Origin of the sequence: Arsukibacterium sp., assembly GCF_033722355.1 — a bacterium.
Lineage (GTDB): Bacteria > Pseudomonadota > Gammaproteobacteria > Enterobacterales > Alteromonadaceae > Alishewanella.
The window spans coordinates 1-41289 of record NZ_JAWVZF010000008.1 but is presented as its reverse complement, the minus strand read 5'-3'; the positions used below and the strand labels follow the sequence as shown (position 1 = coordinate 41289).

Below are 41289 nucleotides of genomic sequence, written 5' to 3'. Positions count from 1 at the left end.
TTCAGCTCTTTTGCTAACGATTTTAACGAGCGGGAAATCTCAGCAATCTCCAGCGTGCGGTTCTCACTGAGCCCGGGAACGGTCATTAACTGCAGGTAATCGACCATGATCATACTCAGGCCACCATGCTCCCGCGCCACCCGCCTGGCTCGGGAACGCACTTCTGTCGGCGTCAGGCCCGATGCATCATCAATATACATTTTGCCCTTACTGTTCAGAAGCTCTATCGCAGATGACAGCCGTGCCCAGTCTTCATCTTCCAGCTGACCAGTGCGTACCTTGGTCTGGTTTATCCGACCGAGTGACGCCAGCATCCGCATCATAATCTGATCTGATGGCATCTCCAGACTGAAGATCAGAACCGGTTTATCACTGGTAATGGCCGCATGTTCACACAGGTTCATCGCAAAGGTGGTTTTACCCATGGACGGCCGGGCCGCAACGATAATTAAATCGGATGGCTGAAAGCCATTGGTCATTTTATCCAGATCCATATAGCCGGATGATAAGCCGGTTATGCCTGTTTGGGGTGAACGGAATAACGCATCGATTTTATCGATGGTTTTGGCCAGAATACTGTTAATCGGCTCCGGTCCTTCATTAGCATTGGCCCGCTGCTCTGCAATTTTAAAAACCTTACTTTCAGCAAAGTCTAAAAGCTCCGCACTGGTGCGGCCTTGGGTATCATAGCCTGCATCGGCAATATCATGGGCCACTGCTATCATGTCGCGCACCACAGCACGCTCCCGCACGATATCAGCATAGGCCATAATATTGGCAGCGCTCGGCGTATTTTTGGCAATTTCACCTAAATAAGCAAAGCCGCCAATGTCCTCCAGCTGCTGATTGGCTTCTAATGCTTCAGAAACAGTAATTAAATCGATAGGCTGATTCGCTTCAGCTATTCGCGCCATGGCGCTGAAAATAAAGCGATGTGAACGCAGGTAAAAATCCTGTTCAACCACCTTTTCTGACACCCGATCCCATGCCTGATTATCCAGCATTAAACCACCCAGCACAGACTGTTCAGCCTCGATAGAGTGCGGTGGCATCTTCAGGCCGGCGACCTGCTTGTCTTTATTACTGCTCATAACACCTGACAGAGTTGAAAATAACTGTGCAATGCTACCTTGCAAGCGGCAGAATAAAAAGCAACCGGGGGATTTTTTTTAACAGAAAAGGGAAAGGCGGTAAAAGGATGGCACAAAGGTGTCAGGAAAAACAAGAAGGCGCACTGCATTGCAGTGCGCCGGTCGTCTTAAGCTTCTGCAATAATAACAACTTTAACGGTTGCTACTACTTCAGCGTGTAACTGCAGATCGATTTCGAACTCACCAGTTTCACGTAAAGTACCGTTTGGTAACTTCACTTCAGCTTTAGTAACTGTAACGCCTGCTTCAGTAATGGCATCTGCGATATCGCGGGTACCTACTGAACCGAACAGCTTACCTTCATCGCCGGCTTTAGAAGCGATAGTCACTTCACCCAGCTCTGCCAGTTTCGCGGCACGCTCGTTAGCGGCAGCTAAATCAGCAGCCAGTTTGGCTTCTAATTCAGCACGGCGCTGTTCAAACTTTTCGGTGTTAGCTTTGTTAGCCGGAACTGCTTTACCCTGCGGGAATAAGAAGTTACGAGCATAACCAGACTTAACAGTCACATTGTCACCTAAACCACCCAGGTTAGCGACTTTGTCTAACAGAATTACTTGCATACTTATACCCCTTCTGTATTAGCTGTGTGAGTCGCTGTACGGCAACAAAGCCAGGTAGCGAGCGCGCTTGATAGCACGAGCCAGCTGACGCTGATACTTAGCGCTGGTACCAGTAATACGGCTAGGTACGATTTTGCCGCTTTCTGTAACATAGTTTTTCAGAACAGCGGTATCTTTGTAATCAATCTCTACAGTGCCTTCTGCAGAAAAACGGCAGAATTTACGGCGACGGAAAAAACGTGACATTTGTCTGTCTCCTAACTTATTTGTTCAATCTGCTGAGCGTGCAGTACCAGTTTGGCCTGACCACTGCGGTTCTGGTGCCGGTTTAAAAACCCGCTGACCTTAACCATGCTACCCAACGTCAAAGTTTGAGCTTGCTGATGTAACACTGTGCCACTTAACACTGCTTGCATCCTGACATAAGCCTGACGGTTAAGGCCAGCTTCCTGTTGATTGCTGCGATGCTCTATCGTGATAACAGTGTGCGGGATACCCGCCGGACTCTCACTGCGTTCAGGGTGCCGGCAAACGGCGCCACTAAGCACGATGATATTGTCCATCAAACTTACTCTTCGTTTTCTACCTGCTCTTCTGTTTCACGAGGAGCACGGTCACGAGGACGGTCGTCACGTGAACGCTCTTCACGTACCTTGGCCATTGGAGATGGCTCAACTACGGCACCGTTAGTGCGCATAATCAGGTTACGTAAAACCGCGTCGTTGTAACGGAAGTTAGTTTCCAGCTCATCAATCACTGTCTGTGGTGCTTCCACGTTCATCAGCACATAGTGTGCTTTGTGCAGTTTTTGGATTGGGTAAGCCAGTTGACGACGGCCCCAGTCTTCCAAACGGTGGATAGTACCGCCCGCTTCTTTGATTGAGCCAGTGTAACGCTCAATCATACCAGGCACTTGTTCACTCTGATCAGGGTGAACCATAAAAACGATTTCGTAATGACGCATTGTAGCTCCTTACGGTTAGTAAGCCTCGGGTGAGCTCGGCCGGGCCCGCATAGAGGCAAGGAACGTTAGTGTATGGCCGAAGGTCGCGTATTTTACGGAGTTAGCGGGTAAATAACAAGCAGAATATAAAGCAAAGGTTTTAGAACCCAAACTAGTTGAAAGTGCAGCTAGGCGGCAAGTGAGCGAGTTCCCATGAGCAAAGGCAAACTATATGAATGGGCCGGGCTGGCGACCCAGGGAACGAGCGAAGCCAACAACGCTGCAATTTCAAATAGGAAGGGTTCAGGTGCGTTGACGCACCGCTTCGAACAGACAAATGCCCGCCGCCACAGAGACATTCAGGCTGGAGACAGTACCAAACATTGGAATTTTTACCAGGCTGTCACAGGTTTCCCGGGTTAAGCGGCGCAGACCTTCGCCTTCAGCGCCCAGCACCAGCGCCAGCGGACCAGTTAAATCAGCCTGGTAAAGGGTGGTGTCGGTTTCACCTGCTGTACCCACTACCCAGACGCCTGCTTGCTGTAATTCGCGCAGGGTACGAGCCAGATTGGTCACGGTAATAAAAGGCACCGCTTCAGCGGCGCCGCAGGCAACTTTACGAACAACAGAGGTCAGCTTGACGGAGCGATCTTTAGGCGAAATCACGGCATGCACCCCGGCGGCATCGGCGCTGCGTAAAATAGCGCCTAAGTTGTGTGGATCGGTAACGCCGTCCAGCACCAGTAAAAATGGCTTATCTTTCTGTTCCAGTAACGTTGCCAGATCGCTTTCATTACCGCTACTGGCTAAACGTGCTTTGGCAACAATCCCCTGATGCTGGCCATTTACCATGTCATCCAGTGTTCTGCGGCTGCAGAACTGAACAGAAATACCGTTTTGCCGGGCTTGCTGAATAAGCGGCTGCATCCGTTTATCTTCGCGATCTTTCATGATAAACAGCTCTAAAATATCCTGCGGTGCCCGCTCTAACAGGGCATTGACGGCATGGATACCAAATACAAAATCTGCACTCATTATTAGCTCATTCTCACTCTTTATTTTGCCGGTCAGGCCAGGCTACGATTTTTTTGCCCGACGTGGCTTTTTCGGACCGCTTCTGGGCGTTTTGGCTTTTTCACCAGCTTTGGCAGGGGGTTTAGCCGCGCTTTTGGTTTTAGCTTTAGTACTGCGTTTACCAGACTTGCCTTTGTTCGCGTCTTTCTCAGCCAAAGCTGCGTTACGACTGGCTTTCACAGCCCGCCCGGAAACATTATGCCTGGGCTCGCCAACGACCGCTAAATCTATTTTGCGTGACTCCAGACTCACCGCCAGCACTTTTACTTTAACCTGGTCGCCCATCCGGTAACTGACCCCACTGTGCTCACCAAGTAAAACCTGGCGCTCGGCATCGAACCGATAGTAGTCATTCTGCAAAGAGGTCACATGCACCAGGCCTTCAATGTATAAATCACTTAACCGGACAAACAGGCCAAAGTTTGTCACCGTTGATACCACACCATCAAACTCCGAGCCCAGATGGTCCTGCATATATTCACATTTCAGCCAGTCAGCGACTTCACGGGTGGCATCATCCGCCCGGCGCTCAGTCATTGAGCATTGTTCACCAAAATGGGTGATTTCTTTATCACTGTATGACCGCTCGCCGGTCACAGGCTGGTTTTGCTTCGCCAAAATGGCTTTAATGGCCCGGTGTAACACTAAATCAGGGTAACGACGAATAGGTGAGGTAAAATGAGCATAGGCCTCCAGCGCCAAACCAAAGTGCCCCTGATTATCGCCCTGATACACAGCCTGCTTCATTGAACGCAGCATCGTTGTTTCAATCAGTTCCCGATCAGGCCGGTCAGCCAGGCTGGTCAGAAGCTCCGTCAGTTCCAGCGGAGTTGGCTCGCTTGACAAATCAGCTTCAATGCCTAATTCCGCTAAAAAGCGCCGGAAATTGGCGAAACGGTCACCATCAGGACGTTCATGTACCCGGAACAAGGCATTTGCTTCATGCTTCTCAACAAAACGGGCCGACGCGACATTGGCCATGATCATACATTCTTCAATGATTTTATGGGCTTCATTGCGATGAACCGGCACTATCTGCTCTATTTTACGGTGACTGTTAAAGACAAAACGGGTCTCTACCGTTTCAAATTCAATGGCCCCGCGCTGAGCCCGGACTTTTGCCAGCTTTTTATACAGACTGTACAGCGTTTCAAGATTGGTCAGGTTGGCCTGGTACTGCTTACGCAATTCCGGATCGCCCTGCAAGATGGCGTGTACTTTATTATAGGTAAAGCGCGCGGCAGAATGCATTACCGCTTCATAGAACTGGTAACTTTCCAGCTTACCTGCAGCACTGATTTGCATTTCAGCGACAAAACACAACCGGTCTGTATGCGGATTCAGTGAACACAAACCGTTAGATAACGCCTCTGGCAGCATTGGCACGACATGGTCTGGGAAATAAACAGAATTTCCCCGCTCCAGCGCGCTGCGATCCAGCGGTGTATCCGGTTTGACATAGGCACTGACATCAGCGATAGCTACCCATAATTTCCAGCCACCATTTGCTTTGGCTTCAGCATAGACGGCATCATCAAAGTCACGCGCATCTTCGCCATCAATCGTCACCAGCGGCAGCTTAGTCAGATCAACCCTGCCCTGTTTGGCGTCTTCGGGCACCTGCTCGCCGTATTTGGCTACCTGTTGTAAGACGGCTTGCGGAAATTCATGGGGGATCTGATGATTACGAATGGCAACTTCAATTTCCATGCCCGGTGCCATATGCTCACCCAGCACCTCAATCACTTTCCCTACGGCACTGACCCGTTTTGACGGGCGCTGAGTAATTTCCACCAGCACTATCTGGCCATGACGCGCTGCGCCCTGCTCGCCGTCAGGAATCATAATGTCCTGAGTAATCCGTGGGTCGTCAGGCACTACCACACAAACAGCATGATCTTTATAATAACGCCCCACCACCGGCTCAGTTCGGGGTTCGAGTACCCGCACCACCCGTGCTTCAACTTTATCTTTGCTTTTTACTGCTGCGGCGGTAGCCAGTACTTTGTCACCCGGCAGTACCCGTTGCATTTCATGATAGGGCAGATACCAGTCGGCTCCCCCCTGCTCAAGCTTCAGAAAACCAAACCCTTCCCGATGGCCGATAACAATCCCTTTTACCAAATCCATGTGGTCAACCAGACCATAACGCTTACTTTTGGTAAAAATAAGCTGACCATCACGTTCCATAGCCCGCAGCCGTTTTTTCAGGGCAAAAATAGCATCGTCATCAGTCAGGGCAAGCTCAGCAACCAATTCGTCAAAATAGGCAGGTTGCTGCCGCTTTTCGATATGCGCCAGGATGAACTCCCGGCTGGGGATAGGGTTGTCGTATTTTTCTTGCTCACGCGCAAGATGCGGATCATTTACCGTCATTAATTAAACTTTTTTTCCTGTTTTCATATATAGAGTGTAACAGCTCAGCCGTCACTTTGGCTGAAATTCATTTGACCGGTTGTTTGGCACTGGCCACAACCCGCGCGGGCATCTTTTTAGCAAGCTGTTGCAGAAGTCGCTGTATTCTAGCATGAGTTGCGCTATCTGCTGTAATGGCATGATGTAACCAGCGGTAACTCTGTTCGTAATCTACTGGCGAACCGTAGCCGTCAACCAATAACTGGGCATACCGTAGTTTAGCATTCAGGTTGCCCATGGCTGCAGCTTCGTGCAGATACACCAGCGCTTTATCGATGTCGACCTGGACAAAACGACCAATATGATAATAGCGGCCGACCTGCTCCAGTGCCTCCGGTAACCCCTGAGCTGCTGCCTGCAACATCAGATCCCAGCCACGCTCTACATTTCTTGGCACGCAAACCGCGTAAGCCAGCATATCACCAAACAAAAACTGGTATGCCGGCAGTCGCATGATGTCTGCCCGGGCCTCAATATCGTCAACCAGCTGACAGTCATCAGCCTGAACCCGGCGCAAATGGCTGTTGGTTTTAATTAATTCTAACAGCTCATCCTGACTGTACAACTGTACTGCATCGATTTGTTGGGCCGCTGCCGGTGCCAGGACCGACAGCCCAAGCAGCAAGAGAGCAAGGGGTGATAACATAGCTGATTTCATAAGGTGTCAATTAACCGTCTAGTTTTGCAGACCAATAACCATTGGCCTGCAAAAAATACGCCACTAATACTTACTGCTCATTATATTGCAGCCACTGCGGTTGCGCCCGCGGCGATACCTGCTGGATTGCCTGTTGCTGCAGACTCTGACCGCTTAGCGCGACAGCCGAACAGCGGCCGTTACTGATATAGGCCAGGGCTTCAGCATACAGGGGGTCCTGACTTACGCCCCAATCGCCCGCAACAACGGCGTTAACCGGGCAGTTTGGGCTTAGCCCATCAAAGTAACCACCAAAATCCAGCGCATTCACCGTTTGAAAATTAATCGCAAACAAGCGGTAATCCCCAACCTGATCCGGCACCTGACCCACCGGTTTACCGCAAGTGGTTTCCCCAATCTGAACCACATCAATAAACGGGCTCAGCGCATTAATTACCAGTTCACTGGACGAACAACTGCCCGCTGTCGTCAGCACGAATACCCGGGGCAAATTCAGCGCTGTCCGGCCAGCTCCCAGCGCAAAAGCAACGGTACTGTTTTTCCGGGTATTTTTGTCGTTGTACCTGTATTTAACGAAAATATTTCCCTGCAATTTAGGCAACGCTATATGTGAACTCAGTTGGTTAGCCACCCGGATAAGGCCACCACCGTTATAACGCAAATCCAACACTAATTCGTCAATATTCTGCCCGGCAAAAAAGCTGAAGGCTTGCTCCAGTTCAACCTCAGACAATTCAATAAAGGTGTTGAATACCAGATAGCCAACTGTTTTATTTCCAAGCTGCGCGACGGAACGATGCAGCACGGTATTAGTGGTCACCGTGCTTTTAACAAAATCTGCCTGCAATTGTCTGTTATCCGGCTTGCGCCAGACGAATCGGCGTACAACACCGGCTTCATTAGGACCATAGATATCTTCATTGGTTGCCGTACCAGCATCCAGCCGAGCCAGCCACTCCGCCACGCTGATGCCATCAATTTCAGTTATTTTATCCGCCCGGCGTAAACCGCGCTGGGCAGCCGAACCGCCGTCATACACATACAACACCTGTAGCGCGGTATTATCATTGGTGCGTTGCGTAGCGAAACCATAGCCGAAAAATACCGCATTAATATAGCGGTCCTGATACTGCTGCTCGGTGATGATAAAACTGTAGCGATCGCGATCTGCGATTACCTGGCTCAAATAGGCCGATGGCGTACTGAATGCCAGTGGATCAACACCTGTCTTTAGTTCGTCGTACCACAGGTAGTCGGCATAGAGCTTACAGTAGACCTGGCTGTTAAGATCACTGCGGCTGCATTCAGCAATATTACCAGCGATGTCATCATCAGCACTGTCGGAGCCGCCACAGCCGGCTAATAGCAGGCATACAAACATTACCAGAAGCTTATTCATCACGGACCTCCAACCATTGAGGTTACAGCGTATAAAAAAACGCCACCAAATGGCAGCGTTTTTTTATACGAAGGGGTTACGCAAACGGATGCGTTAACACTATGGTCTGCACCCTGTCCGGCCCGGTTGAGACAATATCAATCGGCACGCCAGTCAGCTGGGCCAGCCGGTTGATGTAATCTCGCGCCGCCTGAGGTAATTTGTCCAGTTGCTGAATACCAAAGGTATTGTCAGACCAGCCGGGCATCGTTTCATAAACCGGTGTAACCTGTTCATAACCCTCTGCGGCCAGCGGCGGCGTATCAAGCACGGTACCATCAGGCTGCTTGTATCCGACACAGATACTGATACTATCCAGGCCATCAAGCACATCAAGCTTGGTCAGACAAAATCCTGAGATGCTATTCAGTTGCACCGCACGACGCACAGCCACGGCGTCAAACCATCCGGTGCGACGTTTACGACCGGTCGTAGCACCGAATTCATGGCCTTTAACGCCAAGGTGGTCGCCAACGGCGCAATTAAGCTCAGTTGGGAAAGGTCCTGAACCCACCCGGGTGGTGTAAGCTTTTACAATACCCAGCACATAGTCCAGATAACGTGGACCAAATCCGCAACCGGTTGCTACACCACCCGCCGTGGTGTTGGAAGACGTGACATAAGGATAGGTACCATGGTCGATATCAAGTAAAGTACCCTGAGCACCTTCAAACATGATCTTGTCACCATTTTTGCGGGCCTTATCCAGCAAATCGGTGACATCGACTACCATTGACTTCAGCAGGTCGGCCATGGCCAGCGCATTGTCCAGGGTAGTCTGATAATCCACCGCGTCTGCTTTATAATACTGAGTTAGTGTGAAGTTATGTAACTCCATAACTGTCCTCAGTTTTTCAGCAAATAGCTCTGGATTAAACAAGTCACCAACCCGTAAACCCCGACGTGCTACCTTATCTTCATAAGCCGGGCCAATGCCACGACCGGTAGTACCTATCGCTTTGTCGCCACGCGCCTTTTCCCGTGCAACATCCAGTGCCACGTGAAATGGCAGGATCAACGGACAGGCCTCGCTAAGCAACAGCCGCTCTTTTACCGGCACACCACGCTGCTCCAGCATGGTCATTTCCTTTAAAAAAGCTTCTGGCGAAAGCACGACACCGTTACCGATCACACATTTTACATTGGTGCGTAAAATCCCGGAGGGTATCAGATGCAATACGGTTTTTTCACCGTCGATAACCAGTGTATGCCCTGCATTGTGGCCCCCCTGATAGCGCACCACATAGCTGGCTTTATCGGTTAATAAGTCAACGATTTTACCTTTTCCTTCGTCACCCCATTGAGTGCCGAGCACAACGACGTTTTTGGCCATGGTTCCTACATCATGGAAAAAATTAGGCGAGGATTCTATCAAATCGTCGGCCAACTTACAGCTGTGTTGTTTAAAAAAAAACGCTTTTTGTCGGTTTAACGGCTTCCAGTCTGCTTAGCCCTGCGCTAGACAGGATAAATCAAACCGGTCCGCGCTTTGGTATAAGCCAAAACCAAAGCGCAACCGATCGCCCCGGTAGTCGGTAATAATACCGTTGTTTTTAAGAAATGCCGCGAGTTCAGCAACTTCACTGTTATTTGATAGTTTATAAGTAAAAAAATGACCATGGTGCGCTAAGTCGGTCAGCAACAAGTTGTTTCGATTTAATTGCCTGTGCTGCTGTTGCGCCAGTTCTGCTAAAAAAGCCTGTTGCAGCTGCCTGACATAATGATTAATTCTACCGACAGTAATCCCCTGTTGTTTAAATAACAGCATAACAGCATGCAGACGGTAAAGTGCAGTGTAGTCCATCGTCGCTCCGGCGAAATGGTTGCCGTCGTTGCTATACAATACTAACGCTGACTTTTCAGCAGCCAGGGTACCAAACTCAGCAAACCAGCCGGTATACCAGGGTCGCTGATTACTCCCGGGCGGCACTGCCATAAAACAACAGCCTTCTCCGCCCTGCGCATACTTGTAACTGCCCGCCAGGTAAAACGCTCTTTCAGCTACAGCGGCCAGATCAGTCGGTAGCGCCATAAAACCGTGATAGCCATCAATAACCAGCATGGCATCGGTCACTTCTGCTAACGCGCTGATAAAGGCGGGTAAATCAGCTATGGCATAGCCGGAATTGAAAAAAACCTGGCTGCAAAACACCATATCCGGCTGCTGAGCTTTCACCTCTGCGATAAAACGCTCGGTAAAACTGACAAAAGGTTCTGTCGGCACAGTGATCAGCTCAATGTTGTCAAACTCTGTCAAGCGCTTCGCCTGCCGCTGAAAACTGTAAAATTCACTGTCCGTGCTGAGTACCTTCAGTGGCTTTGTCAAATCAAAGCAGCTAAATAAGCGCATCACCAATTCATGGGTGTTGCCGGCAAATACGATTTGCTCAGGCGAGGGCAAATTAAGCACATCCGCGATCAGTTGCTGGGTCTGAGGAACCATCTCACTGAAAATTCGCTGCCATTTGTCATCAACCAACCGGGCGCTGTCATCCCAGTACGCCAGGGTTGCCTCGCGGGTAACATCTGGCCAGTAATGATGAGAGTGGCTGGCAAAATGCTGTTTCCCCAGATTTGCCTCTAAAAAACGCTGATAAAACTGTTGATACATATGGCCTCCGCGGCGGGCTGCTGAACACTGTTTTGCTCAGACAAAAAAGGCCCGTCAGGGCCTTTTTCATTATCGATTGGCTGATTAGTTCTGTACTTTTTCTGACTGCATATATTTGAAGAAGTCATTATCAGGCTGAACCACCATGATATCCTCTTTATCTTTAAAGCTGTTCTTGTAAGCTTCAAGACTGCGGACAAAGGAATAGAATTCAGCATTGCGATTGTAGACATCCGCGTAAATTTTTGCTGCCTGGGCATCACCCTGACCTCGCACAGTCCGTGAGTTCCTCTCAGCGTCAGCCAGCATAACGGTCACCCGGGCGTCAACATCAGCGCGGATAATATCTGACTCCTCCATGCCGCGTGAGCGATGCTCCCGCGCTACCGCATGCCGCTCGGCTTCCATCCGGGCGAAAATTGAACTGCTGACTTCGGTCGGCAGGTTAATTTGTTTCACCCGGACATCAATCACTTCAATACCCAGCTCATTCGCAGCCTGCCCCGCCTGAGCCAGTGCGCTTTCCATTAACTGTGTCCGTTCACCGGAAACAATTTCCTGAATCGTTCTGGCACCAAACTCGGTGCGTAAACCGTTATTGATATACTGCTTTAATAAGACTTCTGCCTGCGAGGTAATACCGCCAGTCGACAGAAAATAAGTACCAAAGTCTTTAATCCGCCATTTTACATAACTGTCGACCAGTAAGTCTTTTTTCTCAGCTGTGACGAAACGATCGGCCTGGTCGTCCAGTGTTTGGATCCGAGCGTCAAGTTTGCGCACCATTTCGATCATTGGAATTTTTAAATGCAAACCGGGTTCATACACTACAACCTGACCCGCATCATCCCGTTGAATTTTACCAAACTGAGTCACGATGGCACGCTGGCCTTCCGGGACCACAAACAAGGCTGACACGATAATAATCGCAACCACTACCACAATGGCGATAATAAAATTTTTCATAAATTAACCTCTCCCGCTACGCGTTGCATTGCTGCGTAATGTTTCCTGCTGCCGTGGCGCGGTATTGTCATTGCTGCGGGCCGGCAGTGGTGTCGGGTTAATGTTACCACCAGTACCACCAGACTGATTCATAAGCTTATCCAATGGCAAATACATGATATTGTTGCCGTTCTCAACATCGACGATCACTTTGGACGTCTTGCTGTACACCGCCTCCATGGTTTCCAGATACAAGCGGTCCCGGGTCACTTTCGGTGCCGCCAGATATTCGGGTAACAGCTGTTCAAACCGGGCAACTTCACCTTGGGCTTTTAACACAACTTGTTGCTTATAAGCCTCGGCCTCCTGCATTACGCGATTAACCTGGCCACGGGCACGAGGTTCAATCTCACGGGCATAAGCCTGTGCTTCCTGCACAAATCTTTCCTGATCTTCCTGAGCCTTAATCGCATCATCAAACGCATCACGCACTTCTTCTGGTGGTCTTGCATCACGGAAGTTAACATCAACCAGACTTAACCCCATATTATAAGGCGCAATAATTGATTCCAGTTCTGTACGGGTATTCTGCCGGACCACTTCACGACCCCGGGTCAATACGTCATCCATAATGGAATGACCAATAACAAAGCGCAGCGCGGCATCAGTTGCTTCGCCTAAACTCTGGTCCGCATCCACCACTGAGAATAAATAATCACGAGCATTGTAAATCCGGTACTGTACCTCAAAGGTTACCCGCACCAGGTTTTGATCCTGCGTCAGCATAAAGCCATCAGAACGCAAAGACTTAACTTCCTGCACGTTAACCGGCGTGACAGTATCTATAAATGTTGGCTTCCAGTGAATACCTGCACCGACTTCAGTGTGATACTGACCGAACCGCAAGATAACACCCCGCTCGGCGTCCTTAATGGTATAAAAACCGCTTATCAACCAAACGACAACAGCAATAACCAGGATCAGCATCAGTGCCGCAGAGGCGCCGCTGCCAGATGACTTGTTACCACCGCCGAACATACCGCCGAATTTTTTACCAAAATTGCGGAATACCTCATCTAAATCGGGTGGACCCTGGTCACGACCGCCCTGTTTCCAGGGGTCATTATTTTTACCATTGTTACCCGGCTCATTCCAAGCCATGTTTAACTCCATCTCAAGTTATAAATTAACGGTTAATGTATCAAATAACAGGCGCCGTGACGATATAGTTTTCCAGCTCGCCGTTGCTTTGCTTTAACATTCGGGCCCATTGCGCCAGAGACAGCCTGACATCAAGCCGACAAACACCTTCCTCATCAAAGCGTTCTGCCGCTATCACCTGCAATTCATGCAACCTGGCCCGCCAGGCGGAGCAATGTGGTGGCAGAGCTAATTGCAGCTGGATATGCTCAGTTGATAACAAAGCAGCAATTGCCTGTTGCAGCAACGTCAGTCCCTCGCCGGTCAGCGCAGACAGGTACACTGCCCTGGGCAGTCCATCATCACCGTATTCTATACGGGCGCTTTGCCCCATCTGATCTACTTTATTAAAAACCTGCAGCTGCAGCACGCTATCAGCGTCAATATCTGTTAACACCTGTTGCACTGAGGCAATATTTTCTGCATAGCGGGGATCGGCGCCATCAATAACATGCAGTTGCAAATCGGCATCCCGGGTTTCCTGCAATGTCGATTTAAATGCAGCCACCAGATTATGGGGTAAATGCCGAATAAACCCTACCGTGTCTGCCAGTACAATGCTGCCGAAGTTATCCAGCCTGACCTGACGTAACGTCGGGTCGAGGGTGGCGAACAACTGATCTGCGGCGTAAACCCCTGCCGATGTCAGCCGGTTGAATAACGTTGACTTGCCCGCGTTGGTGTACCCTACAATCGACACCACCGGCGTAGCGCTACGCTGTCTGGATTTTCGACCCTGCTCACGCTGCAGGCCTATTTTTTCCAGGCGCTGTAATAAGGCCTTAACCCTTTCCCGCAGTAACCGGCGATCCGTCTCCAGACGGGTTTCGCCTGGCCCCCGCAAACCAATACCGCCTTTTTGCCGTTCAGTGTTATCCCAACCCCGCACCAGACGCGAAGCCAGATGCTGCAACTGGGCAAGCTCTACCTGCAACTTACCTTCATAAGTTCTGGCGCGCTGAGCAAAAATATCAAGAATAAGCGTCGTGCGGTCTATCACTCTTGCCTGCAGCAACCGTTCGAGGTTGCGGGTTTGGCTGGGGCTTAAAATGTGGTTAAAAATAACAACGGTTGCCGCAAATTGCTCGACGGCATCTTTAATTTCCTCGGCTTTGCCCGATCCGACAAACAGCCGGGTATCCGGTGCCCGGCGATTGGCAGTGATCGTCTGCATAGCCTTAACGTTTGCAGATGCCACCAACATGGCAAGCTCCTGCAAATCTTCGTTGCTGTGCTCTTGCGGAAAGGTTACATGAACCAGAATGGCTTGTTCTGCAAGCTCGGCTGAATCAAACAAGCGCTGTTACTCCTGGTGTTATGCCTCATCCTCGCCTTCACTGTCGCTTTGACCCGCGCCATGGCTGACCATGGTGTTGACTGCACGAGCTGGCACGACCGTGGAAATGGCATGTTTGTAAACCATCTGGCTTACCGTATTTTTCAGTAAAATGACGAATTGATCAAAAGACTCAATCTGCCCCTGAAGTTTAATTCCATTCACCAGATAAATAGAGACCGGAATACGCTCTCGTCTTAAGGTGTTTAAAAATGGATCTTGTAAAGATTGGCCCTTTGCCATGTGCCGCTTTCCTTTTTTTATTAGTGAGCTGTATATAGGTATTATTTTTTTTAATTCAAGTTGTTAAAGCTAACTTTTTTTCCATCTTAATTAGCTTAGCGAAGAAAGCACCGCTTGCAAGTTTTCTGCCGGTTCAGCTTCACTTTTTAGCCATACCACATCAGGCCAGCCTCTTAACCAGGTTAGTTGTCGTTTTGCCAGTTGTCGCGTCGCTGCTATGCCTTTTGCTACCATGTCGTCATAGCCAAACTCGCCATCCAGATATTGCCAGACCTGGCGATAACCGACGCAGCGCATTGCCGGTAAGTCGGCATGTAACCCGGTCTGGCATTTTAACCCGGCAACTTCCTGCTCAAACCCGTTTGCCAGCATCTGCTCAAACCTGTCGGCAATACGCTGGTGTAACAGGGCACGATCAGTAGGCGCAATGGCAAATTGGTACACTTTATAAGGGAAAGGTTCCCCTTTTTGTGCGGTTAATTCGGTCATCGTGCTACCGGTCAGCCGGTATACCTCGAGCGCCCGGTTGATACGTTGTGGATCATTCGGATGAATACGGTCTGCCGCAACCGGGTCGATCTGCTGTAATTGCCGGTGCATTGCCGGCCAGCCCACCTCTGCCGCTTCAGTCTCCAGTTCGGCTCTGATTGCGCCGTCAGCAGCGGGTAATGGCGAAATCCCATCCAGTAATGTCTTAAAATACAGCATAGTGCCGCCGACCAGAATTGGTATTTTACCGCGCTGCTGAATGTCGCTGATCAAACGAACTGCATCATCTCTGAAATCCGCAGCAGAATAGCTTTGCCAGGGCTCCAGAATATCCAGCAGATGATGCGGCGCCTGTAACAACTCTTCTTTGCTTGGTTTGGCGGTACCAATATCCATACCACGATAAATCAGTGCACTGTCAACACTGATAAGCTCTGCTGGCAAATGCTTAAGCAGCTCAATGGCTAACGCCGTTTTACCTGACGCTGTCGGCCCCATAATAAAAATAACCGGGCTCGAACGATTCATAGTGGCCCTTGCTGGTTTAATGCCTGAATACTATTAGTTAAATCCAGTGGCACGGCCTGCCAGTTGCTGCTGTCAGCTAACATATCAGCAAAATAGTCTAGCAATACTGCGTCACTGAGCCAATTCGATGATAGTAGCATAGACAATATTGCCTGGCTGCTGGCAGTCGGTTCAGCGGGTTGCAACAATGCTGAGGCTTGCAGTAACCACTGACTAACCGGGGTTGATCGTAACCACGGCGCCACCGCTCTGATTATAGCGGTATTATCATGTATCAGGATATCAAAACCGAGTTGTTGCAGCAGCTTTGCTGCTTTGAGCAACTGCTGTTTTTCAATGGCAGTTACCTGTACCCGAACCGGTAGCAACAGCGGAACCTGTTTGCCATCACCCAGCCAATGTCTGGCCAGACTGGCTGCTAAATCAAGTAGTACCAGGCCATTTAGCCCTTGGGCAACGGCGAATCCGTTGCCTGCGGATAAAAACACTGCGCCACCTTGACTACGCGCCCTATTATCCCCGGCCGCCGCATACTGCTGCTGTAAATACTCCACTTGCTGCTGCGATTGCCGGGGAATCGGTTTGTCAGGGACTGCCGCAGCTATCGCTGTAGCTCTTTCTGTGGGCGAAGTGCGCCACTGCTTTGATGTGGTACTGGCAGACACTGTCGCTGCCTGATAGCGGGCAGCTGTATCTGCCACCTCTGTTGGTACTGCAGTCGTTAACTGGTCAAGTGCATCGGTAAGTGCACTGACGACAAAGTCATGAACCAGCCTGGCCTGATGAAAACGCACTTCATGCTTGGCCGGATGAACATTAACATCAACCTCAGTTGGCGCTATCTGCAGATACAGCACAAATCCCGGCTGCTGCTCTGTAGTCAGACGCTCGCCATATGCCTGACGGATAGCATGATTTAATAATTTATCGCGCATCATCCGGCCATTAACATAACTGTACTGACAGCCGGGCTGGTTCTGGCAGGCCTGCGGCGTTAGCAGCCAGCCACTGAGTTTCATTAAGCCGTAACTGTTCTCAATATAAGCAGCATGTTCCGCAAAAGCCCGACCACAAAGCGTGGCCACTCTTTTCTGGCGAGCTTGTTCAGTCGTAGCGACGGGTAAGCGACGTACCGTCTGACCGTTATGATTGAGTTGCCAGCCGACATCAAACCTGCTTAGTGCCAGTCTTTTTATCAGCTCATCAATATGACTGAATTCGGTTTTGTCTGTTCGCAGGAATTTGCGCCGGGCCGGTGTATTAAAGAATAAATCGACAACTTCAATGCTGGTGCCCTCAGGATGCGCTGCCGGTTTTACGGTTACCGCCATATCACGTCCTTCGGCCTGTGCCTGCCAGGCTGCGGCCTGCCCTGCAGGCTTAGACGTTAATGTCAGCCGGGATACCGAGCTGATACTAGCCAGGGCTTCTCCCCGAAATCCCAGGCTGGTAATCTGAGCCAGGTCATCTAAATGACTAATTTTACTGGTTGCATGCCGGCTTAACGCTAATATCAGCTCTTGCTCTGCAATGCCTGAGCCATTATCACGAATCCGGATAAGCTTGCTGCCGCCTTTTTCGATATCGATATCAATCTGACTGGCTCCGGCATCCAGACTGTTTTCGACCAGCTCCTTTACCACTGAAGCCGGTCTTTCCACCACCTCGCCGGCGGCAATCTGATTGGCCAGTTGCGGCGGCAGAATTTTAATGGCCATATTCAGGGGATCCGTAAAACCTGACCAATCCGGATACTGTCATTGGTTAACTGATTGTGGCTGCGCAATGCGTCAACCGACACATCATATCGCTGCGCTAATAACGATAACGACTCACCGGCCTGCACTTTATGTTCGCGGGCCCGCTGTTTGGCGAACAGCGAATCAGCCGGCGGTGCCAGCTGAAAATGCCGCTTTAGCGCCCGGTGCAGTGATTGCGCTAACCGGGCCTGATGATTAGCCGACTTTAACTGTTTCTCTTCCTGCGGATTAGATATAAAACCGACTTCTACCAGAATAGACGGAATATCGGGTGCTTTTAGCACCCCCAAACTGGCCGCCTGTGGTTTTGCCTGGTGCAGTGAGGTTATTTTACCAAGTTCTGTCAGTACCTGGTTAGCAGCCTGATACGCGGTCACCATAGAATGATTCATCGATAAATCCAGTACCGTTTGTGCCAGGTAGCGCTCATTGGCTGAATCACGGATAATTTCTGCCACGCCGCCCAGTAATTCGGAGTGACGTTCAGTTTGCTCCAGCATCCGGCCGACTTCCGTTGTTGCCCGGCGCAATGACAGCACCCAGACCGAGGCTCCCTTTGGTTGGGGCGAAGTAAAAGCATCGGCATGTATCGAAACAAGCAAGTCAGCTTGCTGGCCTCTGGCCAGCTCTGTGCGCCGGTTAACATGAATAAAGTAATCACCGGTCCGAACCATTACCGCTCGCATACCCGGTTCATTGTTGATCAATTCAGCCAGTCTGTTAGCGATAGGTAAGGTCAGGTTTTTCTCGTACATTCCACTGGGGCCAATCGAGCCCGGATCCTCACCACCATGGCCGGCATCAATGGCAATAATAATGTCCCGTGCTGCGCGGATGCTAACAGGCACCCGGCTTTCAGTGCGCTGTTTGTCTGGTAAGTCTATGACTAAGCGATGACCATACGGTGCGGTAGGAGTCAGCGCAAACACGGTAGGGCTTACCTTGCTGGTTAAATCCAGCACGATGCGCATTTTATTGTCATCACCACTGCTGCGAATCGCTTTTATCAGTTGTGAATCGCCATCAATCTTCGGCAGCACTGCACCAGCGGCCATATTACTCAGATCGATAACCAGCCGGTCAGGATTATCCAGGCTGAAACTGTTATATTGTGGTGCAGCTGCCAGATCAAATACAACCCGGGTATTATCAGGCGATGGCCAGATCCGGATACTCTGTACCTGATTACTTGCATAACTCCACGCTGAAAAAAACCAAAGAATGGTTAAACCAACGCAGCTAAGAAATTTATTATTATTTTTCATCATCTCTTATTGCATCTGTTATGGCACGGCCCGCAGCAGTGCCGGCCTGAATCACTATCTGTCGCTGAGCGTCAAGATAAGTTAAGTGTATGTCGAGATCAGGCTCAGGTAAATAACCCTGACCTTGCTCAGGCCATTCCAGCAGGCACAGGCTCTGGCCATTAAAATAATCACGGATCCCCATAAACTCAAGCTCTTCCGGATCAACAAGCCGGTATAAGTCAAAATGATATACTGTCAGCTTTTCAAGCTGATAAGGCTCAACCAGCGTGTAAGTCGGGCTTTTGACATTCCCCTGATGCCCAAGCGCCTGCAGAATACCGCGGCAAAAGGTCGTTTTGCCGGCACCCAGACTGCCGTGCAAGAAGATGACCTGACCACCCTCTAAGTACTTTGCCAGCCTGGCTGAATACTGCAAGGTTGCCGCCTCATCCGGTAAAACTGTCGTAACTGGCGCAGTCTGTGCCATAGGACACTCCGATGTAAATTTGCTAGTCACCGTACCTCTGATATTGGTTTAGTGCGATGACAAAACCTCAGCCGCCATGTTAACAAACTATGGCAAAGGCCTGCCAGCAAAACCGGCGTTAATCGGCTGGTCTGGTCTGCATCGCATGATTATCTGCATTGTCTGACCCCCGAAACGCTTCTCCGGTTCCCGCTCGCCAAGTCGCTATGCTAAAGTATCACAAATTTTTACTGATAAGTGCCTGTGGACATTGCGGCTATGGAAATTGACTACCAGCAACTGGCGCTACGGATTAAAGACTGGGCACAGGATTTGGGCTTTCAGGCGCTGGGGATAACCGGCACAGATTTAAGCAAAGAAGAGTCCAGGCTTCAGGCCTGGCTTGACCAGGGCTATCACGGTGATATGCAATATATGGCCGAGCACGGTATGCTGCGCGCCCGACCCGCCCAGTTGCTGCCAGGTACATTAAGGGTACTCAGTGTCAGAATGAACTACCTGCCCGAACAAGCCGGCTTTGCCACCAATCTGGCTGATCCGGCTAAAGCCTACATCAGCCGCTATGCGCTGGGCCGTGATTACCACAAGCTTATTCGTAACCGGCTGAAGCAGCTGGCGTTGAAAATCAGTAACGAAATTCCTGAGCTGGCATACCGGCCCTTTGTTGATTCGGCGCCGGTGCTCGAACGCCCGCTGGCGCAGCAAGCGGGTTTAGGCTGGGTTGGCAAGCACAGTTTAGTTCTGGAACAAGACGCGGGCTCCTGGTTTTTTCTGGGCGAATTGCTGGTTGATATTCCGCTACCGGTCGATGAGCCCCATCAGGGAAATTGTGGCAGCTGCGTCGCCTGTATCACCAGTTGTCCGACAGGTGCTATCATCGCGCCTTACGTGGTGGACAGCAGGCGCTGTATTTCTTACTTAACAATTGAGCTGAAAACCGCTATTCCCGAGGAGCTGCGGCCATTAATTGGTAACCGCATTTATGGCTGTGATGATTGCCAGCTGGTTTGTCCCGAAAACCGTGATGCACCACTGAGTATTGAAGCCGATTTTCAGCGCCGGTCACAGTGGCAGGACCAGGATTTACTTCAGTTGTTTGGCTGGGACGAAGCCACCTTTTTACGGCTGACTGAAGGCAGTGCTATCCGGCGAATTGGTTTTGAGCGCTGGCAGCGTAATATCGCGGTGGCACTGGGTAATGCCCCTTATCAGATTGAAATTATCGACGCTTTACATCAGGCAAGAACGCATAGTTCGGCGCTGGTAGTGGAACATATCGACTGGGCTCTGGCCCAGCAAAAGCGTAAAAGCTGGCAGGCAGCAAATTTACTGCCCCGGGCGACAGCAAGACTGGTCAGGATTGTTCAGAAGGGGTTGCCGCGGGATGCATGATGTCATCCTGCCTGGCTTGCACACGTTGCTGCGCTTTGCTGACAATTAACTGCTGTTCTGCCGAGGTAAAATGTTGCCATTGCAGGATTTCAGTCAGTAAGCGACCACAGCCAAGACAACAGTCCTGCTGATCCAGACAACAATTGCGAATACAAGGCGAGGTTTTCATCAGCATTTACCGAAAAGAGACTTAGCCCAGTGTAGCAAAACTGCAAAACAAAAAGCCGCTTAAAAGCGGCTTTTTGTTTGAATTTGGAGCGAGTAACGAGGTTCGAACTCGTGACCTCGACCTTGGCAAGGTCGCGCTCTACCAGCTGAGCTATACTCGCATCGGTCAACGCTGTTGCGTTGTGATGGCGCGCATTTTACAAAATCAGCGCGCTTATGCAAGTACTTTATGCCGGTAATTTGAAAAAATTTTGGCGATAGGTTACTAATTCAGCAATCGACTCTCTAATATCGTCCAGCGCCAGATGAACACCGGTTTTCTGTACTTTCTTCAGCACAGCCGGGTGCCAGCGCCTGGCCAGCTCTTTTACCGTGCTGACGTCCAGATTCCGGTAATGAAAATAGCGTTCAAGTTCCGGCGCATACTCGGCCAAAAAACGCCGGTCCTGGCCAATACTGTTACCACACATGGGCGATTTCCCTTTCGGTACATACTGACTTAAAAATTCAATAGTCTGCTTCTCTGCTTCAGCCAGGCTTATCTTGCTGGCCAGACAGCGGGCGGTCAGGCCACTTTTGCCATGTTGCTCAACACACCATGGGTCCATATTATCCAGGATCTGGGCCGACGTACTGATAGCAAAGACCGGCCCCTCTGCCAGAATATTCAGCTCACTGTCAGTAATAATCGTGGCCATCTCTAAAATAACATCGGTTTTGGGCTCCAGTCCGGTCATTTCCAGGTCGAGCCAGATTAAATTGTTGTCGTTTGTTGTCATATTCTCCCCTCAGAAGCGTGCTGCTTTGTTCAAATACAGAATACAGGTATGATACACGCCTTAAGCTTAACACTGATAGCGCCTGTATGCGCAAAACGGTATAACCAGCACGTGACCAAAAAAAAACATCTGACCAAACGCCAAACCGATCGAATTGCCCAAAATGAGCAAAAGCGGCTGCGGGGTAATAAAAAAGCCAAAGCTGAACAATGGGATGACGATGTCCTGCTAAGTGCAGAGCCCGGACTGGTGCTCAGCCGTTTTGGCCAGCATGCTGATATTGAAGATGCTAACGGCGAGGTGGTGCGCTGTAATATGCGCCGCACTATCAGTTCGGTGGTTACCGGTGATCGCGTTGTCTGGCGCCGTGCCCGGCAAAGCACCGGCAGTATAGACGGCGTTATCGAAGCGGTGGAAGATCGCAAATCCGTATTGTTGCGGCCCGATTTTTATGATGGTTTAAAGCCGGTGGCAGCCAATATCGATTTAATGATTATTGTTTCTGCCATCTTGCCTGCGCTGTCATTAAATATTATCGATCGCTACCTGGTCGCCGCCGAAATGACCCATATTACGCCGCTGCTGGTTATCAACAAGGTTGATTTACTGACCGAACAGCAGCATCAAGAGCTTAACGAGCAACTTAGCCTGTATCGTAAAATTGGCTATGATTATCTGTTAGTCAGCGCCAAATCAGGCCAGGGCATGGCTGAGCTGCTGGAGCAGATACACAGTGGTACCAGTATTTTTGTTGGTCAGTCAGGGGTTGGTAAATCATCACTGATGAACAACCTGATGCCGGGCCTTACCGCCGCAACCCGGGAGGTCTCAGAAAATTCCGGCTTAGGCCAGCACACCACGACAGTATCCCGCCTGTATCATCTGCCTGAGGGCGGCGATTTAATCGACTCACCGGGTATTCGTGAATTTGCCTTATGGCACCTGAGTGGACAGGAAGTGACAGAAGGCTTTATTGAGTTTCAGCCCTGGCTTGGTCGCTGCAAATTCCGTGACTGCAAGCATGTCAATGATCCGGGTTGTGCTATCCAGCATGCCGTGCAGCAAGGCGAGATCAGCAGCGAGCGCTACGACAGCTATATAAAAATCCTGGCCAGTATGGCGCAGGACAAACCGAATTATTTTTAAGTAAAAGGTTAATACCCCAGATGGATAAAGCAAAAATTACCCTGCAATACCTGATGCCCAAGCATCTTATCTCGCGCCTGGCAGGCAGAATCGCGGCCGCAGAGCTTGGCTGGTTCAGTCATTTTCTGATAAAGCGTTTTATCAAGGCATATAAGATTGACATGAGTGAAGCTCAGTGGGAGCGCGCTGAAGATTATGCCAGCTTTAATGCGTTTTTTACCCGGCCACTGAAAGACGGTATCCGGCCACTGGCCAGTGAGCCGGATATTGTCGCCCATCCGGTCGATGGCGCTATCAGTCAGTTAGGCCCGATTGTTGATGGTAAACTGGTGCAGGCAAAAGACCATAACTATTCATTACAGAATCTGCTTGGCGGCCTGGAGCAAACTGCAGCGCCCTTTGCCGGCGGTAGCTTTGCCACGATTTACCTGGCACCGAAAGATTATCACCGTATTCATATGCCGGTAACTGGCACGCTACGCGAGATGATCTATATCCCCGGCGAATTATTTTCAGTCAATCCGTTAACCGCCGAATGCGTCAAAGATTTATTTGCGCTTAATGAGCGGGTGGTCACGATATTCGACACCGAGTTCGGGCCGATGGCGCTGGTATTGGTTGGTGCCACTATTGTAGCCAGTATTGAGACTGTCTGGGCAGGGACTATTACCCCGCCTACCGGCAAAAACATTTTCCGCTGGACTTACCCGGCGAAGGGCAATACCGCAGTTAAACTGGAAAAAGGCGCTGAAATGGGCCGCTTTAAACTGGGTTCAACCGTGGTATTAGCGTTTCCGGCAGGCAAAGTGGCGTTTCTGGACGATCAGCAGCCCGGCACCGTCACCCGGATGGGTGCACCATTTGCTGAAATTAAATAATGGAAATTATCGCCCATCGCGGGGCCAGTGGCGACTACCCCGAGAACACCCTGCTGGCGATTGAGCAAGCCTTAATGCAGGGTGCGGATGCCATAGAAATAGACGTTTTTGCTGTTCAGGGTGAGCTTATCGTGATCCATGATCACCATTTAGCGCGCACCACCAATGGCTCTGGCAGTATTTATCAATATAGCCTGGCTGAGCTGATGCAACTGGATGCCGGCCGCGGCCAGCGTATCCCGACATTGTGGCAGGTGCTGGAGCTTATTCGGGATAAATGCTGGTTGAACATCGAATTAAAAGGTGAAAATACCGTCGCGCCACTATTAGCACTGCTTGATAAAGCCGAACAGCAACGGGGCTTTGATCTGCAAAGCCTGGTTATCTCTTCTTTTAACCATCACCTGCTCGCCGCCATTAAACAACAACGGCCACAATTAAAGCTGGGCGCGCTTACTGCGTCTTTGCCGCTGGACTACGCTGCCTTTGCCAGCGCCCTGCAAGCTTATAGTGTGCATTGTGATGTCAGCTTTGTTAGTAAGGCTTTCGTTGAGGATGCTAAAGCCCGAGATTTGAAAGTATTCGTCTATACGGTAGATCAGCCTGACGATATCAGGCGTTTAACAGAGTATGGGGTAGATGGTATTTTCAGTAATTTCCCGGCCAGAAGCCGGACGTTGGCACAGCAAAAACCCGCTGATTAAGCGGGTTCGTCGGCGTGATGTTCAGTCTCGCAACTGTCACACTGGCTGCATAAGCGCATATTCATCACATGAGCCAGTACGACCAGTGAAGCACCCACAACTAATACAGCATGCTCATATTCATGGCCCCAGACATCTCGTTGCCAGTAGATAAACACACCTAAAAACAATGAGTAAAATGGGTATAGTTTACGATGGTAGCGATGAAAACCGATAAACAACGCGACAAAACCAAGCACCATGGTAAATAGCAGCATGACGCGCTCAAACGCATGGTTATGGTTAACCGTTAAGCCAAGCAGTGGCAATACCGGTAACAATACCGGTAGCATAATACAATGGATCGCACATAACGATGTCACCGTAATACCCACTTTATCAAATAACACTCTGGCTCTGGCTAACACGATTTAAACCCGCAATGCTGAATTAACTAAAAAGATATAATATAACAAATCAAATTGCAAATAAACGTCCTGGCTGAAATTTAGTTGTCAGAACCTGACAACCGCTGCTATCTGTGCTGCTGACCACCGATACCGACTGTGGCATAATGACCGCCTGTTATATTTTATGGGCCTGTTATGGACGCCTTACTCTCCCAACTTGATGAAAATCTGAAAGAGCTTTATCGCAAAGCTTTGGACGCCGATGCCTTACTTGACCAATTACAACAGCAGGGCCAGGCGAAACACCAGAGTATTTTTCCTGCCTCCAGCGATTTCACTGTTAGCAGCAATCGCTTTATGCCCTATCTGAGCGAAGCCGCGGAACAGGTCGCAGCTATCAGGCAAAGCCAGCAGTTTAATACCGCGACCCTTGCCCGGGTTGTTAAACAACTTCAACAATTACACAAAACCCTGGCGGAGTTTCGCCTGGCCGTTACCAAATAATCGCTGCTCAAGCTTGCTGGTAATATGACAGCAAGCAGCTATGCTTAATGGTGGTTAATTTCACCGGTCAGGATAGTGAGCAGGTTATGCTAGTCAATACTGTTACCGTCAACCCTGTAAGTACCAACAACGCGGATAATCCCGGTAGTGAGCAGGTCAGACTCAGCTCGTCAATATTGGCTGATGGCAAAGCCCGGCAGCAGAATAGCAGTGTATTGGCTATCAGTAGCTTAGCAGACACCACGGTAACAGCGGCCGGCCAGACAACTGAGCGAAACGCAGAAAGTGTCAGGGTTAGCAGTAGCATTGGCCGGGTGGCAAGCGCCGGCCAGTTAACCCGGGAGCAAGCGTTGGAAATCTACCGCAACATTGCCCGTTTTTTATAATCGCCACGTTACTCCTGCTGTTGACTTATTTTCGCTGGCAACGCGGCATGCCGGGTAATGGCAGGCTGTAACTCGTTGTTAAACCAGTCTTGCAATAGCTGCCGCTCAAACGCAAATTCAGGAGTATGATTACGGGGCTTTAACCGGCTCAGAAACCCTATATCTCGCAGCCGTTCTTCGCCGCTGGCAACCGCTTCGCCGTACTGATCCCGTAGCTGATGATTAAAGCGGATAGCCGGAGCATGGATCTCTTTAATAACCCGGATAGCCTGGCCGGTATCAGTCACAAAATGCTCAACTTGACCTGCCAGATCAATATCAGTAATAGTGACCTGCCAGTGATACCCTTCAGGTAACTGCTGTGCCAGCTCCTGAAAAAACGTCCCGAAATTTCGCTTGATACGTTCCTGAAAACGGCTGCGGGAGTCATTAGCAGCCCGAATATCGGTAAACTTATCGATGTCCTGCCAGTTGAGATCAAGCTTAACTGCTTGCGAATTGCTAAATACCGGTGCTGACACCGCCAGGGCAAATATCGTTAACATAAATATTTTCATCACTACCTCTCTGTCATTCGCTGTACCCGGCAAGTCGCCAGAGTGACTTGCTACAGGCCCTGCAATCAATACTTCCGGCTACTACTATAGAGCACCTGAGCCTGACGACGCCGGTAAAAATTGTATAAATAGTCAGGTAATAATGTATAAATATGTATAAAAAAGCCCCGGCCATCGGCAGGGGCTTTCTTGTTACACTGCTCAGGCAGCGGGTCTTCTGATTATTTCACCCGGGCATAATCACTGACTTTGGGTTCAAGTTCCTTTTTAAACCAGTCTTCCAGCATTTGCTCTTCATACCGGAAAGCGTCGTCATCGTTTGTTGGGCGCAGGGAATGCATAAATCCCATATCACGTAACTTGGTTTCTTTACTGACGACGACCTCACCCTGCTTATCGGTCAGGACGTGAGTAAAAGTGATCGCCGGCGAATGAATGTCCTCCACGACACGCAATGGATTACCTGCCCCAGCGACAAAATAGTCCACGTGACCGGCCAGATCAATATCAGTAATAGTGGCTTGCCAGCTGTAGCCTTCAGGCAATTGACTGGCTAATTGCTGGAATATGTCTTCGAACTCGCGTTTCACTCTGTCATGAAACTGGCTTTGAGTAGAGTTAGTAGCACGGACATCAGTAAACTTTTCCATGTCGTGCCATTTCAGTTCTAACTCAGCCCCTGAACCGGTGTCACTCATTACCGGGGCGGCCAGGGCCAATGAAATTAATGCTATCGGAAATGTCTTCATATTCACCTCCTGAGGTTAATGTTCATCTATACGACTGCTGAACTGTGGTCAGCTGTACTTCATAGAGAGCCTGATGCGTGTTCAGACCCCAGTTACCACGTTAAGTTCAGTGTATTGCTTTATCATTAAGCTTAGCAGGCTCAGCTGACAGAGCAAACGACGCGATCAAACCGTTACTAAGCGAAAAAAAAAGCTCCCGTTGTTTGCGGGAGCTTTATCGTAACAGGGGGCAGATTACATCATGCCGCCCATGCCACCCATGCCGCCCATATCAGGCATTGCCGGGGCATCGTCTTTTGGCAGTTCAGTGATCATCGCTTCGGTGGTGATCATCAGTGAACCTACAGATGCTGCAAATTGCAACGCTGAGCGGGTTACTTTGGTCGGATCCAGAATACCCATCTCCAGCATGTCACCGTATACATCGGTAGCCGCATTGTAACCGTAGTTACCAGAGCCTTCTTTCACCTTGTTTACTACCACTGATGGCTCCTCACCGGCATTGGCCACGATTTGACGCAGCGGTGCTTCCATCGCGCGCAGCGCAATTTTAATACCATGAGTCTGGTCTTCGTTAGCGCCGGACAGGCTGGTCAGCTTGGCTGCAACGCGCACCAGGGCTACACCGCCGCCAGGCACCACGCCTTCTTCCACTGCCGCACGGGTTGCATGCAGTGCATCTTCCACCCGGGCTTTTTTCTCTTTCATTTCCATCTCAGTGGTCGCGCCTACCTTGATGACAGCAACACCGCCGGCCAGTTTTGCCAGACGCTCCTGCAGTTTTTCTTTATCGTAGTCTGAGGTTGCTTCTTCGATTTGCTGGCGAATTTGCTTAACCCGACCATCAATGCCATCCTGATCACCAGCACCGTCGATAATAGTGGTGTTGTCTTTGGTGATCACCACACGCTTGGCGGTACCTAAATCCTCCAGGGTGGCTTTTTCCAGTTCCATACCAATTTCTTCAGAAATGACGGTACCACCGGTCAGCGTTGCGATATCCTGCAGCATCGCCTTGCGACGATCACCAAAGCCTGGCGCTTTGACTGCTGACACTTTAACAATGCCACGCATGTTATTGACAACCAACGTTGCCAGGGCCTCGCCCTCCAAGTCTTCTGCAATGATTAACAGCGGCTTACCGGCTTTTGCTACGCCTTCTAATACCGGCAGCAATTCGCGGATATTAGAAATTTTCTTATCAACGGTCAGAATAAACGGGTTGTCCAGTTCTACCTGGCCGGCTTCCTGATTATTAATAAAGTACGGAGACAGGTAACCACGGTCAAACTGCATACCCTCGACCACGTCCAGCTCGTTCGCTAAGCCCTGGCCTTCTTCAACAGTAATAACGCCTTCTTTGCCGACTTTATCCATCGCATCAGCAATAATTTTACCGATCTCTTCATCAGAGTTAGCAGAAATAGTGCCTACCTGAGCAATCGCTTTAGAATCAGCGCATGGCTGAGATAAGGTTTTCAGCTCTTCTACCGCAGCGATAACGGCTTTGTCGATACCCCGCTTTAAATCCATCGGGTTCATACCGGCCGCAACCGCTTTTACACCTTCGTTGATAATGTTCTGAGCCAGAACGGTAGCAGTCGTAGTACCATCACCGGCTTCGTCATTGGCTTTAGACGCAACTTCCTTCACCATTTGTGCGCCCATATTCTCAAACTTATCTTCCAGTTCAATTTCTTTGGCTACCGACACACCATCTTTAGTGATAAGTGGTGAACCAAAAGATTTGTCCAGAATGACATTACGGCCTTTCGGACCCAGAGTTACCCGAACCGCGTTTGCCAGAATATTTACGCCTTTGAGCATTTTATTGCGAGCTTCGTCGCCAAAACGTACGTCTTTTGCAGCCATTTTTTTAATTCCTTAATTCAGTGTTAAGTTAAACGATGCGTTAAAGTGCAGCTTGAACAGCGCAGCTTAATCGAGGATCACACCTAAAATGTTGTCTTCTTTGGTGATCACAAACTCCTGCCCGTCTACTTTCTCAGTGCGCTCTACGTAAGCACCAAATAAAACTTTGTCGCCAACTTTGACATCTAAAGGCTTTACATCACCGTTATCCAGAATGCGACCATTGCCAACCGCAACGACTTCGCCCCGGCTGGATTTTTCGGCAGAAGCACCAGTTAGGACGATGCCACCCGCTGACTTGCTTTCTGCTTCTAAGCGTTTGATGATGACACGATCATGTAATGGACGAATATTCATGCTCTAATCTCCTAAAGCGTTTTTTTGTGTTTTAACATGGGTGTTAAAATGTGTGTTCGGTATATGGGGCAGTAGCAAAAAAAATCCAAGGGGCAAATCTAAAAAATTCTTATTGCTAAGGTGAATCGGTCAAACTGCTGACGCTATGGTCAGGCAGTATGTAACAAGTACTGAAATAAAAATCAGCCACAACTGGTCTGGTGTTGGCTACATCCCGGGTTTTGCACACGAAAGCGCTAACAAAAAAAGACCAACTGGCATCAGTTAACGTATAGTAGCCGGTTAACAGCAGCGAGTGACAAAGACCAGAGTAGCCAACAAGCATGTCGCGGATTTTCAGTACCGATGACAGATGCCGGCCGTAAAGTCTGCGCCCAGTCACTAAATTCAGAAGGTTTAATTGATGTATAAGTTGTTTTTACTGCCATTTTTACTGTGGTTTTCATTACTGGGGCTTACTGTCAGCGCCTTGCCTTTGCAGGCTCAGCAAAATTCAGTATTGGATAGCCTGCTGCAAAAAGACGATAACTTCTTGCCAGCGGATCAGGCTTTTGTGATGGATTTCAGGCAGCAGGATGATGAGTTAGTCGTAAACTGGACCATAGCTGACGGCTATTATATTTATCGCGATAAATTCAAATACGGCGGGGTTGGCGTAAGCTTTTCTCATCCAACCTATCCACCCAGCATGCAGATAGAAGACGAATTTTTCGGGGTCACCGAGGTTTACTTCCATCAATTGACGCTGCGTATTCCTTTGTCTGATATCAGCGAGGATGCCTTTTTGCGGATCCAGTATATGGGCTGCGCCGAGGCTGGCTTCTGTTATCCGCCGATAACCAAAGAGATCCCGCTGTCAGTTCCCGGCAATTCAGCGGCAACCGACCAACCAGCAATAAAAGGACAAACGACAACCAATACTCCGGTGTCCAGCCAGTTCAATCTGGCAGAGCGGCTGAGCAGCGGCTCAGTCTGGTTAAATATGGGGATATTTTTTCTGTTAGGCCTTGGCCTGGCATTTACCCCTTGTGTGTTTCCGATGTATCCGATTTTAAGCAGTATTATTGTCGGCCAGGGAGAAAAACTCAGTTTGCGCAGGGCGTTCGGTTTATCATTCAGTTATGTGCAGGGCATGGCTATTATGTATTCCGCGCTGGGGCTGGTGGTCGCGAGCTTAGGTGTTAAGTTTCAGGCCTGGATGCAGCACCCCGCGGTCCTTATCGTCGCAGCGGTTATTTTTGTTTTGCTGGCACTGGCCATGTTTGGTGGTTTTAATTTTCAGCTGCCAGCGAGCTGGCAGGCGAAAGTCAGGGAAGTCAGTAATAAGCAGCAGGGCGGCAGTTTAAAAGGTGCTTTTATCATGGGTGCGTTGTCTGGCCTGATTGCCTCACCCTGCACCACCGCGCCTCTGTCGGCAGCCTTATTGTATGTGGCACAAAGCGGCGATTTGCTGCTCGGTGCGGTTACTTTATATATTCTTAGCCTGGGTATGGGCATACCGCTTATTTTACTCGGTACCTCTGGTGGCAAACTGTTGCCCAAAGCGGGTCCCTGGATGAATAACGTTAAAACCGCCTTTGGCTTTGTATTGCTGGTGGTACCGATAATTCTACTTGAGCGTATTCTGCCGTTTTGGCAGGTTGCGCTGCTGGCCTCATTGCTTAGTCTGTTAATATGCGGCTACCTGTTTAAACTGCTTTTTGAGCTGAAAAGCAGCACGGCAAAAGCAACGATGTTGCTATCAGGCCTGTTGTTACTTTTATCTACCGTAATGTTTAACTGGCATTATTTTGGTCCTGCTCAGAGCTCAACAATAATCACAACAGCCACTGACGACCAGGCCGGCCAGTTTATTGAGGTCGCAGATTTAGCCGGCCTGGAGCAGCAATTAGCAAAGGCGCAGGCAGCGGGTCAGTATACGCTGGTTGATCTCTATGCTGAGTGGTGCGTTGCCTGCAAAGAGTTTGAGCAATTTACCTTTCCTGCCGCAGAGGTACAGGCTCACACCAGTAACATGCGGCTGATAAAAATTGATGTGACAAAAATGACCCGCTCAGATGAAAAACTGCTTAACCATTATCAGGTACTGGGCTTACCCACGCTGTTATTTTTCAGTCCTGAGGGCGAAGAGCTGACAAAAGCCCGGGTTACCGGTTTTATGGCAGCTAGCCCTTTTGCAGCACATCTGGCAGCGATAACCGGCGGCTGAATACAGCGATAAACCAGCAACCGGGCAGCGGCAGGCGGACAGCCTGCCGTTTTTTTGCTGTCAATTTCCCCCTTCACCCATCATTAATTTAACCACCCTGGCTGATAAGACCAGTATTTTGCTGCCATTTGTCACGATTTCACTATAATAAGGCGCTAATCTGGTAATAAAGGACGCAACAATGTTCTGAATTAAGCGAACAGGTGCAATTTGACACACGCTTTCGTAAGATAAAGCTTATTCGAAACATTTAGCGGAAATACAGTACAAATGGCGGCAAAATACCGAATTTTAGTTTTAAATGGTCCGAACCTGAACATGTTGGGTGTACGTGAGCCCACCGTGTATGGCACCGCCAGCCTGAATGATATTATCAGCGAACTGCAAAGTCATGCTGCCAGCATGGATGTCAGCCTGCAACATGTTCAGTCAAACGCTGAACACGAACTGATAGCGGCTGTGCAGCAAAGTCTTGGCCAGCAGGATTTTATTATCATTAATCCGGGCGCCTTTACTCATACCAGCATAGCCCTGCGCGATGCGTTGCTGGCGGTAGCGCTACCTTTTATTGAAATTCATTTATCCAACGTGCATGCCCGGGAAGCGTTCCGGCGACATTCTTATTTAGCTGATATCGCCCGGGGGGTTATCTGCGGCTTTGGCGCCAAAGGTTATTTCTACGCGCTTGACGCAGCGGTAACAGCATTACAAACAACCAAATAAATTAACTAACATCAGGCGACAGACATGGATATTAGAAAAATTAAAAAATTAATCGAACTGCTGGAAGAGTCTGGCATTTCTGAACTCGAAATTACCGAAGGTGAAGAGTCAGTGCGGATTAGCCGCAACAGCCCGGTCCAGCACTATGCTCCAATGCAACCGATGCAGTATGCTCAGCCGCAGATGCAGGCGCCTGCTCAGGCACCCGCGCCAGCTGTTGCCACTGAGCCAGCTAAGCCAGCTGCCAGCGGTCAGATGATTAAGTCGCCAATGGTCGGCTCATTTTACCGGGCAGCCTCCCCGACTTCTAAGCCTTTTGTTGAAGTTGGTCAGAGCGTCAAAGTGGGTGACACCCTATGCATTGTGGAAGCCATGAAAATGATGAACCAAATCCAGTCTGACAAAGCAGGCGTGGTAAAAGAAATTCTGGTTGAAAACGGCGATCCGGTCGAATTTGATCAGCCGTTATTTATTCTCGAATAACCGAAAAGGCTGACCGATGCTAGAAAAAGTACTCATTGCCAACCGGGGCGAAATTGCGCTGCGTATTTTACGCGCCTGCAAAGAACTCGGTATTAAAACAGTCGCAGTGCACTCCACTGTCGACCGTAACCTGAAACATGTGCTGCTGGCAGACGAGACCATTTGTATTGGCCCGGCTCCATCACCACAAAGCTATCTGAATATTCCCGCGCTGATTGCCGCGGCAGAGGTAACCAACGCCCAGGCCATTCACCCCGGTTACGGCTTTTTAGCCGAACGGGCTGATTTTGCCCAACAGGTAGAGGAAAGCGGCCTGGTTTTTATCGGTCCACACCCCGACTCTATCCGTTTGATGGGCGATAAAGTATCAGCAATAGAGGCGATGAAAAAAGCCGGTGTACCCTGCGTACCGGGCTCTGACGGGGCAGTAGGGGACGATGCTGATACCAATAAAAGTATTGCAAAACGGATTGGCTACCCAATTATCGTCAAAGCTGCCGGTGGCGGCGGTGGCCGCGGTATGCGCGTGGTTCGCAATGAAGACGAGCTGGTCAGTTCAATTGAAATGACCAAAGCTGAAGCTAAGGCTGCTTTTGGTAATGACATGGTGTACATGGAGAAATTCCTGGAGAACCCGCGTCACATCGAAATTCAGGTGTTAGCGGATGGCCAGGGTAACGCTATTCATTTAGCCGAACGCGACTGCTCCATGCAGCGGCGGCACCAAAAAGTAGTGGAAGAGGCACCGGCACCAGGCATTACCCCGGAGTTGCGGGCGTTTATCGGCGGTCGTTGTGTCGATGCCTGCAAGGTGATGAACTATCGCGGCGCCGGTACTTTTGAGTTCCTGTTTGAAAACGGTGAGTTTTTCTTTATTGAAATGAATACCCGGATCCAGGTAGAACACCCGGTTACCGAGATGATTTCCGGCGTTGACCTGATTAAAGAACAGCTGCGGGTGGCTTCAGGTATGCCACTGACCCTGAAGCAGGAAGATATTGTTGTTCGCGGACATGCGGTAGAGTGTCGGATCAATGCTGAAGATCCGGTTACCTTTATGCCGTCGCCAGGTAAGATCACCCGCTTTCATCCGGCTGGGGGTAATGGGGTACGCTGGGACTCACATATTTATGCCGATTACACCGTACCACCTAACTATGATTCGATGGTTGGCAAATTAATCACCTACGGTGAGAGCCGCGATATTGCTATCGCCCGGATGCGAAATGCCCTGGACGAGCTGCTGGTGGAAGGTATTAAAACCAATATTGCGCTGCATAAAGATATTATGCGTGATACTGAGTTCTGCAAAGGTGGCACCAATATTCATTACCTGGAAAAAAAGCTGGGAATGAAGTAACACCATCAACAGTTTGCAGTAGCATTAAGCTGAGAATAAAGGCCGCATTTGCGGCCTTTTTGCTATAATGCGGCCAAATTGCAGCAGGAGAGCTTTCCACCATGCCCTGGATCCAACTACGTGTTACCACTACTGAAGATAAAGCCGAACAGGTCAGCGATATGTTGCAGGGCTGGGGCGCCCAGGCGGTCAGCTTTGTTGATGCCGAAGATACACCAATTTATGAACCGATGCCCGGCGAGGTTATTTACTGGACTAACACCGTGGTTGTCGGTCTGTTTGATGCTGAACACCCGATGGAGCCGGTGATCAGAAAATTGCAGCAAGTGGCATTTTTTAAAGACAAGCTGCAGTACAAGCTGGAACAACTGGAAGATAAAGACTGGGAACGCGAGTGGATGGATAACTTTCATCCGATTAAATTTGGGCAGCGGTTATGGGTTTGCCCCAGCTGGCGTGATATACCGGACCCGAGTGCTGTTAACGTGATGCTGGACCCGGGCCTGGCTTTTGGCACCGGCACCCACCCTACTACAGCGCTATGTATGCAATGGCTTGACGAGCACATTAAGCCGGAACAGACAGTCGTCGACTTTGGCTGCGGTTCCGGCATTTTAGGTATAGCGGCCCTGAAACTTGGTGCAAAACGGGTGGTTGGCATCGATATCGACCCGCAAGCGATAGAAGCCAGTGCTGCGAATGCAAAGCGCAACAATGTCAGTGGCCAGATAGAGCTGTATCTGCCCAAAGATCAACCGCGGCTTCAGGCCGATGTGGTGGTGGCCAATATTCTGGCCGGCCCGCTGGCGCAGCTCAGTAACATTATCAGTGGTTATGTCAAAAGCGGCGGTTTGCTGGCGCTATCGGGAATTTTACAAAGCCAGGCCCAGAATGTCATCGACGCATACAGCGATGAATTCAGCTTTGATCCCATTGCCGAGCAGGACGAATGGGTGCGGTTAAGTGCCCGCAAACATCACGGCTAAACCATAGTGCAACTGGTGGCAAAATAAACAGCCTTACAATTATCTTTTTCTAAAGACCATTGTTTACGGCTTGGTAGCAGCCTGAAAACACGCCTTTTCAGCCTTTTAGGGAATGTCAATCCCTGAAAGGCCAAATTAATTACAATTTTGTTTAAATAATAACCTTTGCTTTGTTGCCAAAAATCCGTAAACTTAGCGCCCCTTGGGGATAGAGCCTTGGATTACATGGTGCGCATAGGTCCTTATCAGTTAGCGAACAAGGTGGTTTGTGCTCCGATGGCAGGAGTAACAGATCATACTTTTCGTGAGCTTTGCCGGCGGTTTGGCGCGGCTTTAGCTGTATCTGAGATGCTGTCAAGCAATCCGCAGGTCTGGCAGAGCGAAAAGTCACAAAACCGGATGGGACATCGCCAGGAATCCGGGATCCGCTCGGTACAAATTGCCGGCAGTGATCCGGCACAAATGGCTGCAGCAGCACAATACAACGTTGAGATTGGTGCCGATATTATCGATATCAATATGGGGTGCCCGGCCAAAAAAGTGAATAAAAAACTGGCAGGCTCGGCATTATTGCAATATCCGCAGCTGGTCGAGCAGATTATTCAGGCCGTGGTACAGGCAGTAAAAGTACCGGTGACATTAAAAATCCGTACCGGCTGGGACACCGACAACCGTAACGGTGTACAGATTGCCCGGATCGCGGAAGACAATGGCATCCAGGCGCTGGCCGTACATGGCAGAACAAAAGCCTGCATGTATAAAGGTGAAGCCGAGTACGACACCATTAAAGCGATTAAACAGGCAATCTCATTGCCGGTTATTGCCAATGGTGACATTACCACGCCGGAAAAAGCACAGTTTGTGCTTGAGTACACTGGTGCCGACGCCATTATGATAGGCCGGGCGGCACAGGGTCGCCCCTGGATATTCCGGGAAGTGGCTCATTACCTGGCAACAGGTAGAAAACTGGCTGCACCGGCAATTGCCGAAGTGCAGCAAATCATGCTGGAGCATGTGCAGGGCTTGCATCAGTTATACGGTGAGCATTTAGGGCCTCGAATTGCCCGTAAGCACGTTGGCTGGTATTTGGCTGAGCATGATGCCCAGGGTGTGTTTCGCAGCGAATTCAATGCTATTGAGCAGGCTGAGCGCCAGTTCGATGCATTAAATGACTATTTTCATAAACTAGCAGCAACCTAACGCAAAAGAGATAAGCAATGTTTAATTCGAACGTTACTTCGCCATTTATTACTAATGCCCATGTTCAAACTCAGGAAAAGCCACAGGCGTTAAGCAACGCGGTACAAAAAGCCGTGGCTAACTATCTGCAACAGTTAAACGGTCAGGACGTAAATGACCTGTATGAGCTGGTACTGTCAGAATTAGAGCGGCCGTTACTTGAAGAGGTAATGAAATACACCCGCGGTAACCAAACCCGGGCAGCCAACCTGATGGGTATTAACCGCGGTACGCTGCGTAAGAAGCTGAAACAATACGGCATGAGTTAATGCCGACGCGGGGCTGACGCCCCGCCACTAAGCACCTTCGGGTGCTTTTTTATTGGTAAGTTAAAATTCATTACTGCAAGCGACAAGAGAATTTAAGCATGACAACACTACGCCCTATTCGCCGTGCACTGTTAAGTGTATCTGACAAAACCGGTATCGTTGAATTTGCCCGTGCTCTGGCAGAGCGGCAAGTTGATATTCTGTCAACCGGCGGCACCGCTAAATTGCTGGCCGACAATGGCATCAAGGTGACTGAGGTTTCAGACTACACTGGCCATCCGGAGATTATGGACGGCCGGGTAAAGACCCTGCATCCGAAAATTCACGGTGGTATTCTGGCGAGGCGTGGTGTGGATGAAAACGTCATGGCTGACAATAGCATTGGCCCGATTGATTTAGTGGTGGTAAATCTGTACCCGTTTGCCAGTACGGTGGCCAAACCCGGCTGTTCGCTGGACGATGCGATTGAAAATATTGATATTGGCGGTCCCACTATGGTGCGGGCGGCGGCAAAAAACCATAAAGACGTCACCATTGTGGTTAATGCCCGCGATTACAACTTAGTGCTCGCTGAAATGAACAACAACAACGGTGCCACCACGCATGCCACCCGCTTCAGCCTGGCGATCAGTGCTTTTGAACACACTGCGCAGTATGATGGCATGATAGCTAACTATTTTGGTGCCATGCTGCCAGCCTATGATAATCCAGCGGAGCCGGTCAGCAAATTCCCGCGTACCTTCAACAGCCAGTTCGTTAAAAAGCAAGACTTACGCTACGGCGAAAACAGCCATCAGAGTGCGGCCTTTTATGTACAACCAGACGCGACTGAAGCGTCGGTTTCTACTGCTAAGCAGTTGCAGGGCAAAGCGTTGTCTTACAACAACATTGCGGATACCGACGCAGCGCTGGAATGTGTTAAAGAGTTTGCTGAGCCGGCCTGCGTTATTGTAAAACATGCCAACCCCTGTGGTGTGGCCATTGGTGATTCTATTCTGGCCGCTTATAATCGCGCCTATCAGACTGACCCAACCTCGGCTTTTGGCGGCATTATTGCGTTTAATCGCGAACTGGACGAAACCACGGCCAGGGAAATTGTCAGCCGCCAGTTTGTCGAAGTGATTATTGCCCCCGCAGCAACGGATGCCGCTGTTGCAATCGTGGGCACTAAGCCTAATGTCCGGTTACTCGTATGCGGCGAGTTCAGCCAGGCCGCTAACGCACTTGATATGAAACAGGTTAACGGCGGCATGCTGCTGCAGGACCGTGATCAGGCCAAAGTTAACGCAGACGATTTAAAAGTTGTCACCAAGCGCCAGCCTACCGGGCAGGAATTAAAAGACTTACTGTTCTGTTGGAAAGTGGCCAAGTTTGTTAAATCAAATGCTATTGTTTATGTCAAAGACAGCATGACCATCGGCGTGGGCGCAGGCCAGATGAGCCGGGTATACAGCGCAAAAATCGCCGGTATCAAGGCGGCTGATGAAAACCTGGAAGTTAAAGGTTCTGTTATGGCATCTGATGCGTTCTTCCCGTTCCGCGATGGTATCGACGCAGCAGCCGCTGCTGGCATTACTGCAGTCATCCAGCCCGGTGGCTCGATGCGCGATGCTGAAGTAATTGCCGCCGCTGACGAGCACGGTATGGCCATGGTGTTTACTGGTATTCGCCATTTTAGACATTAGAAGCTAAACACTAAAAGCAGGCGCCACTCAGCACCTGTTTTGATTTTGATAAAGGCCGCGTTGCGGCCTTTTTTGTTTTGTTTTTGTCTGCACTTATTACTTCAGCTTTTTGCTTCAGCTTTCTTGCCAATTATGTTTTCGTATTTCTCTGATTAACGACGTCACCTGCACCAGACGCGGGCTCGCCGTCGGAAATACCGTTCGGCATCGCTGACCTGTCCTGCAAAAAATCGCCAGACAAAATCTGCTGCAGGCCATCAATAGGATGGTTATAGATATAGACCCAGGCGCTAATTATTTCGCCGTTTTCAAGGGTAATTTGTTGTTGCAGTCGCAGATATTCGGCAGGGCTGGCAAAGCCGGGGCCGCACGCTTCATATTGGTCTAGTTCAGCCAACAATAACGCTGGCAGCTTTAGCTGATACACCTCACCGGTTACCTGCCAGTCAGGGTTATCAGTCGAGACTGCGCCGGGGTAATAATTAACCCGATACAACCTGGCCTGCAAATAGCCCTGGCCAAGCAGGCTGGCATGCTGGTGCAGTAACTGAAAGCAGCGTTGACCAGCGGTTCGGCGCGGCGCTTTACTTCGAAGTGTACCGTAGACAAATAAGTACTCTGGCATTCGCAATCACCGGTGGCAAAGAAAATGGCAATTCTACATAAATTTGGCCGGAACTGACCACTCCAGCTGAAAGCTGTCGTTAATTTCGCAATATGCCAGGCAGGTTAATGACGCTTTTCTGATTTTCAGCGCCGGCTGATGGCTACCCAGCAATAAACTCAGCAAAGCCGAAATATCCGGCTCATGCCCCACCAGCATGCAGTATTGCGGCAGTGCGGGTAATTGTTGCTGTAACTGCGATAATGCATTTTGGCTGTCTGTGGCCAAAGCCAGCCAATCCTGCTCTTGGGCTGGCGCCAAATCTGCTTCTTTACAGACAATTGCTGCGGTCTGAATCGCCCTCGGATAAGGACTGGTTAGTACCAGCTCCGGCGCAATAACATGCCGCTGCATAAAGTGTGCAACCCGCCGGGCTTGCAAGCGCCCTTTTTCAATCAGGCAGCGGTCGATATCCAGCTGATTGGGCCGGATAACTTCTGCAGTGGCATGGCGAAGAAAATATAAGTATTTATTCATAGCAGTCGCAGTTATAACATGCCGTTAAGGCATATTTATGACAACTGTTTGCGGTGAAACACGCTAATTATCTGGCTTAAATACATATTTTTTAGCGCAATCTTTAGGGTTAGCATTGTCATTAAAACTCAAGTTATTGATTTTTATGATTTTACAGGGTGGCTTTATTTTTGCTGTTCATTGCTGTGAGCGTTAACGCCGCCACTGAGCAACAGTTAATAATAAAGATAAGGAGCAACTATGTTAAAACAAGTATGGCTGGCTACAGCGTTGTGCTGCGTCAGCAGCGTAGTGATCGCCGCTCAGCCGCTTCCCGATGCGCAGACAGTAAGTCGTTATGCCGATCAGCTAATGCAGCAACAACCGATAGATAACACCAGCCCCGGCGTTGCGGTGCTGGTGGCACGGGGTGATGAGTTACTGTTTAAAAAGGCGTATGGCCAGGCGAATATTGAACTTGGTGTGCCATTAAGCCCGGAGCACAAATTCCGGATAGGCTCAGTGACCAAACAGTTCGCTGCTGCTGCGCTGTTAACACTTATTGATGAAGGCAAGGCTTCATTAACCGATCCATTAATTAAATACCTGCCTGATTACCCAGAGGGGCAAGCTATTACACTGTTGCAATTACTTAACCATACCTCTGGCGTTAAAAGCTATACCGGCATTCCGGGCTATATGCATAACCAAATCCGGCGGGAGTTAACCACCGCAGAACTGATAGACGAGTTTAAGAATTTACCGGTCGATTTTGCACCCGGCACTGATTTTAAATACAACAACTCCGGTTATGTGTTACTTGGCGCGGTTATTGAAGCTATCAGTGGTAAGAGCTGGCATCAGTATATTAATGATGCGTTGCTTAAACCCAATAAGCTGACGACGGTTGTCTATCCTGCCGAGCAAACCATTATTTCAGGCATGGCCAGCGGCTATAGTCTGCGCCCCGGCCAGAATGTGCAGCACGCGGCAATACTCAGTATGACCCAACCACACGCCGCCGGCGCCCTGGTAGCCGATCTGGACGCGTTATGGCAGTGGAATAAACTGTTACATCGTGGCAAAATCCTTAAACAGGCGACTTACCAGCAAATGATTACCCCTGTCGCAGAGGCTGCGCAAGATGACCGCGATTACGGTTTTGGCATCAGCCGCGGTCAGCTTCGCGGCATGCCAGAGCTGCAGCATGGCGGTGGCATTAATGGTTTTGTTTCTTTGTTAATGTATCTTCCTCAGCAGGAATTGACTGTCGCAATGCTGCGTAACAGTGATGGGCCGGGCCCGGATCTTAGTTACTTAAGCCGTAAAATCGCAGCCTTTGCCAGCGGCAACCCGTATCCGGAATTTAAACCAGTGAATTTAACTGAAGCGCAGTTAAATGAAGTCAGCGGGGTATACAGTAAAGGTGATGACACCCGCACCCTGGAGGTTCGCGATGGCACGTTGCTCTCTACCCGCTCTGGTAGCAGGCCTTTTGAATTAACAGCTCAGGGTAATGACAGTTTTGGCTTTACGGATAGTGTAACCCGGCTGGTGATCCAACGGGATAAAAATGGCCAGCCCACCGCTCTTAAGATGTTTTATGATGGCGATGGCGAAAGCGAAACCTGGCTGCGTACCGGAGATGTTACTGCAAAGGCAGATATTGCGTTAACGCAGCAGCAGCAGCAGGCTCTGGTTGGTGATTACGCTTCAGAGCAATTGCAGTTGAGCATATTTCAGAATGACCAGAATGGTTTAATGGTGCAGGTAGCAGGTCAGCCAGCCCTGCCATTAAAAGCCGCCAGTGAACGCAGCCTGTATCTTACCGTAGTAGATGCCAGACTGGAATTTGCACCTGCAGCCGGGCCGGCAGCAGAGCTTACTCTGATCCAAGGCCCGGGCCGTTTTGTGCTGACCCGACAGTAATATCATCTGTTAAGCGCCAGGCCATAGCCTGGCGTTTTTTTCGTTGCAGCAGATGCTGGCGTTAACCCAGCTTTGTGCCATTCGGTACCGGGCTGTCGACCCCTACCAGCACAATGGCGCCGTCTTCGCGGGCAAAGCCGGTGACCAGGCACTCAGACTGGATGGGGCCGATTTGCTTAGGCGGAAAGTTAACTACTGCCATTACCTGCCTGCCCAGTAACTGCTCCTTGCTGTACAAGGTGGTAATTTGAGCACTGGACTTCTTAACACCAATGTCGCTGCCAAAATCCACTTGTAGTTTATAGGCAGGTTTGCGGGCC

44 protein-coding genes and 1 tRNA gene are annotated in these 41289 nt (G+C 49.8%); 15 read left to right on the top strand and 30 right to left on the bottom strand.

Annotated features, from left to right (window positions below; all coding sequences use genetic code 11):
- From dnaB to tsaE, 19 genes are all read right to left on the bottom strand, one after another.
- A partial coding sequence (gene dnaB, locus R3177_RS02055; RefSeq protein WP_318969377.1) for a replicative DNA helicase occupies window positions 1-1091 on the bottom strand: 1091 nt, incomplete at its 3' end.
- A 167-nt stretch (window positions 1092-1258) separates the two neighbouring features.
- Window positions 1259-1711: a 50S ribosomal protein L9 gene (gene rplI / locus R3177_RS02050; protein WP_318969376.1), complete on the bottom strand. Its 453-nt coding sequence runs from the start codon at window positions 1709-1711 to the stop codon at window positions 1259-1261.
- An 18-nt stretch (window positions 1712-1729) separates the two neighbouring features.
- The gene (rpsR, locus tag R3177_RS02045; RefSeq protein ID WP_008218940.1) at window positions 1730-1957 is read right to left on the bottom strand and encodes a 30S ribosomal protein S18; all 228 of its coding nucleotides are present in this window, start codon (window positions 1955-1957) and stop codon (window positions 1730-1732) included.
- Between the two features lie 11 nt (window positions 1958-1968).
- A complete protein-coding gene (priB, locus tag R3177_RS02040; RefSeq protein ID WP_019675937.1) occupies window positions 1969-2274 on the bottom strand; it encodes a primosomal replication protein N in 306 nt (101 codons plus the stop codon).
- A 5-nt stretch (window positions 2275-2279) separates the two neighbouring features.
- Complete coding sequence (gene rpsF / locus R3177_RS02035; protein WP_318969374.1) at window positions 2280-2675, bottom strand: 30S ribosomal protein S6; 396 nt, start codon at window positions 2673-2675, stop codon at window positions 2280-2282.
- 282 nt (window positions 2676-2957) lie between these two features.
- Window positions 2958-3689, bottom strand: coding sequence for a 23S rRNA (guanosine(2251)-2'-O)-methyltransferase RlmB (rlmB, locus tag R3177_RS02030; protein WP_318969373.1), 732 nt, complete (start codon window positions 3687-3689; stop codon window positions 2958-2960).
- A gap of 42 nt (window positions 3690-3731) precedes the next feature.
- Complete coding sequence (gene rnr / locus R3177_RS02025) at window positions 3732-6104, bottom strand: ribonuclease R (protein WP_318969372.1); 2373 nt, start codon at window positions 6102-6104, stop codon at window positions 3732-3734.
- Window positions 6105-6171: 67 nt separating this feature from the next.
- Window positions 6172-6801 (bottom strand): flagellar protein MotX, encoded by a 630-nt coding sequence (locus R3177_RS02020; RefSeq protein ID WP_318969371.1) that lies wholly within the window; start codon window positions 6799-6801, stop codon window positions 6172-6174.
- 70 nt (window positions 6802-6871) lie between these two features.
- Entirely contained in the window at window positions 6872-8200 is a 1329-nt protein-coding gene (locus R3177_RS02015; RefSeq protein WP_318969370.1) for a S41 family peptidase, read from the bottom strand.
- 76 nt (window positions 8201-8276) lie between these two features.
- The gene (locus R3177_RS02010) at window positions 8277-9572 is read right to left on the bottom strand and encodes an adenylosuccinate synthase (protein ID WP_318969369.1); all 1296 of its coding nucleotides are present in this window, start codon (window positions 9570-9572) and stop codon (window positions 8277-8279) included.
- A gap of 114 nt (window positions 9573-9686) precedes the next feature.
- A complete protein-coding gene (locus R3177_RS02005) occupies window positions 9687-10850 on the bottom strand; it encodes an aminotransferase class V-fold PLP-dependent enzyme (protein ID WP_318969368.1) in 1164 nt (387 codons plus the stop codon).
- 84 nt (window positions 10851-10934) lie between these two features.
- Window positions 10935-11816, bottom strand: coding sequence for a protease modulator HflC (gene hflC, locus R3177_RS02000; RefSeq protein WP_318969367.1), 882 nt, complete (start codon window positions 11814-11816; stop codon window positions 10935-10937).
- 3 nt (window positions 11817-11819) lie between these two features.
- On the bottom strand, window positions 11820-12956 hold the full coding sequence (gene hflK, locus R3177_RS01995; RefSeq protein ID WP_318969366.1) for an FtsH protease activity modulator HflK: 1137 nt from the start codon (window positions 12954-12956) through the stop codon (window positions 11820-11822).
- Window positions 12957-12996: 40 nt separating this feature from the next.
- Complete coding sequence (gene hflX, locus R3177_RS01990; protein ID WP_318969365.1) at window positions 12997-14292, bottom strand: ribosome rescue GTPase HflX; 1296 nt, start codon at window positions 14290-14292, stop codon at window positions 12997-12999.
- Window positions 14293-14310: 18 nt separating this feature from the next.
- Complete coding sequence (hfq, locus tag R3177_RS01985; protein ID WP_318969364.1) at window positions 14311-14574, bottom strand: RNA chaperone Hfq; 264 nt, start codon at window positions 14572-14574, stop codon at window positions 14311-14313.
- 90 nt (window positions 14575-14664) lie between these two features.
- Entirely contained in the window at window positions 14665-15591 is a 927-nt protein-coding gene (gene miaA, locus R3177_RS01980; protein WP_318969363.1) for a tRNA (adenosine(37)-N6)-dimethylallyltransferase MiaA, read from the bottom strand.
- Window positions 15588-17309, bottom strand: coding sequence for a DNA mismatch repair endonuclease MutL (gene mutL / locus R3177_RS01975; protein ID WP_318969362.1), 1722 nt, complete (start codon window positions 17307-17309; stop codon window positions 15588-15590). Before mutL ends, miaA begins: the two co-directional genes overlap by 4 nt.
- Window positions 17310-17311: 2 nt before the next feature.
- Window positions 17312-18619, bottom strand: a complete 1308-nt coding sequence (locus R3177_RS01970; protein WP_318969361.1) for an N-acetylmuramoyl-L-alanine amidase — start codon at window positions 18617-18619, stop codon at window positions 17312-17314.
- The gene (gene tsaE / locus R3177_RS01965; protein ID WP_318969360.1) at window positions 18606-19085 is read right to left on the bottom strand and encodes a tRNA (adenosine(37)-N6)-threonylcarbamoyltransferase complex ATPase subunit type 1 TsaE; all 480 of its coding nucleotides are present in this window, start codon (window positions 19083-19085) and stop codon (window positions 18606-18608) included. Before tsaE ends, R3177_RS01970 begins: the two co-directional genes overlap by 14 nt.
- A gap of 258 nt (window positions 19086-19343) precedes the next feature.
- Here tsaE and queG point away from each other — a divergent pair, with 258 nt between their 5' ends.
- Window positions 19344-20477, top strand: coding sequence for a tRNA epoxyqueuosine(34) reductase QueG (queG, locus tag R3177_RS01960; RefSeq protein WP_318969359.1), 1134 nt, complete (start codon window positions 19344-19346; stop codon window positions 20475-20477).
- Here queG and R3177_RS01955 read toward each other — a convergent pair.
- The 3 genes from R3177_RS01955 to orn all read right to left on the bottom strand — a co-directional run bounded on the left by R3177_RS01955 (window position 20440) and on the right by orn (window position 21424).
- Window positions 20440-20646 (bottom strand): DUF1289 domain-containing protein, encoded by a 207-nt coding sequence (locus R3177_RS01955; protein WP_318969358.1) that lies wholly within the window; start codon window positions 20644-20646, stop codon window positions 20440-20442. The genes queG and R3177_RS01955 overlap by 38 nt on opposite strands.
- A gap of 84 nt (window positions 20647-20730) precedes the next feature.
- Window positions 20731-20806: transfer RNA gene (locus R3177_RS01950), tRNA-Gly, on the bottom strand.
- 66 nt (window positions 20807-20872) lie between these two features.
- A complete protein-coding gene (orn, locus tag R3177_RS01945; protein ID WP_318969357.1) occupies window positions 20873-21424 on the bottom strand; it encodes an oligoribonuclease in 552 nt (183 codons plus the stop codon).
- 111 nt (window positions 21425-21535) lie between these two features.
- On the opposite strand from orn, the gene rsgA reads away from it, so the two are divergent.
- The 3 genes from rsgA to R3177_RS01930 are packed head-to-tail and all read left to right on the top strand — an operon-like array spanning window position 21536 to window position 24152.
- Entirely contained in the window at window positions 21536-22570 is a 1035-nt protein-coding gene (gene rsgA, locus R3177_RS01940) for a small ribosomal subunit biogenesis GTPase RsgA (RefSeq protein WP_318969356.1), read from the top strand.
- 20 nt (window positions 22571-22590) lie between these two features.
- Window positions 22591-23448, top strand: a complete 858-nt coding sequence (asd, locus tag R3177_RS01935; RefSeq protein ID WP_318969355.1) for an archaetidylserine decarboxylase — start codon at window positions 22591-22593, stop codon at window positions 23446-23448.
- Window positions 23448-24152, top strand: coding sequence for a glycerophosphodiester phosphodiesterase (locus tag R3177_RS01930; RefSeq protein ID WP_318969354.1), 705 nt, complete (start codon window positions 23448-23450; stop codon window positions 24150-24152). The genes asd and R3177_RS01930 overlap by 1 nt, the downstream gene beginning before the upstream one ends.
- Here R3177_RS01930 and R3177_RS01925 read toward each other — a convergent pair.
- Entirely contained in the window at window positions 24149-24559 is a 411-nt protein-coding gene (locus R3177_RS01925; protein WP_318969353.1) for a MerC domain-containing protein, read from the bottom strand. The genes R3177_RS01930 and R3177_RS01925 overlap by 4 nt on opposite strands.
- Window positions 24560-24736: 177 nt before the next feature.
- Between R3177_RS01925 and R3177_RS01920 the strand changes: the two genes are divergently transcribed.
- Both R3177_RS01920 and R3177_RS01915 read left to right on the top strand, forming a co-directional pair.
- Complete coding sequence (locus R3177_RS01920) at window positions 24737-25045, top strand: prephenate dehydrogenase (RefSeq protein WP_318969352.1); 309 nt, start codon at window positions 24737-24739, stop codon at window positions 25043-25045.
- A 47-nt stretch (window positions 25046-25092) separates the two neighbouring features.
- Window positions 25093-25431, top strand: a complete 339-nt coding sequence (locus tag R3177_RS01915) for a hypothetical protein (protein WP_318969351.1) — start codon at window positions 25093-25095, stop codon at window positions 25429-25431.
- A gap of 8 nt (window positions 25432-25439) precedes the next feature.
- On the opposite strand, the gene R3177_RS01910 is transcribed toward R3177_RS01915, so the two are convergent.
- The 4 genes from R3177_RS01910 to R3177_RS01895 form a co-directional block, all read right to left on the bottom strand.
- Window positions 25440-25988 (bottom strand): DUF3016 domain-containing protein, encoded by a 549-nt coding sequence (locus tag R3177_RS01910; protein ID WP_318969350.1) that lies wholly within the window; start codon window positions 25986-25988, stop codon window positions 25440-25442.
- 221 nt (window positions 25989-26209) lie between these two features.
- Window positions 26210-26737: a DUF3016 domain-containing protein gene (locus R3177_RS01905; protein WP_318969349.1), complete on the bottom strand. Its 528-nt coding sequence runs from the start codon at window positions 26735-26737 to the stop codon at window positions 26210-26212.
- A 234-nt stretch (window positions 26738-26971) separates the two neighbouring features.
- Window positions 26972-28609 carry a chaperonin GroEL gene (gene groL / locus R3177_RS01900; protein WP_318969348.1) on the bottom strand — a complete coding sequence of 546 codons (1638 nt, stop codon included), beginning with the start codon at window positions 28607-28609 and terminating at the stop codon, window positions 26972-26974.
- A 66-nt stretch (window positions 28610-28675) separates the two neighbouring features.
- The gene (locus R3177_RS01895) at window positions 28676-28966 is read right to left on the bottom strand and encodes a co-chaperone GroES (protein ID WP_217671068.1); all 291 of its coding nucleotides are present in this window, start codon (window positions 28964-28966) and stop codon (window positions 28676-28678) included.
- Window positions 28967-29369: 403 nt separating this feature from the next.
- On the opposite strand from R3177_RS01895, the gene R3177_RS01890 reads away from it, so the two are divergent.
- The 8 genes from R3177_RS01890 (at window position 29370) to purH (ending at window position 37920) form a co-directional block, all read left to right on the top strand.
- The gene (locus tag R3177_RS01890) at window positions 29370-31175 is read left to right on the top strand and encodes a protein-disulfide reductase DsbD (protein WP_318969347.1); all 1806 of its coding nucleotides are present in this window, start codon (window positions 29370-29372) and stop codon (window positions 31173-31175) included.
- Between the two features lie 270 nt (window positions 31176-31445).
- Window positions 31446-31898 (top strand): type II 3-dehydroquinate dehydratase, encoded by a 453-nt coding sequence (gene aroQ, locus R3177_RS01885; RefSeq protein WP_318969346.1) that lies wholly within the window; start codon window positions 31446-31448, stop codon window positions 31896-31898.
- A 24-nt stretch (window positions 31899-31922) separates the two neighbouring features.
- Window positions 31923-32381 (top strand): acetyl-CoA carboxylase biotin carboxyl carrier protein, encoded by a 459-nt coding sequence (gene accB, locus R3177_RS01880; protein ID WP_318969345.1) that lies wholly within the window; start codon window positions 31923-31925, stop codon window positions 32379-32381.
- Window positions 32382-32397: 16 nt separating this feature from the next.
- Complete coding sequence (gene accC, locus R3177_RS01875; protein ID WP_318969344.1) at window positions 32398-33741, top strand: acetyl-CoA carboxylase biotin carboxylase subunit; 1344 nt, start codon at window positions 32398-32400, stop codon at window positions 33739-33741.
- A 101-nt stretch (window positions 33742-33842) separates the two neighbouring features.
- The gene (prmA, locus tag R3177_RS01870; protein WP_318969343.1) at window positions 33843-34727 is read left to right on the top strand and encodes a 50S ribosomal protein L11 methyltransferase; all 885 of its coding nucleotides are present in this window, start codon (window positions 33843-33845) and stop codon (window positions 34725-34727) included.
- 225 nt (window positions 34728-34952) lie between these two features.
- Window positions 34953-35927, top strand: a complete 975-nt coding sequence (gene dusB / locus R3177_RS01865) for a tRNA dihydrouridine synthase DusB (RefSeq protein WP_318969378.1) — start codon at window positions 34953-34955, stop codon at window positions 35925-35927.
- Between the two features lie 17 nt (window positions 35928-35944).
- Window positions 35945-36235, top strand: coding sequence for a DNA-binding transcriptional regulator Fis (fis, locus tag R3177_RS01860; RefSeq protein WP_019676480.1), 291 nt, complete (start codon window positions 35945-35947; stop codon window positions 36233-36235).
- 98 nt (window positions 36236-36333) lie between these two features.
- The gene (gene purH / locus R3177_RS01855; protein WP_318969342.1) at window positions 36334-37920 is read left to right on the top strand and encodes a bifunctional phosphoribosylaminoimidazolecarboxamide formyltransferase/IMP cyclohydrolase; all 1587 of its coding nucleotides are present in this window, start codon (window positions 36334-36336) and stop codon (window positions 37918-37920) included.
- A 130-nt stretch (window positions 37921-38050) separates the two neighbouring features.
- Here purH and R3177_RS01850 read toward each other — a convergent pair whose 3' ends face one another.
- Together R3177_RS01850 and R3177_RS01845 are read right to left on the bottom strand one after the other, a co-directional pair.
- The gene (locus R3177_RS01850) at window positions 38051-38545 is read right to left on the bottom strand and encodes a gamma-glutamylcyclotransferase family protein (RefSeq protein WP_318969341.1); all 495 of its coding nucleotides are present in this window, start codon (window positions 38543-38545) and stop codon (window positions 38051-38053) included.
- A gap of 33 nt (window positions 38546-38578) precedes the next feature.
- On the bottom strand, window positions 38579-39061 hold the full coding sequence (locus tag R3177_RS01845) for a SixA phosphatase family protein (RefSeq protein WP_318969340.1): 483 nt from the start codon (window positions 39059-39061) through the stop codon (window positions 38579-38581).
- A 240-nt stretch (window positions 39062-39301) separates the two neighbouring features.
- Here R3177_RS01845 and R3177_RS01840 point away from each other — a divergent pair, with 240 nt between their 5' ends.
- Window positions 39302-40969 carry a serine hydrolase domain-containing protein gene (locus tag R3177_RS01840; protein ID WP_318969339.1) on the top strand — a complete coding sequence of 556 codons (1668 nt, stop codon included), beginning with the start codon at window positions 39302-39304 and terminating at the stop codon, window positions 40967-40969.
- Between the two features lie 61 nt (window positions 40970-41030).
- Here the strand turns inward: R3177_RS01840 and R3177_RS01835 are convergent.
- Window positions 41031-41289 (bottom strand): tRNA-binding protein (locus R3177_RS01835; protein WP_318969338.1); only part of this gene is annotated, 259 nt, incomplete at its 5' end.

Excerpts from the sequence above, each read along its gene's own strand:
- rplI (WP_318969376.1), bottom strand. The coding sequence starts at position 1,711 with ATGCAAGTAATTCTGTTAGACAAAGTCGCTAACCTGGGTGGTTTAGGT.
- rpsR (WP_008218940.1), bottom strand. The coding sequence starts at position 1,957 with ATGTCACGTTTTTTCCGTCGCCGTAAATTCTGCCGTTTTTCTGCAGAA.
- priB (WP_019675937.1), bottom strand. The coding sequence starts at position 2,274 with ATGGACAATATCATCGTGCTTAGTGGCGCCGTTTGCCGGCACCCTGAA.
- rpsF (WP_318969374.1), bottom strand. The coding sequence starts at position 2,675 with ATGCGTCATTACGAAATCGTTTTTATGGTTCACCCTGATCAGAGTGAA.
- rlmB (WP_318969373.1), bottom strand. The coding sequence starts at position 3,689 with ATGAGTGCAGATTTTGTATTTGGTATCCATGCCGTCAATGCCCTGTTA.
- rnr (WP_318969372.1), bottom strand. The coding sequence starts at position 6,104 with ATGACGGTAAATGATCCGCATCTTGCGCGTGAGCAAGAAAAATACGAC.
- R3177_RS02020 (WP_318969371.1), bottom strand. The coding sequence starts at position 6,801 with ATGAAATCAGCTATGTTATCACCCCTTGCTCTCTTGCTGCTTGGGCTG.
- R3177_RS02015 (WP_318969370.1), bottom strand. The coding sequence starts at position 8,200 with ATGAATAAGCTTCTGGTAATGTTTGTATGCCTGCTATTAGCCGGCTGT.
- R3177_RS02010 (WP_318969369.1), bottom strand. The coding sequence starts at position 9,572 with ATGGCCAAAAACGTCGTTGTGCTCGGCACTCAATGGGGTGACGAAGGA.
- R3177_RS02005 (WP_318969368.1), bottom strand. The coding sequence starts at position 10,850 with ATGTATCAACAGTTTTATCAGCGTTTTTTAGAGGCAAATCTGGGGAAA.
- hflC (WP_318969367.1), bottom strand. The coding sequence starts at position 11,816 with ATGAAAAATTTTATTATCGCCATTGTGGTAGTGGTTGCGATTATTATC.
- hflK (WP_318969366.1), bottom strand. The coding sequence starts at position 12,956 with ATGGCTTGGAATGAGCCGGGTAACAATGGTAAAAATAATGACCCCTGG.
- hfq (WP_318969364.1), bottom strand. The coding sequence starts at position 14,574 with ATGGCAAAGGGCCAATCTTTACAAGATCCATTTTTAAACACCTTAAGA.
- miaA (WP_318969363.1), bottom strand. The coding sequence starts at position 15,591 with ATGAATCGTTCGAGCCCGGTTATTTTTATTATGGGGCCGACAGCGTCA.
- mutL (WP_318969362.1), bottom strand. The coding sequence starts at position 17,309 with ATGGCCATTAAAATTCTGCCGCCGCAACTGGCCAATCAGATTGCCGCC.
- R3177_RS01970 (WP_318969361.1), bottom strand. The coding sequence starts at position 18,619 with ATGATGAAAAATAATAATAAATTTCTTAGCTGCGTTGGTTTAACCATT.
- tsaE (WP_318969360.1), bottom strand. The coding sequence starts at position 19,085 with ATGGCACAGACTGCGCCAGTTACGACAGTTTTACCGGATGAGGCGGCA.
- queG (WP_318969359.1), top strand. The coding sequence starts at position 19,344 with ATGGAAATTGACTACCAGCAACTGGCGCTACGGATTAAAGACTGGGCA.
- R3177_RS01955 (WP_318969358.1), bottom strand. The coding sequence starts at position 20,646 with ATGAAAACCTCGCCTTGTATTCGCAATTGTTGTCTGGATCAGCAGGAC.
- orn (WP_318969357.1), bottom strand. The coding sequence starts at position 21,424 with ATGACAACAAACGACAACAATTTAATCTGGCTCGACCTGGAAATGACC.
- asd (WP_318969355.1), top strand. The coding sequence starts at position 22,591 with ATGGATAAAGCAAAAATTACCCTGCAATACCTGATGCCCAAGCATCTT.
- R3177_RS01930 (WP_318969354.1), top strand. The coding sequence starts at position 23,448 with ATGGAAATTATCGCCCATCGCGGGGCCAGTGGCGACTACCCCGAGAAC.
- R3177_RS01920 (WP_318969352.1), top strand. The coding sequence starts at position 24,737 with ATGGACGCCTTACTCTCCCAACTTGATGAAAATCTGAAAGAGCTTTAT.
- R3177_RS01915 (WP_318969351.1), top strand. The coding sequence starts at position 25,093 with ATGGTGGTTAATTTCACCGGTCAGGATAGTGAGCAGGTTATGCTAGTC.
- R3177_RS01910 (WP_318969350.1), bottom strand. The coding sequence starts at position 25,988 with ATGAAAATATTTATGTTAACGATATTTGCCCTGGCGGTGTCAGCACCG.
- R3177_RS01905 (WP_318969349.1), bottom strand. The coding sequence starts at position 26,737 with ATGAAGACATTTCCGATAGCATTAATTTCATTGGCCCTGGCCGCCCCG.
- groL (WP_318969348.1), bottom strand. The coding sequence starts at position 28,609 with ATGGCTGCAAAAGACGTACGTTTTGGCGACGAAGCTCGCAATAAAATG.
- R3177_RS01895 (WP_217671068.1), bottom strand. The coding sequence starts at position 28,966 with ATGAATATTCGTCCATTACATGATCGTGTCATCATCAAACGCTTAGAA.
- R3177_RS01890 (WP_318969347.1), top strand. The coding sequence starts at position 29,370 with ATGTATAAGTTGTTTTTACTGCCATTTTTACTGTGGTTTTCATTACTG.
- aroQ (WP_318969346.1), top strand. The coding sequence starts at position 31,446 with ATGGCGGCAAAATACCGAATTTTAGTTTTAAATGGTCCGAACCTGAAC.
- accB (WP_318969345.1), top strand. The coding sequence starts at position 31,923 with ATGGATATTAGAAAAATTAAAAAATTAATCGAACTGCTGGAAGAGTCT.
- accC (WP_318969344.1), top strand. The coding sequence starts at position 32,398 with ATGCTAGAAAAAGTACTCATTGCCAACCGGGGCGAAATTGCGCTGCGT.
- prmA (WP_318969343.1), top strand. The coding sequence starts at position 33,843 with ATGCCCTGGATCCAACTACGTGTTACCACTACTGAAGATAAAGCCGAA.
- dusB (WP_318969378.1), top strand. The coding sequence starts at position 34,953 with ATGGTGCGCATAGGTCCTTATCAGTTAGCGAACAAGGTGGTTTGTGCT.
- fis (WP_019676480.1), top strand. The coding sequence starts at position 35,945 with ATGTTTAATTCGAACGTTACTTCGCCATTTATTACTAATGCCCATGTT.
- purH (WP_318969342.1), top strand. The coding sequence starts at position 36,334 with ATGACAACACTACGCCCTATTCGCCGTGCACTGTTAAGTGTATCTGAC.
- R3177_RS01850 (WP_318969341.1), bottom strand. The coding sequence starts at position 38,545 with ATGCCAGAGTACTTATTTGTCTACGGTACACTTCGAAGTAAAGCGCCG.
- R3177_RS01845 (WP_318969340.1), bottom strand. The coding sequence starts at position 39,061 with ATGAATAAATACTTATATTTTCTTCGCCATGCCACTGCAGAAGTTATC.
- R3177_RS01840 (WP_318969339.1), top strand. The coding sequence starts at position 39,302 with ATGTTAAAACAAGTATGGCTGGCTACAGCGTTGTGCTGCGTCAGCAGC.